47 protein-coding genes (2 of these 47 running past the window's edge) are annotated in these 57671 nt (G+C 32.5%); 19 read left to right on the forward strand and 28 right to left on the reverse strand.

What is annotated here, in order from left to right:
• Both MJQ71_RS06930 and MJQ71_RS06935 read left to right on the forward strand, forming a co-directional pair.
• Window positions 1-1424, forward strand: partial view of an OmpA family protein gene (locus tag MJQ71_RS06930; protein WP_238805776.1) — the 3' portion only. 454 nt of this gene lie to the left of the window's left edge; 1424 of the gene's 1878 nt are visible here — the last part of the coding sequence; its start codon lies beyond the left edge, outside the window; its stop codon occupies window positions 1422-1424.
• A 98-nt stretch (window positions 1425-1522) separates the two neighbouring features.
• Window positions 1523-4807, forward strand: coding sequence for a hypothetical protein (locus MJQ71_RS06935; protein WP_238805778.1), 3285 nt, complete (start codon window positions 1523-1525; stop codon window positions 4805-4807).
• 96 nt (window positions 4808-4903) lie between these two features.
• Here the strand turns inward: MJQ71_RS06935 and MJQ71_RS06940 are convergent, their stop codons facing one another.
• From MJQ71_RS06940 to MJQ71_RS06955, 4 genes are all read right to left on the reverse strand, one after another.
• Complete coding sequence (locus MJQ71_RS06940) at window positions 4904-5230, reverse strand: T9SS type A sorting domain-containing protein (protein ID WP_238805779.1); 327 nt, start codon at window positions 5228-5230, stop codon at window positions 4904-4906.
• Between the two features lie 87 nt (window positions 5231-5317).
• Entirely contained in the window at window positions 5318-6439 is a 1122-nt protein-coding gene (locus MJQ71_RS06945; RefSeq protein ID WP_238805782.1) for a flavin-containing monooxygenase, read from the reverse strand.
• Between the two features lie 12 nt (window positions 6440-6451).
• A complete protein-coding gene (locus MJQ71_RS06950) occupies window positions 6452-6958 on the reverse strand; it encodes an aminotransferase class IV (RefSeq protein WP_238805784.1) in 507 nt (168 codons plus the stop codon).
• Between the two features lie 85 nt (window positions 6959-7043).
• The gene (locus MJQ71_RS06955) at window positions 7044-8060 is read right to left on the reverse strand and encodes an aminodeoxychorismate synthase component I (protein ID WP_238805786.1); all 1017 of its coding nucleotides are present in this window, start codon (window positions 8058-8060) and stop codon (window positions 7044-7046) included.
• Between the two features lie 405 nt (window positions 8061-8465).
• On the opposite strand from MJQ71_RS06955, the gene MJQ71_RS06960 reads away from it, so the two are divergent.
• Window positions 8466-11546 (forward strand): amidohydrolase family protein, encoded by a 3081-nt coding sequence (locus tag MJQ71_RS06960; RefSeq protein ID WP_238805788.1) that lies wholly within the window; start codon window positions 8466-8468, stop codon window positions 11544-11546.
• Window positions 11547-11853: 307 nt separating this feature from the next.
• Complete coding sequence (locus MJQ71_RS06975) at window positions 11854-14562, forward strand: TonB-dependent receptor (protein ID WP_290370164.1); 2709 nt, start codon at window positions 11854-11856, stop codon at window positions 14560-14562.
• Window positions 14563-14629: 67 nt separating this feature from the next.
• On the opposite strand, the gene MJQ71_RS06980 is transcribed toward MJQ71_RS06975, so the two are convergent.
• The gene (locus MJQ71_RS06980) at window positions 14630-15118 is read right to left on the reverse strand and encodes a GNAT family N-acetyltransferase (protein WP_238805789.1); all 489 of its coding nucleotides are present in this window, start codon (window positions 15116-15118) and stop codon (window positions 14630-14632) included.
• 3 nt (window positions 15119-15121) lie between these two features.
• Window positions 15122-15865: a class I SAM-dependent DNA methyltransferase gene (locus tag MJQ71_RS06985; RefSeq protein ID WP_238805790.1), complete on the reverse strand. Its 744-nt coding sequence runs from the start codon at window positions 15863-15865 to the stop codon at window positions 15122-15124.
• Window positions 15866-16044: 179 nt separating this feature from the next.
• On the opposite strand from MJQ71_RS06985, the gene MJQ71_RS06990 reads away from it, so the two are divergent.
• Window positions 16045-16323, forward strand: coding sequence for an HU family DNA-binding protein (locus MJQ71_RS06990; RefSeq protein WP_238805791.1), 279 nt, complete (start codon window positions 16045-16047; stop codon window positions 16321-16323).
• 100 nt (window positions 16324-16423) lie between these two features.
• On the opposite strand, the gene MJQ71_RS06995 is transcribed toward MJQ71_RS06990, so the two are convergent.
• Both MJQ71_RS06995 and MJQ71_RS07000 read right to left on the reverse strand, forming a co-directional pair.
• On the reverse strand, window positions 16424-18292 hold the full coding sequence (locus MJQ71_RS06995) for a sensor histidine kinase (protein WP_238805792.1): 1869 nt from the start codon (window positions 18290-18292) through the stop codon (window positions 16424-16426).
• 144 nt (window positions 18293-18436) lie between these two features.
• Window positions 18437-19129, reverse strand: a complete 693-nt coding sequence (locus tag MJQ71_RS07000; protein WP_238805793.1) for a LytR/AlgR family response regulator transcription factor — start codon at window positions 19127-19129, stop codon at window positions 18437-18439.
• Window positions 19130-19360: 231 nt separating this feature from the next.
• Between MJQ71_RS07000 and MJQ71_RS07005 the strand changes: the two genes are divergently transcribed.
• Window positions 19361-20665, forward strand: coding sequence for an amidohydrolase family protein (locus MJQ71_RS07005; protein ID WP_238805796.1), 1305 nt, complete (start codon window positions 19361-19363; stop codon window positions 20663-20665).
• A 109-nt stretch (window positions 20666-20774) separates the two neighbouring features.
• Here MJQ71_RS07005 and MJQ71_RS07010 read toward each other — a convergent pair whose 3' ends face one another.
• Entirely contained in the window at window positions 20775-21101 is a 327-nt protein-coding gene (locus tag MJQ71_RS07010) for a DMT family protein (protein WP_238805797.1), read from the reverse strand.
• 97 nt (window positions 21102-21198) lie between these two features.
• On the opposite strand from MJQ71_RS07010, the gene MJQ71_RS07015 reads away from it, so the two are divergent.
• The 3 genes from MJQ71_RS07015 to MJQ71_RS07025 all read left to right on the forward strand — a co-directional run bounded on the left by MJQ71_RS07015 (window position 21199) and on the right by MJQ71_RS07025 (window position 24376).
• Entirely contained in the window at window positions 21199-22452 is a 1254-nt protein-coding gene (locus MJQ71_RS07015; RefSeq protein WP_238805798.1) for a prephenate dehydrogenase, read from the forward strand.
• Between the two features lie 72 nt (window positions 22453-22524).
• The gene (locus tag MJQ71_RS07020; RefSeq protein WP_238805801.1) at window positions 22525-23088 is read left to right on the forward strand and encodes a WcaF family extracellular polysaccharide biosynthesis acetyltransferase; all 564 of its coding nucleotides are present in this window, start codon (window positions 22525-22527) and stop codon (window positions 23086-23088) included.
• Between the two features lie 106 nt (window positions 23089-23194).
• On the forward strand, window positions 23195-24376 hold the full coding sequence (locus MJQ71_RS07025) for a glycosyltransferase family 4 protein (RefSeq protein ID WP_238805803.1): 1182 nt from the start codon (window positions 23195-23197) through the stop codon (window positions 24374-24376).
• A 61-nt stretch (window positions 24377-24437) separates the two neighbouring features.
• On the opposite strand, the gene guaA is transcribed toward MJQ71_RS07025, so the two are convergent.
• Window positions 24438-25967, reverse strand: a complete 1530-nt coding sequence (gene guaA, locus MJQ71_RS07030; RefSeq protein WP_238805806.1) for a glutamine-hydrolyzing GMP synthase — start codon at window positions 25965-25967, stop codon at window positions 24438-24440.
• Between the two features lie 265 nt (window positions 25968-26232).
• On the opposite strand from guaA, the gene MJQ71_RS07035 reads away from it, so the two are divergent.
• Window positions 26233-27387, forward strand: a complete 1155-nt coding sequence (locus tag MJQ71_RS07035) for an aldose epimerase family protein (protein ID WP_238805807.1) — start codon at window positions 26233-26235, stop codon at window positions 27385-27387.
• Window positions 27388-27451: 64 nt separating this feature from the next.
• Here MJQ71_RS07035 and MJQ71_RS07040 read toward each other — a convergent pair whose 3' ends face one another.
• Both MJQ71_RS07040 and MJQ71_RS07045 read right to left on the reverse strand, forming a co-directional pair.
• Window positions 27452-28915: an MBOAT family O-acyltransferase gene (locus tag MJQ71_RS07040; RefSeq protein WP_238805808.1), complete on the reverse strand. Its 1464-nt coding sequence runs from the start codon at window positions 28913-28915 to the stop codon at window positions 27452-27454.
• A 14-nt stretch (window positions 28916-28929) separates the two neighbouring features.
• Window positions 28930-29889, reverse strand: a complete 960-nt coding sequence (locus tag MJQ71_RS07045) for a hypothetical protein (RefSeq protein ID WP_238805811.1) — start codon at window positions 29887-29889, stop codon at window positions 28930-28932.
• A 130-nt stretch (window positions 29890-30019) separates the two neighbouring features.
• Between MJQ71_RS07045 and MJQ71_RS07050 the strand changes: the two genes are divergently transcribed.
• Window positions 30020-31240, forward strand: a complete 1221-nt coding sequence (locus tag MJQ71_RS07050) for an ABC transporter permease (RefSeq protein WP_238805815.1) — start codon at window positions 30020-30022, stop codon at window positions 31238-31240.
• Window positions 31241-31302: 62 nt separating this feature from the next.
• Here MJQ71_RS07050 and MJQ71_RS07055 read toward each other — a convergent pair whose 3' ends face one another.
• From MJQ71_RS07055 to rbfA, 5 genes are read right to left on the reverse strand one after another with little or no spacing between them, the layout of a single operon-like run.
• The gene (locus MJQ71_RS07055) at window positions 31303-32505 is read right to left on the reverse strand and encodes a nucleoside permease (RefSeq protein WP_238805817.1); all 1203 of its coding nucleotides are present in this window, start codon (window positions 32503-32505) and stop codon (window positions 31303-31305) included.
• 56 nt (window positions 32506-32561) lie between these two features.
• On the reverse strand, window positions 32562-35060 hold the full coding sequence (locus MJQ71_RS07060; RefSeq protein ID WP_238805819.1) for a M1 family metallopeptidase: 2499 nt from the start codon (window positions 35058-35060) through the stop codon (window positions 32562-32564).
• A 31-nt stretch (window positions 35061-35091) separates the two neighbouring features.
• Window positions 35092-36231 carry a hypothetical protein gene (locus MJQ71_RS07065; RefSeq protein ID WP_238805820.1) on the reverse strand — a complete coding sequence of 380 codons (1140 nt, stop codon included), beginning with the start codon at window positions 36229-36231 and terminating at the stop codon, window positions 35092-35094.
• A gap of 34 nt (window positions 36232-36265) precedes the next feature.
• Entirely contained in the window at window positions 36266-37471 is a 1206-nt protein-coding gene (locus MJQ71_RS07070) for an ABC transporter permease (RefSeq protein ID WP_238805822.1), read from the reverse strand.
• Between the two features lie 47 nt (window positions 37472-37518).
• A complete protein-coding gene (gene rbfA / locus MJQ71_RS07075) occupies window positions 37519-37890 on the reverse strand; it encodes a 30S ribosome-binding factor RbfA (protein ID WP_238805824.1) in 372 nt (123 codons plus the stop codon).
• 199 nt (window positions 37891-38089) lie between these two features.
• On the opposite strand from rbfA, the gene MJQ71_RS07080 reads away from it, so the two are divergent.
• Complete coding sequence (locus tag MJQ71_RS07080; protein WP_238805826.1) at window positions 38090-39499, forward strand: hypothetical protein; 1410 nt, start codon at window positions 38090-38092, stop codon at window positions 39497-39499.
• A gap of 47 nt (window positions 39500-39546) precedes the next feature.
• On the opposite strand, the gene rpiB is transcribed toward MJQ71_RS07080, so the two are convergent.
• Entirely contained in the window at window positions 39547-39975 is a 429-nt protein-coding gene (gene rpiB / locus MJQ71_RS07085; protein ID WP_238805827.1) for a ribose 5-phosphate isomerase B, read from the reverse strand.
• A gap of 231 nt (window positions 39976-40206) precedes the next feature.
• Between rpiB and MJQ71_RS07090 the strand changes: the two genes are divergently transcribed.
• Window positions 40207-40935 carry an LOG family protein gene (locus tag MJQ71_RS07090; RefSeq protein ID WP_238805829.1) on the forward strand — a complete coding sequence of 243 codons (729 nt, stop codon included), beginning with the start codon at window positions 40207-40209 and terminating at the stop codon, window positions 40933-40935.
• A gap of 65 nt (window positions 40936-41000) precedes the next feature.
• Here MJQ71_RS07090 and MJQ71_RS07095 read toward each other — a convergent pair whose 3' ends face one another.
• From MJQ71_RS07095 to MJQ71_RS07125, 7 genes are all read right to left on the reverse strand, one after another.
• Window positions 41001-41426, reverse strand: coding sequence for a BrxA/BrxB family bacilliredoxin (locus MJQ71_RS07095; RefSeq protein ID WP_238805831.1), 426 nt, complete (start codon window positions 41424-41426; stop codon window positions 41001-41003).
• A gap of 103 nt (window positions 41427-41529) precedes the next feature.
• The gene (locus tag MJQ71_RS07100) at window positions 41530-41841 is read right to left on the reverse strand and encodes a DUF59 domain-containing protein (RefSeq protein ID WP_238805840.1); all 312 of its coding nucleotides are present in this window, start codon (window positions 41839-41841) and stop codon (window positions 41530-41532) included.
• A gap of 38 nt (window positions 41842-41879) precedes the next feature.
• Complete coding sequence (locus MJQ71_RS07105) at window positions 41880-42299, reverse strand: SufE family protein (RefSeq protein WP_238805842.1); 420 nt, start codon at window positions 42297-42299, stop codon at window positions 41880-41882.
• A gap of 29 nt (window positions 42300-42328) precedes the next feature.
• On the reverse strand, window positions 42329-43552 hold the full coding sequence (locus tag MJQ71_RS07110) for a cysteine desulfurase (RefSeq protein ID WP_238805844.1): 1224 nt from the start codon (window positions 43550-43552) through the stop codon (window positions 42329-42331).
• Between the two features lie 117 nt (window positions 43553-43669).
• On the reverse strand, window positions 43670-44440 hold the full coding sequence (locus MJQ71_RS07115) for an O-methyltransferase (protein ID WP_238805845.1): 771 nt from the start codon (window positions 44438-44440) through the stop codon (window positions 43670-43672).
• A 68-nt stretch (window positions 44441-44508) separates the two neighbouring features.
• Complete coding sequence (locus tag MJQ71_RS07120) at window positions 44509-47046, reverse strand: ATP-dependent Clp protease ATP-binding subunit (protein WP_238805846.1); 2538 nt, start codon at window positions 47044-47046, stop codon at window positions 44509-44511.
• 120 nt (window positions 47047-47166) lie between these two features.
• Window positions 47167-47808 (reverse strand): WbqC family protein, encoded by a 642-nt coding sequence (locus tag MJQ71_RS07125; protein WP_238805847.1) that lies wholly within the window; start codon window positions 47806-47808, stop codon window positions 47167-47169.
• 112 nt (window positions 47809-47920) lie between these two features.
• Here MJQ71_RS07125 and MJQ71_RS07130 point away from each other — a divergent pair, with 112 nt between their 5' ends.
• Complete coding sequence (locus MJQ71_RS07130) at window positions 47921-51217, forward strand: OmpA family protein (RefSeq protein WP_238805848.1); 3297 nt, start codon at window positions 47921-47923, stop codon at window positions 51215-51217.
• Between the two features lie 30 nt (window positions 51218-51247).
• Here the strand turns inward: MJQ71_RS07130 and MJQ71_RS07135 are convergent, their stop codons facing one another.
• The 3 genes from MJQ71_RS07135 to truA are packed head-to-tail and all read right to left on the reverse strand — an operon-like array spanning window position 51248 to window position 53422.
• Window positions 51248-52192, reverse strand: coding sequence for an L-threonylcarbamoyladenylate synthase (locus MJQ71_RS07135; RefSeq protein WP_238805849.1), 945 nt, complete (start codon window positions 52190-52192; stop codon window positions 51248-51250).
• Window positions 52192-52662, reverse strand: a complete 471-nt coding sequence (locus tag MJQ71_RS07140; RefSeq protein WP_238805851.1) for a GNAT family N-acetyltransferase — start codon at window positions 52660-52662, stop codon at window positions 52192-52194. Before MJQ71_RS07140 ends, MJQ71_RS07135 begins: the two co-directional genes overlap by 1 nt.
• 22 nt (window positions 52663-52684) lie before the next feature.
• Window positions 52685-53422: a tRNA pseudouridine(38-40) synthase TruA gene (truA, locus tag MJQ71_RS07145; protein WP_238805853.1), complete on the reverse strand. Its 738-nt coding sequence runs from the start codon at window positions 53420-53422 to the stop codon at window positions 52685-52687.
• A gap of 294 nt (window positions 53423-53716) precedes the next feature.
• Here truA and MJQ71_RS07150 point away from each other — a divergent pair, with 294 nt between their 5' ends.
• From MJQ71_RS07150 to lepB, 5 genes are all read left to right on the forward strand, one after another.
• Complete coding sequence (locus MJQ71_RS07150; protein ID WP_238805856.1) at window positions 53717-54499, forward strand: ParA family protein; 783 nt, start codon at window positions 53717-53719, stop codon at window positions 54497-54499.
• Window positions 54500-54582: 83 nt separating this feature from the next.
• Window positions 54583-55518 (forward strand): ParB/RepB/Spo0J family partition protein, encoded by a 936-nt coding sequence (locus tag MJQ71_RS07155; protein WP_238805857.1) that lies wholly within the window; start codon window positions 54583-54585, stop codon window positions 55516-55518.
• An 82-nt stretch (window positions 55519-55600) separates the two neighbouring features.
• Window positions 55601-56221: a DUF5683 domain-containing protein gene (locus tag MJQ71_RS07160; RefSeq protein WP_238805858.1), complete on the forward strand. Its 621-nt coding sequence runs from the start codon at window positions 55601-55603 to the stop codon at window positions 56219-56221.
• Window positions 56222-56249: 28 nt separating this feature from the next.
• Window positions 56250-56969, forward strand: coding sequence for a 4-hydroxy-tetrahydrodipicolinate reductase (dapB, locus tag MJQ71_RS07165; protein ID WP_238805860.1), 720 nt, complete (start codon window positions 56250-56252; stop codon window positions 56967-56969).
• Between the two features lie 84 nt (window positions 56970-57053).
• Window positions 57054-57671 carry the 5' portion of a signal peptidase I gene (gene lepB / locus MJQ71_RS07170; RefSeq protein WP_238805862.1) on the forward strand. It continues 525 nt past the right edge of the window, so the window shows 618 of its 1143 coding nt (coding positions 1-618); its start codon is at window positions 57054-57056; the stop codon falls past the right edge of the window.

The following is a 57671-nucleotide window of genomic DNA, read 5'->3' on the forward strand; positions in this document are numbered from 1 at the left end:
GCCCAAGTATTTCTCAAGATGGAAAAATGCTATTTTTTATTCGAGAAAAATTTGAAAAATATAAAGGAACTGAGCCTTGTTACACCATTTGGGTTGCTAATAAAACCGATGAAGGCAGTTGGACAAATTTTGAAAAAATGGGTGAGCCTGTCAATTCAGAATGCGAAAAAGCAGTTACATTAATGCCTGACAGCAGAACATTAATTTTTAGTTCGATTAGAGGTGGTGGTGCAGGCGGTTTTGATTTGTACCAAACTGAACTTCAAGAAGATGGTAGTTGGACTTTCCCAAGAGATTTAGATTTTTTGAATACACCTAATCATGAAGATTATTCGGCTATTACTGGTAATTCAGAAGAGATTTTTGTTGAAATAAAAGGCGATATTTATTCTGCTCCGCTACCTAATAAATTTAGAGGTGCACGACAAGTTCCAGTAAATGTTATGATAATTGATGCAATGACCAAAAAACCAATTGATGCATCGGTATTTGTAGCAATGAATAGTAGAAATTCGGCTTCATTTAATGCAAAAAATGGCGTTTCATTGATGCAATTGAAGGCAGGAAATAATTATACGCTCGCTTGCGAAGCTCCAGGTTATTTGCCAGCCAATCAAGTGCAAGTGAGCCTTGAAAATGTGACTGGTTCTGAAACCATAAATAATACAATTGAAATGATGCCTAAAAACATTGCTTATACAATCAAAGTTTTGGGTGCTGATAACAATACTATTAATAATGCAAAAATCAGAATATTTGATTTGAGCAACAACCAAATTGTTCCTATTGACCTAAATAATAATGCAAGAGTTGTTTTTGGGAATCTTTACGGTCTAACGGTTTCGAGCGGAAATGCTGATTTTACAGGAAATTGGATTCCAGAAACCAATGATGCAGCTGATAAATTTATAAAAACAATCAAGCTTGTAACAAAAACAGTTGCTACAAATACAAGTACACCTGTTATTTCAAATGTAAAAGTTGATAAGTCAGAAAACCCTTACGTAAATGCTCCAGAGGTGGATATGACAAAACCAACTGAAACATTCAAGCTCAAAAGTGACCCAAATATTACTTTTGAAACCAAGAAAATTTACACACTAAATGATGTGTATTTCGATAGAAATTCGGTAATAGTTAAATCCGAATATTACATTGACATCAATCGTTTGATTGAGTTAATGACCCTCAATCCAAAACTGAATGTTCAGTTGTCGGGTTACTCAGATAGTTTCGGAGACGTAGCTATCAATCAAAAAATCTCTTTACGTCGAGCAAGGTCATGTGCTGATTATTTGAAACGTGCGGGAATAGAACCTAACCGATTATTGGTTAAAGGACTCGGCGAAAGAGAAATTGTGTTAGACTCTAAAGGCAAAGAAGATACTTCCAAAAGTCGAAGGGTAAGATTCATCGTGTATTAAGACTTTAAAAAACGTCACAATTGTGGCGTTTTTTTTTTGCTTTTTAAAGTAGGTTATTTCTTCTTTCTCCCCTATTTTTGAAGAAAACAATCACCCAAATGAAAAATATAGTCTCACTACTTTTAACACTGCTGTTTTTTAATGAAACTTTCGCTCAAAAGCTCTCCGACGAACAGATACAAAAATACTTAGATGGCCTCCAAAAAGAACAAATTATTACCGAATTTGGGAAAGATGCTTTTCTAAAAACCATCAATAATCAAAACAATGCTTTTACACAACGAATGGCTAACTCGCCATTTGCCTCAGCTATTGGTAAAATCCCTGACTCCCTTTCAAAGTCTAAAACCGCTATTTTAGGATTTATCGGCATTTATGAATTATTAAGAAATGTAGGTTCGGCAGCAGATGAAATGATTCAGTTTCGTGAAATGGCTGAAAAAATGTTGGGTGATGAAATGCTTTATAAACCTGAAATCGAAGGGAATATTCAAATAAATAATCCAATTACTTTTTTAGGATTAGAACAAAATTTAAGACCAACCAAAGAAAGGTATATTTCGATTGCCAATCGTTTGAAAGCCATTCAGTTAATTGATGAAAAAGTGTACGCCGACTTGTTGATTTGGCTAAAAAAAGACCAAATTAAACTGATTAAAGATTTCGGCTTTTTCATTTACGCAGCCAAACAAAGTTATTTTTATGATAATTATGGCTATTTAAAATCCAATCAAATAAAATTTATTGATAGCTTACAAACGCACCAATTTCTTTCTAAAATTGATGCCCAGCACTTAAAAGACTCATACAAAGATTTTGAATTAAAAAGCAAAATCGACATTTTGACTTTCTGCAAAGACGTTATTATTCTTCCTGCTGACCAAAAAAAGTTAACAAGGGAGGAAATTTACCAAAATCAATTCAAGAAAGTAAACGAAAAGTTTTTACCAACTTTTCAGATAAATCAATTTAAACTAGAAGAATTAAAAAACGATACAAGTAGTGATTTGGGGGTTGGACTTCCGTTTAATAATCCTTTTTCCAAAAATAAAAAATCGTACAAATTATCCTATACAGTCAATGGCAAACTGTATTCGCAAAAAGCAGATACTGATTTTTCATTCATCAAAACTTTACAAAAAAGCATCCCATCAGATGTTGATATTGATTCTTCAATTATACAAACTTATGCCAATGTTTTTTCATTTTTGACGGGTATCACAAATAAAGATTTTCAATCAATCAATGATTATTTAATTGACCAACATTCAACAAAAAGGGTAATTATTGTAAGTAATGACTATAACCCGTTTGTCTCAATCAATGAAACCCGAAAAGCGTTAATATTAGTTGATAGCACTCAAAACAAGGTTTTTGAAGATAAAAGCAAGAACAATTTATTATTTGGAAAGTCTTTGGGTGGCAAAATAGACTTCAGTTTTAAGACTAGTCGAGATAGCATTTATGCCTTAGTAAAGTTGTTTCAAAATAATAAAATATTACCGATAGTTGACCAAGAAATCATCGAAAATGCGATTCAATCATTAAGGTTTGAGCCGAACAAAAAAGACAACTTAAAAAGAAATTTAGTTGTAAGTTTTCCTAAAATTTGTGCAAAAATTAATGTTTCGCCAAAAAATGAAGAAGATAAAATTGCCATGTTCAAAAACTTTATTTCTGAACTAAGTCTTATTTCAAATGGCAAATTTAATCCTGAAAAAATAAGTGATAATTTTGCAAGTGAAATGCCGAAAGGTAGTAAAAAAGATAGAGAATTGATTGTTAGTTTTAAACTCAATTCTAATAAATATGAGAATAAATTTACGATTCCAAAATTAGTTGAGAATGAAGAACTAAGAAATGTATCAGGCATCAATATTAATCCAAATCAAGTAAATTTTAATTTGAACGAATGGCTTGAAATGGTGAATCAGTCTTTGAATGAAAATGAGATTGATGGACAATTTTATAAGATTACTACTGGAAATCGTTTTTCTTTTGCTAAAACTATTGATAACTTCCTTTTTTTAGATAAAAATCAATATAATTACCTAGAAAAAAATCATCCCGAAGTTTTAAGAGACCCAGCCGTTGAGAATATTTATGGCAATTATCAGGAACAAATTGCAGCCTTTAAGCCTGAAAATTTTGCACAAGCTCTCAAAAGAGAAAAAATGATTACTGAAGATGATTTGAAAGAGATAAAAAATGCCAAAGAACCTTCAGAGATTCTACAAAAAAGTACGCAAGTGGTAGTTATTGATATGAACGAATTGGCTGAAAAATCAGATACTGAAATTTATAATTATATTTTAAACGAAGTCAAGAAGAAATTACTTCCCAAGACAAAATTTAGTGAAATAAAATATTTGAGTGAAAATTTGGGTGATTCAACAAATGATTACAGTTTACAAAATATTTCTGCAATCATTGATGATAAACCTTATGCTCAAACGTTGAATGTTTCGTTACGACAAATTATCAAAAGTAATCTTGATTCACTAAAAAAGCCAAATTCTGCCTATTTTCCAGCAATTGGCGAAAACCAATTTAAAATTATCAATGACTATTTGACCGATATTTCATCTCCAAAAAGGCTTGTTATTGTGTGTGATTATCGTAGTCCAAAGCTATCATTTGTGTTTTTTGATAGTACTCAAGCTACAATTGTTAGTGAAACATTACCAAATAACTATGTTGATTTTTCGATGTACGGTTCTCAATTTAGTCGTGATAGCCTAAATATTTTACTAGATAATTTCAATGAAATTGGCCTTATTAAAAAGTTTGGTAATGCTGAAAAAGAAAGTTTCATTGTTGAGCTTCGTAAATTTCCCAATAATAATTTATCACTGCTTGAAAACCTGCCCAATGTGGTGGCTCAAACGAATATTTGGGACGTTGAGTCTTATGAAAATGTCTTTAAAGCTTGTATTGATACCTTAAAAAAAGTTTCCCGAAACAAGTTTAACCCAAAAAATGTGGTTGATAATTTTTCCAAAACCCTCAAAAAAAGTAACTATATCAATCGAGTTTTTGAGTATAGTTTTGAAATGGAAAATGGCAAAAAATATACAGAAAAACAATTTGTAAAAGCCCTTGAAAAACCAAAAAGTAACGCAGAAAAAATTGATTATGAAGTATTTGACTTCGACACCACAAAATTTATTGAGCTGATTAATAAAGCCTTAAATGAATCGAATTCTGATAGTATGTTTTACCAGGTATTTGACGAAGAAGCCGACGAAGATGAAGTTGGTCCCAAATTTTTATTTCTTTCTTCTAAGCAATATCGTTGGTTAAAAGCAAAATATCCTGAAATATTTGAGTCATATTCCGAAGATTCAACTATTGACATCGACGAAATTAAAGAAGAAAAATAGGCCAAAATTAAAAACTCCCAAAACTGAAGTTCTGGGAGTTTTTAATTCTAAAGTATATGTTTTATGGCTAATAAAGTTGAGGAATGCTGCGTAGAATTAGTGTCTTCTTTTAACTTTTATCACATCTTGATAAACATTTCCATCAGAAACAATTTTAACAAAATATTTACCTTTTTGTAATTGGCTAATATTGTATATTTTTTCAAAATTACTTACATTATAATATTTAGTTCCATAAACCAAATTATCGTTCATATCTCTGATTTCTACTTCTAAAGTTCTCACTTTCTTCACAGGAACTTTCACTTCAAATCTTTTATTTGAATATTTTATTTCTGGTCTGTCAGATGCTTCACGAGCAAAAATTGGTTCGCAAAACATTACTGTAAGCATTAAGGCAGGTAAAAGGTTTTTCAATTGCATAATCATTAAAGTTTTAAGAGAATATTGTTTCCTAAAATTCAGCTAATATCATGCCAATTACTGCTGTCAAACAAAAAATATTACCGCTTAAGAATTTGCAATTTTCTGTGCAATTTTTGCTGAACTCAAGTTTATATCTCGTAAAATTCCAGTCAATGGAAGGTTAAATCCAAGAAAAAATAACCCTTTAAATGCTGGACTATCATTCCACATTTCTTTCGGATAACCTCTATCATTAAGCAATGGAGGAATATTTTTCACTATTTTTTCTAAATGAGCATGGTAACCCGTTGCCAAAATAACAAAATCAATATTAACTTTTTGTCCATCAACAAAAACTACATAATCATTCGCAAACTCCTGAATATCAGGTAAAACCGTAATATTTTTGGCCTTTATTTGCTCTAAAGTGCCAACATCAATTACAGGTACTTTTCCTAAAGTACGCAGTTGTTCGGAAGGAGCAAGATTAGAAATCGGAATGCCTGTGCCTTCCATTGAACCAGTTGAAAGTTTCTTGAATATTTTAGATACAAAATCGTAGAATTTATTGCCAAACTTGGACAAAAAAATGGCCAGACCCTGTGTAGAACGTCCCATAAAATCACGGTTTACAATATTTATAGGATTCCTAATTGAAACATAGGTTTTTGCCCCATTTTCAAATAAATCAAGGGCAATTTCTGCTCCAGAATTTCCATAACCAACTACCAAAACATTTTTTCCTGCAAAAGTTTTTCCATTACTATAACTATTTGAGTGAATAAAATCTCCATCAAATAATGAATCATTGATGAAATGAGGAATTTTTGGGACACGATTATAACCTGTAGAAACAATTACATTTTCAGTAAAAAACTCATCAGTTTTGGTTTTTACTCGCCAAATATTTTCAACTTTTTCAATTTCAATAACTTCTTGTTTATAGTTAGGTTTAATTCCAAAATGTTGAATATAAGACTCCAGATAGTCGATATATTGTAATTTTGAAATAAAAGTTGGATAACTGTCAGGAAAAGGCAAATGCGGTAAAGCAGAGTGAAGTTTATCAGTGTGTAAATGCAAACGGTCATAATGCTTCCTCCATTCGATTCCTACATTCTCAGATTTCTCCAAAAGTATATAAGGAATCCCTAATTTTGTAAATCTACCAGCAATCGCTAAGCCTGAAGGCCCAGCCCCAATGATAATATTTTTATGATAACTCATCGAATAATATTGTTATTTAATTAAAATCTTATTATTTATAATTTCAAAATCGTAGTTCAAATCTAAATCTCTCATAGCATTGATTAACGCAATTTTTTTAAACTTTTTTAAGTCAGCTTTTCTTATTTCATCCACAAAAAGTTGTTGATTTGTAATCAATAAATCTCTTTTTGTTCCTTTTAGAAGATATGTGCTTGGAGTAAACCATTTAATTCCGTCAAAAAAAGCTAGATTTGCATAAGATGCGTCAGTCAAAAGTCCATTTTGAGAAATGATAATATCATCAGCATCAGGATTTTCACTAAGTATATTTTGAAATGAGCTTCTATCTTCAAATTTATAATCATATTTCAAATTATCATTTTCGACAATTTGTAAAGTTTTAGGATGTTTAAATTGATACGAAAAAAATGCCACCTGTTCAATATTTTCGGCGTAACTTATTCGGCAACGATAAAGCCCCTCACCTACCCAATTTGGAATTTGAATAGTGTTTTCAAAATCAAAATCATTATCCATATTTAGTAATGCTTTTCGACTTGACTTTACTCGAAAATTATGAAAAAAAAGGTTATGAAGCTGCCGATTTTGGCATTTTATTGTTTCAAATAACAGGGACATAAATTTTTTGTATCATTTCTTGGTATTCTTTTGTACAAATACTCTTGGCAGTAATTCCTCCACCACTTTTAAAAACTAAACCATTTTTGGTCTTTTCAATAAAGCGAATCATCACGCCAGAATCGAAAGTTTCTCCATCAAAAAAACCACAAATTCCTGTATAAAAGCCTCGTTCAGAGTTGTAGGTACTTTTTTCAGCTTCTGCGATTATTTCTAGGGTTTTGTTTTTGGGAGCTCCAGAAATTGACCCCGCTGGCAACATCTCAAATATTATTTTTCCTAAATTATTTCGCCAATCATCTGCTAATAAACCACTTACTTGCGAACTCACTTGCAATAAATCTTTGCCATCTTCCTTCTTTATTCTGTCAAGATAACGAAATTTTTCTACCCAAACTTTTGACGCAACTTTACTTAAATCATTTCTAATAAGGTCAACAATAGTTGTATGTTCATAAAACTCTTTAGCATCATTTAGCAAGATTTTTTCTGCATTATCAATTTCTGCGTCAATTGTTCCTTTCATCGGAAAAGAAGAAATTTTGCCTTTTGAATCAATTTTTACAAAAATTTCAGGCGAAAAACATACAAATTCTTTAGAAAATGTATCTCCTTTTATCCATATTTTATATTTTGCTTCAGATTGTTCAAAAATTTCAAGCAAACTCACGTTCAATTCAATATCGGTTTCACAAGTTAGGTTTGTTAAAAAACTATTTCCTTGTAGAATATTATGTTGAACGTACCGAAAAGCAATTGCATAATCACTAAAATCAATTGGTTTCTTTGTTAAATAAATCTTTCTATCGACTGATTTTAAAACTGTTGAAATATTACCTTTTCCATTCATCAAAAACTTAATTTGTTGACTATCAATATAATCTAAAGGTTCAACAATTGAATTATGACCTTTAAAGTCACTCAAAAACAAAAAAGCTTTCTTTTCTCTACCCAATAAGTTGATGGTAGAAATCGCTTTTTCTTGGTTTAAATACTTCACTTTTCAAATAAATAATTTGATTCACAAACTAAAATCTCAATCAATTATTTAACATCTGATTATAATTTTTAGTTTTGACCACATAAAAATAAAAAGCTCCCACCAGTATAAATACTGATGAGAGCCGAGCTATTAAGTTGATGATTTAGCTGATTATCATTTTGACAGCAGTCTGAAAATACAGCATTTTATAATGTTTGACGAGAGTAAATCGAATTTTGTTAATTCATCACAAAAATATTTATTAAACATCATCAAAAACAGGTAGAAATACCTGTTTTTGATTGAGAGAAGAAAAAAAACAACTTTTTTTCAAGAATAATCGGGATAATTTAAGATATGAAATTTTGAACTTGATACAAATTTTCTCAACTTCGCATAACCAAACATCGCAAACCAAATACTATGAAAAAATCGTTTATCTACCTAATTACTTTACTTTTCAGTTTATCAGCTTTTAGCCAAGTTACCTTTCAAAGAAATGGCGTTTATGATGAAAGACCGTCACAATATGCGTTCAAAAATGCAACGATTGTAGTTGATGCTCAAACAGTTTTAGATAACGCCATGATTTATATCAAAAATGGTATTATTGAATCTGTTGGAAAAGACCTCCAAGTTCCATCTGGAACTGTCGTATATGACTTAAAGGGAAAAAGAATTTATCCCTCATTAATTGATATTTACGCTGATTATGGATTACCTGAAATAGTTCGTCCTGCAGGAGGGAGAGGTTTTGGCGGTGCTGTTCAACTCGAAACCAATAAAAAAGGAGCTTATGACTGGAATCAGGCAATAAAGCCTGAAGTTGATGCTACGGCTGAATTTAAAGTAAATGCTGCAAAAGCTGAAGAAATGCGTAAAATAGGATTTGGTAGTGCAGCCGTTCACATTGCTGACGGCATTGTTAGAGGGACTTCTGCATTTGTTTCTTATGCTGATGATAAAGAAAACAATGTATTATTGAAAGGCAAAGTATCGGCTCATTATTCGTTAGATAAAGGAAGTTCAACTCAATCATATCCAGTTTCATTAATGGGTGCAGTTGCTTTGCTTCGTCAAACTTATTACGATGCAGAATGGTACAAAAAAGGCGGAAAAATGCAGGAACGTAATCTTTCCTTGGAAGCTTTCAATGAAATGCAATCGTTACCTCAAATTTATGAAGCAAGCGATAAATTAGGTGTTTTGAGAGGAGATAAAATTGGAAAAGAATTTGGAATACAATATATTTTAAAAGGTGCTGGCGATGAATACCAAAGAATTGATGAGATAAAAGCCACAAACAGTTCATTAATTATTCCATTAAATTTCCCCGCTGCATACGATGTTGAAGACCCTTTTGATGCTTCAATGGTAAGTTTAACAGAAATGAAACATTGGGAAATGGCTCCTGCAAATGCTAGTTTTTTAGCAAAAGCGGGGATTAATTTTGCACTTACAACAGCAAGCATTAAAAATAAAGGCGATTTTTGGACAAATCTACGAAAGGCTATTGAGTTTGGTTTACCAGAAAATAAAGCTTTAGAAGCACTTACTTCAACTCCAGCAAAGCTACTTAAGGTTGATAATTTGGTAGGAAGTTTGAAAAAAGGTATGATTGCAAACTTTATTATTACGTCAGAAAACCTTTTCAGCAAAGATAATATCATTTACGAAAACTGGATTCAAGGTAAACGCTATATTTTGAATGATATGAATGTGACCGATATTCGTGGAAATTATACCTTGAATATTGGAGAAAAAAACAATTTTAAATTAAATATTTCAGGAAAAATCGACAAACCTGAATATCAATTTATTAGCAACGATACTATTAAAACAACTCCTAAAGTTAGTCGCTTGAGTGATTTATTCACGATTACGACAAAATTAGATAAAAAAGATGCCAATGAAACTCGCTTGACTGGCTATTATGATGGCAAAAACTTCAAAGGTGATGCAATTTTGGGTGATGGTGTACAAGTAAAATGGGAAGCCTTATTTAAAGAAGATGCAAAAGCCGATGTTGCAAAAAAAGATACTACTAAAGCAAAAACTCCACAAGTTGGTCAACTTATTTTTCCGTTTACGGCTTATGGGAATGCTCAAAAGCCACAACAGGAAACAATGTTGATTAAAAATGCAACAGTTTGGACAAACGAAAAAGAAGGTATCATTGAAAATACTGATATTTTGTTGCAAAATGGTAAGATTGCCCAAGTTGGGAAAAATCTTGTAGCTCCTACAGGAGCAAAAACAATTGATGGAACTGGCAAACATTTAACAAATGGTATTTTTGATGAACATTCACACATTGCATTGTTTTCAATCAATGAAGGACAAACTGTTTCATCAGAAGTTCGTCAAGAAGATGCTCTTAATTCTGAAGATATTAATATTTACCGTCAATTAGCTGGTGGAGTTACTTCTTCTCAATTATTACATGGTTCAGCAGATTGTATTGGTGGTCAATCGGCTTTAATTAAATTAAAATGGGGTGAAAATCCTAACAATTTACTAATCAAAGGTGCTGATGGTTTTATAAAATTTGCTTTGGGAGAAAATGTTAAAAATGGTAATAATCCAACACCATCAGCTCGATTCCCACAAACACGTATGGGAGTTGAACAAGTTTATGTAGATGCCTTTCAGCGAGCAAAAGAATATGAAAAAGCATGGAAAGATTATAATGCACTTACTAACAAATCAGGCGTTACTCCTCCAAGAAAAGAGATTGAATTAGATGCCTTAGTTGAAATTTTAAATAAGAAAAGATTTATTACTTGCCACTCATACGTGCAGTCGGAAATTAATATGTTAATGAAAGTTGCCGAGTCATTTAATTTCAATATTAATACTTTTACACATATTTTGGAAGGTTATAAAGTAGCCGATAAAATGAAGGCTCATGGCGTTAATGCTTCTTCGTTTTCTGATTGGTGGGCTTATAAAATGGAGGTTAAAGATGCAATTCCTCATAATGCCGCCATATTAACCAAAATGGGTGTTACAACTGCCATAAACTCTGATGATGCAGAAATGGCTAGACGTTTAAATCAAGAAGCGGCCAAAACAGTTCTTTATGGAGGAATGAGTGAAGAAGAAGCTTGGAAAATGGTAACGTTGAATCCAGCAAAAATGCTTCACTTGGATAATCGTTTAGGAAGTATTAAAGTTGGAAAAGATGCAGATGTTGTACTTTGGAACAATAATCCTTTGTCAATTTATGCTCGCCCAGAAAAAACAATTATTGATGGAACTGTTTATTTCGATATTGAAAAAGATGAGCAAACAAGAGAATCATTGGCAAAAGAACGTAATCGCATCATGTTAAAAATGCTCGCTGAAAAGTCATCTGGTAATCCAACCCAAAGAGCAACACCAAGAAGAAATCAACATATTCACTGTGATACTTTCTTAGAATTAGGTGCAACAGAAGATTGTACTAGATGTGCTTCTGGAGGCCGAATTTTTGGTGCAAACTTATTTGGCGGTACTGAATAATAATATTTAATTGGTGAAACAAAAAAAGGACTTGAATAAATCAAGTCCTTTTTTTGTGAATTTTCATTCATAATACTATTTTATTTATGTATGTGACTTTTTCAAAAAATAGCAATTCATGCACATGTTTTTTAAAAAAATTTCATTAATCGTTTGTCATTTTTAAGCAAAATAGCATTTTATCATAATTATATTTTGCTATTTATTGAATACTTAAAATATTATTCCGAAAATTTGCAATTTCATAAACAATCTCAATAACTTAGCAGTTTAATAATTATTAAAAACCAAATATTCTTTAAAATCTATGATGAATCGTTTCACTTACTCAGTGTTAGTGTGCTTGTTATTTGTTAGCAATACCCTACTAGCACAATCCCGTACAGTTAATGGAACTGTAAAAGATGCAACAGGCTCAGGTGTACCAGGTGCTGGTGTAAAAATTAAAGGAACTACAAAAGGAACTTCAACTGGTGCTGCTGGTGAATTCAAACTCGATGGTGTTGCTGAAAATGCTACACTTGAAATTTCAGCTATTGGTTACGAAACTCAAAGTGTAAGTGTTCCAGCTTCAGGCGACTTATCAATTATATTGAAAGATGCTGCAACTTCACTCGATGAAGTAGTCATCTCAGTTGGTAGCCGTAACTCAAAAAGAACCTTGACAGATACTCCTCTTCCGATTGACATTGTCTCTACGGCAGATTTAAAAAGTACTGGCCAAACTACATTCGACAAAGCTTTGCAATACCGTGTTCCTTCATTTAACACGGTACAAACGCCTGTTAATGATGCAACGTCGCTTCTTGACCCTTATGAAATTCGTAATATGGGACCAAGCAGAACATTGATTTTGATTAATGGAAAGCGTAAAAACTCAAGTGCCTTGACTTATATTCAAACATCACCAGGCCGTGGTGAAAGTGGAGCTGATATTTCAGCAATACCAACTGAGGCAATCAAAAGAGTTGAAATTTTACGTGATGGAGCATCAGCTCAATATGGCTCTGATGCAATTGCGGGTGTAATGAATATTATCTTGAAAGATAGATTTGAGTATGGCTCTGTCACATTAAATAGTGGTGTTACACACAAAGGTGATGGTGGAGTTGCAGGAATTACCTTGAACAATGGAGCAAACTTTGGAGAAAAAGGCTATATCAATTATACTGTCGGTTTATCTCACGTTGGCCTAGCTAACCGTCCTGGTGTAGTAAGTGCAGAAGCTGAAGCTGATGGAGATTTAGGGTTTGGAGCCCCACTTTCAGATGTTCAGGCTTTCTTGAAACTTAAACCCGATGCAGGAAATATCAATGGCTCACCAGAAACAGCCGCAGCGAAATTTTCAGTAAATGGTGGTGTAGGAATTGGTGCTAATTCAGAACTTTATTACACAGGTGCTTATGTTTTCAAAAAAGTAAACAGTTTTGCAAACTATCGTACGCCATATTGGAGAACATCTGATGATGGATTACTACATGCTGCAGGTACTCCTTATTTAGGCTATGTACCAACATTTGAAGGCGACTTGAATGACTATAATGGAACAATTGGTGTTCGCTCAGAAAAAAATGGTTGGAAATCTGATGTTAGCTTCACCGTAGGCGGAAACAAACAATTATATACAGTCAGCAATTCAAGAAATAGAGGATTAGGTAAAAATAGCCCAATCCAATTTAAACCAGGCGGTTATGAATTTAGTCACAAGGTTGGAAATATTGACCTTTCTAAAGCATTGAGTGAAAAAGTAAATTTATCAGTTGGTTCTGAGTTTAGAGCGGAAGAGTTTACTATCATTGCTGGAGATACAGCTTCTTATGCAACTGCTCCTGGTGCAGACTCATTCCCAGGTATTAGTGCAGCAAATGCAAAAACATCAACTCGCTACAATTTTGGTGCTTATGTTGGTTTAGGTATCGACATTACCAAAGATTTCTTAATTGATGGAACAGCTCGTTTGGAAAAATATAGTGATTTTGGAAACGCATTTGTTTGGAAAATTAGCTCTCGCTACAAATTTGCTGACGATAAAGTTACTCTTCGTGCATCTATTTCAACAGGCTTCAGAGCTCCATCAATGGCTCAAAGTAATTTACAATTAGCACAAGCTAGTTTTGTTCCTGGACAAGGTATTCAAACAAAAGGTATTGTAAATAATAATAGCCCGCAAGCATTCTTATTAGGTGTACCAAAGTTGAAAGCAGAAAACTCTGTTAACTTTACTGCTGGTTTAGGCCTAAATCCTACTAAAAACTTTAGTGCAACGTTAGATTTCTATAGCATTAAAGTTGATAATAGAATTATCTTAAGTTCAGAAATTGCTGCTGGAAGTGGAGCTCAAGCAGCTGCGTTAAATAAAATTTTGGAAGATAATGGAATTGTCGCAGTTAGCTTTTTTGTAAATGGTATCAATACACTAACACAAGGTTTAGACTTTGTTGCTAATTACAAAAATGTCGTGTTAGGTAAAGGTAAGTTAGCCTTCAATTTTGCAGGAAACTATACTTTGAAAAACGCTAAAGTTGGAGAAGCATTGACACCTTCATTAATTAAAGCCGCGGGACAATCAATCATCGATGCTACACAAGAAGCATTATTATTAACTTCTCGTCCTAAGTATAAAGCAATTTTAGGTGTTGATTATGTAGTTGGTAAAATGAATTTCAATGTTAATAATACTTTATTTGGGCCGACAACTTTCCGTCAAAATGGTTTGAATGCAAACTTGAAAACTGTATTTGACCCTAAAATCGTAACAGATTTAGGTGCTAATTTTCAATTAGGTAAAAGTTTAACTTTGGGATTGAATATCAATAATTTATTCAATATTATGCCAAAATGGAATCTTGTTGCTCTTAATGCTGCAGGTGAAGCCATTTTGAAAGACCCGAAACAAGTATTTTTCAACACCAATTTGATTACATTTAATGGTCGCTATTCAAATGTAACTTATGATGGCTCACATTTTAGCCAATTAGGAACTACATTTGCTGCAAACTTAAATTTAAGATTCTAAAATAACTTATTGAAACTAAAAATGCTCCGAAATGTAATTTTCGGAGCATTTTTTTATAAAATAATTATTAATCCAACCATTGATACATAACGAAAGCATCAACTAATCCAAGTTTTTGATGTTGAAATGCTTTTGGTAAACGCCCTATAATTTCAAATCCACATTTTTGCCAAACACGAATTGCCACTTCATTCGTACTAATTACGATATTAAATTGCATTGCTTTGAAACCTATTTTTTTAGCTTCTATCAAAGAAAAACGGCACATTTGTTCAGCAATTCCTTTTCCTCGATGTCTTGGATGAACCAAATATCCTGCATTTGCAACATGAGAGCCTAAATCTGGTTGATTTTGTTTGATATAAAAAGTGCCAACAACTTCTCCATCATTTTCACAAACAAAAGCATATTTATCATCTGCAGACCAATAGTTTAACATTTGTTCCTGGCTTGAATTTGGGTTAAATACCAAAGTATCGCCTTCATTAATAACAAGTTTAAGTATTTCCCAAACTTCCGCAGCATCACGGCTATATTCAAATTTTCTAATTATCATAAATTATTTAATCTTTCGAGCAATAAAAAAATTATCATCCCAAGCATACGATTTTTTTGGTAAAATATCTATTAACTCAAAACCTGTCAAATTCAAAAATAAAGTTAATTCATCTTGTGTAAATGCCCTTAATGTTGAAAAATCATTACCTATTTCTTCAAAAAAACCATCAATATTTTTCTTGAAATAAACGGAAGTCCAATCCCAAGTCCAACCATTTTGTAGATTAATTCTATTATTGCTTATTCTTTTGTAATGATTATCTTTAAAACTTGCCATAAGTTCATCAACTTTTTCATTCTCAAAAGTCAAAAATAATTTTGAAGCATCGATTGCATCAAACATCAGTAATCCACCAATATTCAATAATTGATTTATGTTTTTCAAACCATCAATAAGCCCTTTATTTTCAGTCAAATAACTAATACTTCTACCAGTAATGATTGCACAATCAAATTTTTTCGTTTGCTTAAAACTCCTAATATCTCCATTAACAAACTGAGCTTTTGGAGCATTTTGTCTAGCAATATCAATCATTTCTTGAAATAAATCTAGCCCAAGATATTGATAGTTTGCAGTAATTAATCGCTTTGCCAAATTCCCAGTTCCACAACCAATTTCAATGATAGATTCAATTTTGTTAGCTTTAAGATGTTCATCATAAAATTCAAACTCCTCATCATAATTAAAAAGTGTTTGATAAATTTCATGATAAACATTGGCTAAATTTGTATATAACTTACTCATTTTATAAAAAATTTTCTTAGCATTTAATTATTTTGTAACATTAAAACTAAGTTTTATCCATTAGAAATGTATTTCATTTGCTAAATTTATTGTTTGATTGTTCGTTTTTAAAAAAATATTTTTTAATCGAATTTTGTGATTGTTAAACTAAATACTTTTAAAAGTAAATTGATAAGTACATGACTAAGTCTGAATTGTTTAATAAAATATCGGCAGACACTCATCTTAAAATTGATGAAGTTTCGGCTACTATTGAAACATTATTTGAATTAATCAAACAAGAAGCCACTGCGGGTAATAAAGTAACTTTCAAAGGATTTGGTTCATTTACTGTAAAAAAACGTTCTGCAAAAAAAACTCAGTTAATTCATAAGAAAAAAACTATTTCAATTGAAGAATATTACATTCCTTCCTTTTTACCTTCTGCTGCTTTCAAGGAACTTACTAAATCACTTTAGTTTTTTCTATAAAATTAAAATCGTAATCCAAATAAAAGCACAAACATGCTTATTCATTAAAAGTAAGCTGTTTAGTGCTTTTTTTATTGAATGAAAACAATCATTCTGCAATCGGGAAAATTAATTCAAATATAGTTCCATTTCCACTTTTAGCTAATATTTCACCATTATTCTGCTCAATCAAATCTTTGCACAAGGATAATCCAAGACCAGTTCCTTTCTCACCTTCTGTACCGCGGTTTAATTTTGGATTTGTGAAAATAGTTGTTAATTCGGCAGATGTAATACCAATCCCCGAATCTTCAATAATAATTTTAACAAGTTTATCTTCAATCAACGCACTAATAGAAATCTTACCAAATCGTGGTGTAAATTTAATTGCATTATTTAATAAATTTCGGATGATTGTTTGGATATGATTTTCATCGACATAAATTAACATATTTTGTGGCAAATCGCTTTCTAAAAGAATTTGCTTTTGTTTGGCTAGTTCAATAAAAATATCCAAAATATCATCAATCAAATCTTTTACTTCAACGGTTTTGAAATTTGGTTTAAGTCCATTCATTTGTGAAAGTGACCATAAAAGCAAATTTTCTAGTAAAGTATAAATATTATCTACATTTTGTTGAAGTGTTTTAGATAATTCAACAAAGCTTTCGGACGTCAAAGCTTTATTTTCAAACAATTGTAGCAAGCGTTTTATAGAAACAATTGGATTCTTCAAATCGTGTGCGATAATGCTGAATAATTTATCTTTTGTTGAATTTAATTTTCCCAGTTCCTGTTTTTGAATTTCTATTCGTTTCTTATTTCTTTGGAGTATAATCAAAAAACTGATAAGCAAGACAACTACAACAATTGCAGCAATGAGCAAAATTAATTGCTGTCTTTTTTGAACTTCTAATAAGGTAATTTTAATTTCTTTTTTTTCTAAATCTAATTCTGTTTTCAGTTGGAGTATTTGAAACTTACTATCGTTTGTTTGTCTTTTTTGTTCAAGCCACAAACGGAGTTCAGAAATTTCTTTACTAGCAAAATATGCTTTTTTATAGGCATTTTGATTGAGATAAACCGGTAAAATACTTCGATAGGCTATATACAAATGCAGCGAATCAGGCTTAAGTTTAAGCTTTTCTAACTTTATCATTTTTAGAAAAATACTTTCTGCAACGCTGTAATGTTGTACATAATTTTCTAATCTTGCTGAGTCAATCATATTAATGAAATAGCTCTTGCTTTTTTTTCTTTTATTTTTAACATCATAGAGTTTCCGAGAAAATGATTGTACAATTTTCTTTTTCCCCTGAAGTTCAAGAATCTCACAATAGTCCAATCCAAAAGAAAACCAATGCTCGAAATCATATTTTTGACAGGCAGCCATTGCATTGAGTATTGAAGCTTCTGCTTTCTTATAGTCTTGATTCCGAATGTAACTACCAGACATTATATCATAAGTATCGGCAATTACTTTCCAGTTTTTTGATTTTTTGGCATTTTCAATTGCTAATTTATAAATATCATCAGGATTTGCAGTCTTTTGATGTTCAGCAATAATTCCAATTAATTGATAACATCTTGCTAAATTCAGGAAATCATTATTTTTTTTAGCAACTTCAACACCTCTATTTAGCCATTTTAATGCTTTTGTTTCATCCAAAGCTTTCGATTCACCTCTAGGAAAATACAAATATGTGTAACCGATTTGGTGCATTGCTTGAGCCGTTTCAAAGGCATAGTTTTTACTTTGAGCCAATTGTAATGACTGATTTAGGTAATAAAAACATGAATCTATATTAACGTTTTCATATTGTTTCCCTAATTCAAGGTATAATTGAGTTTTTAATGAATCAGTCTTAGCATGTAATATTTGTTTCTTTAATAAAGGAATATTTTGGGCATAAGCATATCCACACCAAAATACAATGATTAGGCAACTGAAAACTTTTTTAAATGTTGATAAAAACATTGAGGTTTTGGTTAGTAATGAATCATTTTATCAAAAAAATGCCAACTATCGTATAACTTACTATTACAATTTATAATAAGTTATTCAATTTCCATTTATTTTTTCTAAATTTTAATAATTCAAATGAGCAATTAATAAAGAAAATTATAAGTCATTCTGAATGGTTTTCTCGACATTTTCTCTGTAGTAGTTTCCCAATGGAATCTTGATTTTATCAATCAAAATGTATTTTGCAGCAATTGCGGTAATCCGTGATTTTGAAACAAGATAGGATTTATGCACCCTGAGCATATTTTGTTCAGCAATTTTATCTTGTAAATTTGAAATTGACTCACTAATTACAACAATTTTTTCGTCAGTATGTACTTTAGTAAAAGAACCATAGGCTTCTATGTAAACGATGTCATTAATACTAAATTTTATTAATTCACGTCCTGCCTTCAAATAGATATTTAATTCTTCATTACTTTCATTAGGATTTCCACTATCAATAGCTCTACCAACAGCTTTCAAAAATCTTCCTAATGGATAGGGTTTCACAAGAAAATCAATCACTCCAATATCAAAAGCTTCAACTGCAAATCCGACATGAGACGTTGTAAAGATAACTTTAGGAGGGTTTTTAAGAGATTTAATAAACTCAATACCATTAATATTGGGTAATTCGATATCAACAAACATAAAATCTATCGTTCCTGATTGAATCAACGGAAGAGCATCCAGAGGTTTTGAGAAAATTTGAATTAATTCAATATGAGGTAAGTGCTTGAGGTTTTGTTCGATAAACATTTGTTCAATTATATCATCTTCAATGATAATACACTTAAAACTTTTCATATCAATAATTGGTGGTTTGTTTATAATTCACAAGTATAGTAGTAAGAGCCTCAGCAAAATAATTTAGCAATTTACATTTTATATTCATATTCTAAAAATTCATCAATAAAAACTGTGTTAAAATACTTAGTTCAATCTAAATAAGGGTAAAATGGCACACAGATTTGAATTAAATATTTGGAATTAAGCATATTTTTCACAAAATTTGTTCATCAAACTAAAACCTGCCTAATGAAAAAACGATTATCACTTCTAAGCTTACTACTTTTAAATTTAAGTGTCTTTGCCCAAAACCCCGCTCCAGCAGCTGCTCAATCTAAACCCATCGCTTTAGTTGGAGGAACTATTCATGTTGGTGATGGAAAAATCATTCAAAATGGAACGATAATATTCGACAAAGGCATTATTACTGCTATTGGCGATGCTTCGACAACTGTTGATAAAAACTCAACAGAGGTAATAAATGTTCAAGGAAAATCGGTTTATCCTGGAATTATTGCTCCTGCGGCCTTGATTGGTCTTGTAGAAATTGGTTCTGTTCGCTCTACATTCGACCAAGCTGAAAATGGTCAATTTAACCCAAATATTCGTTCGCTAATTGCACATAATACCGATTCAGAAATCATTCCTACTGTTCGTGGAAATGGAGTTTTGATTGGTCAAACAACACCAGAAGGGAGCATTATTTCTGGTACATCTTCAATCATGGAGTATGATGGTTGGAACTGGGAAGATGCTGTTTTGAAAAAAGATGATGGAATTTGGCTAAATTATCCAACATTGATTGCTCGACAATTCAGTCCAGAAGAAAGTCGTTTTGTTGTAAAGAAAAATGATAAATATATTGAGCAAAAGAATGCACTCCAAAATTTTCTTGCTGATGCGTTAGCTTATGCAGAAATAACCAATCCAAATCCTAAAAATGCTAAATTGGAAGCAATGAAAGGCTTATTTGATGGTTCAAAAAAACTATTTATTAGAACTAATTATGGTAAGGAAATCATCGAAGCAAGTAAGTTAGCTCAACAATATAAAGTAAAAAGCATTGTAATTGTTGGTGGTGAAGAAGCAGATTTAGCTCTAGATTTTTTGAAAACAAACAATATTCCTGTAATTGTTTCGCCAACGCATCGTTTACCAAACACACCTGATGAAGATGTTTGGAATCCTTATAAACTTCCAGCACGATTAATGAAAGCGGGTGTTCTTACAGGAATGTTTTATACCGAAGAATTTTACAAAACCCGTAATTTACCATTTGTTGCAGGTACATCAGCTGCTTTTGGTATGGAAAAAGAAGATGCCTTAAAAATGATTACGCTTAACAATGCCAAAATTTTGGGTATCGATAACCTAGTAGGTACACTTGAAGTAGGAAAACAAGCCACTATTGCAGTTTCTGAAGGTGATATTTTGGACATGAGAACCAATAAAGTTGAATATGCTTTTATTAGAGGTAAAAAAATCAATTTGGATGACAAACAAAAACGTTTGTACAAAAAGTATGTAGATAAATACGGTATCTCTGGCAAATAATTTAGTTAAATTTCATCGAAAAAGGGTTACATAAATAATTTATGTAACCCTTTTTCGATGAAGAATAACCAATTATTACTTAATAATTCAAATCCAATAATAGTCATATTTACTCTCGAAAAACAACCCAAACTGCTAAAAAAACCAAAGCAAAACCTAATAGATAATTCCATTTTAATGGTTCTTTCAAATAAAGTACCGCAAATACTACAAAAATCACTAAAGTTATGGCTTCCTGAATTGTCTTTAATTGAAAAGCATTGAATTGACCATATCCTAATTTATTTGCAGGAACCATAAATAAATATTCAAAAAAAGCAATTCCCCAACTAATTAAAATGGCTTTCCAAATTGGCAAATCAGGCCTTTTTAGGTGTCCGTACCAAGCAAATGTCATAAAAGTATTTGAAACGATTAGTAATAATATTGTTCTCATGTCATTTTCTGAGGAAATAAAAATTAGATAAATTCATTACTTTTGTAAAAGTAATGAATTTATCTAAAAACGACTCCTTTGCTGGAGACAAGAGTTTATGAAAATTGGTATTATAGGTTTAGGCGATATGGGAAAAATGTTTGCTCGAATTTGGGCAAATAGTGGTTTGGATGTATATGGTTGTGATTTACCTCAAAATCGTGAATTATTGGAGCAAGAACTAAGTCCATTTAATATTACTTTGCTTAATGATGGTGTGGCGGTGTCACGCCTTTGCGATTTCATTTTGTATTCAGTTGAAGCTGAAAATATCGAAAAAGTTGTCGCTGAATGTGGCCCTTCAACTAAATATGGAGCTATTGTTGCAGGTCAAACTTCAGTAAAAACACCAGAAATAGCATCTTTTGAGAAACATTTACCTAAAGATACTCAAATAGTTACTTGCCATGCTCTTTATGGCCCAGCGGTAAATCCAGTTGGACAAACCCTCGTTTTGATTAATCATCGTGCTAATAATTCGGCTTTTAAAGAATGCCTTGAAATCTTTGAAAAGATAGGTTCGACGATTCACGAGTTAGAAGATTTTCATGCCCACGACCGAATGATGGCTGATATTCAGGCTGTTACACATGTTGGCTTTGAAAGCATTGGTACGGCTTTTATGCATCGAAAAGTATATCCATGGGAAAACATTTTGCATCCAAATGGTTTGGATAATGTAAAATTATTGATGACTTTACGAATTTATAGCTATAAATTTCATGTCTATTCTGGACTTGCATTACAAAATCCTTATGCAAAAAGAGATGTCAGGAGCTATGCAAAAGCAGAAAGCGAACTTTTTGAGTTGATGATAGAAGAAAATGAAAAAAAATTTCGTAAAAGGATTTTAGCTGCTAGAGATTCGGTTTTTAAAGATAAGAATTCGGCCTTAATGCTCGACGATAAAATAATGAATGAGTTTAGTCTAAGTCAAGATTTAGGTCATAAACCAAATTCTCATCTCAGCTTATTGGCAATGGTTGACACATGGCACAAACTTGGCACAAATCCATATAAAAGCTTAATTTGCCAAACTCCGCCATTCAAATTAAGAGTTGGCATGGCAGAATATTTATTTTTAAACGAAGATTTATTGGAAGAAACTATCAAAGCTGCATTATTTGATAAGAGTATTCGTGGGGAAGATTTAGCTTTTCACACCGCTGTACATGAATGGGCTAATATCGTGGAAATGGGTGATAAAGAAAGCTATCGAAAGCATTTTGAAGCAACCAAAACCTATTTATCAGACCGATTGGAGGAAGGAAGAGCAAAAAGTAGTCTACTAATTGCTAAACTTCAAAAGTAATTAAATATTAATCATTCAAAAACTACTGTATAGCATAATTATTGTTACAAATTAACTATTCATAAAGCATTGATGAACAAAACAGATTTATCGAAATATAATAATGATTGGTACAAAAAATCAAATCTAACCAAAGGGTTTCTGGTGACTTTGATATGGTTTATAGTGAATAAAATTTTCCTTAATTCTTATTTGTTAATACCGGTTTCATTTAAAAGAGCCATTCTTAGATTTTTTGGGGCAAAAATTGGTAAAAATGTAATGATAAAACACAGTGTCAATATCAAATATCCTTGGAATTTGGACATTGGTGATAATGTTTGGATTGGTGAAAATGTATGGATTGACAATTTGGGAAAAGTTAAAATTGGCGATAATAGCTGCCTTTCACAAGGGGCTTTACTTTTATCAGGAAATCATAATTATAAATCAAGCACTTTCGACCTAATTGTTGAGGATATTATTATCGAAGATGGTGTTTGGATTGGAGCAAAATCAGTTGTTTGTAGTGGAATTACTTGCCATTCGCACTCAGTTTTATCAGTAAATTCGGTTGCTACAAAATCTTTGGATGCTTATTACATCTATCAAGGAAATCCAGCAAACGCAATCAGACAGCGAGAAATCGCCTTTTGATAAATAAATCAATAAAAATATTTCATATTATCGCTCATTACATTAAAAAAAGTCGTTATTTTGTGTATATTTTATTAACCAAAAAGTTCAAAAAACAATAGTTCTAATGTTTCCAACATTTGAATCGCTTATCCCAGATAAGAACATACAAGTCTTAATTTCAGCAATTATCGCAATGGTTATTAACTTGCGTTCAATTCCTGTTATTATAAATATTAGTGGGCTTCGTGGATTAATGGATAATCCTGTCAAACGTAGTTCACACAAAACTCCAACTCCAACTTTTGGAGGTGTTGGTATTTTTGCAAGCATATTAATCGGTTATATGATTTGGAACTTTGGCGATGAAGGAATTCTGATTCATAAAGTTTTTGCGGGAACAGTTATATTATTTTTCTTAGGTATAAAAGATGATTTATATGCACTTTCACCCACTAAAAAAATGATTGTTCAAGTATTAGCTTCTGCAATTGTTGTAGTTGGTAGTGACCTCAGAATTTATGACTTTTTTGGTATTTTTGGCATCAGTCACATTCCTTATGTAATAAGTATTCTTCTAACAATTTTTATTTTTGTAGCGATGATCAATGCTTTTAATCTTATTGATGGCATTGATGGATTGGCTGGAGGAATTGCAATGATTGCGAGTAGTGGATTTGGATTGTGGTTTTTGGTCAATCATCACTACTCTCTTGCTTGTTTAGCCCTTTGTTTAGCTGGTTCACTGGTAGGTTTTCTTCGCTTTAACTTTTCTCACACAAATAAAATTTTCATGGGAGATACTGGTTCTCTCATTATTGGTTACATTATTACAGTTTTAGCAGTAAAGTTTATACACTTAAACGTTATGCACGCTTGGGAAGCTGATATTTCGTTTGTCTCTGCTCCAATTATTGCCGTTGTTATCTTAATTATTCCAATTTTTGATACGATTCGGGTTTTCTCGATTAGAATTTTGCGTGGAAAGTCGCCATTCAAAGCTGATAGATTACACATGCATCATTTATTAATTGACAATAATTTATCACATATGAAGGCTTCGTTTACGCTTTATATTGTAACCATTGTTTTGACCGTAGTTACGTATTTTGCAAGAAGTTATTTCAGCAATACAGAACTTTGTTTCCTAATTCTTTTCTTGCTCGTTTGTTATTTTTTAGTTGGAAATTGGCTTGAAATAAGACGACTAAAAATGAAAAAAGAAGAGTTAGGCGTAGGAGATAAGATTGCAACCGCAACCAATAATAACACAGAAAAATTACAACTTGAAAGTATTAGTGCGAACTAAATCTAATAATAGAATAAAATAAAAAGGGTCAATTTGAAAATTCAAATTGACCCTTTTTATTTTATTCCCACTCAATTGTTGCTGGTGGTTTTGAACTTATATCATAAACAACTCGATTTACACCTTTCACTTTATTGATGATTTCATTCGAAACATCTGCTAAAAACTCATACGGTAGGTGAGCCCAATCTGCTGTCATACCATCAATACTTGTGACGGCACGTAACGCAACAACTCTCTCGTAGGTTCTTTCATCTCCCATTACACCAACGCTTTGAATGGGAAGAAGCATTGTACCAGCTTGCCATACTTTATCGTATAGCCCACTATTTTTCAAACCATTAATAAAAATAGCATCAACTTCTTGTAGGATTTGTACTTTTTCAGGTGTTACATCACCCAAAATCCTAATTCCTAAACCTGGGCCAGGGAATGGATGACGTCCTAAAATATTCTGTGGAATATTAAGTGCTTTACCAACTTCTCGAACACCATCTTTAAATAACAATCGAAGTGGCTCTACAACTTGAAGTTTCATGAAATCAGGCAAACCACCAACATTATGATGCGACTTAATTGTTACAGATGGACCTTTCACCGAAACAGATTCAATTACATCTGGATAAATTGTGCCTTGTCCAAGCCATTTTGCCCCATTTATTTTATGTGACTCTGCATCAAAAACATCAATAAAAGTCTTACCAATAGCTTTTCTTTTTTCTTCGGGGTCTGTCAAACCTTTTAAAGCAGTATAGAATTGTTCTTTGGCATCAACACCCAAAACATTCAATCCCAACCCTTTATAAGATTCTAAAACTTCTTCAAACTCTCCTTTTCTGAGTAAACCATTATCGACAAAAATACAGTAAAGGTTTTTACCAATAGCATGATGAATCAGCGTTGCAGCAACCGAAGAATCAACTCCACCTGATAAGCCCATCACAACTTTATCATCGCCTAGTTTTTCTTTCAATTCTTTAATTGAAACCTCAGCGAATGAATCTGGAGTCCAGCTTTGTGAACAATGACATATATCAACAACGAAATTTTTAATAATCGTTTTTCCGAGTATGGTATGCGTTACTTCTGGATGAAATTGAATACCGTAAACGGGCTTATCTTTGATTTTAAAAGCTGCAACTTTAACAGTATCCGTCGAAGCAATGATATCAGCGTCAGAAGGTGGACTCGCAATCGTATCACTATGAGACATCCAAACTTGGGTATCATCACTTACATCCTTAAAAAGTGCGTAACGATTGTCAACCTTATTCAAAATTGTTCGTCCATATTCACGAATTGAGGATGGTGCAACTTCCCCACCACCAGTTTGAGCCATCATTTGAGCTCCGTAACAAACGCCTAATACAGGTACCATTTTGGCAAATTCTTGCCAATCAACAATAGGTGCATCTTCGTCTCTTACTGAACATGGGCTTCCTGAAAGAATTACGCCCTTAATATCGGAAGTAATTGGGGGGATTTTATTGAATGGGTGTATTTCACAATACACATTTAGTTCTCGTACTCGGCGTGCTATCAGTTGAGTAAACTGTGAGCCAAAATCAAGAATTAGAATTTGTTCTGTCATGGTAGCATTTCTAAAATACAAAGTTAGAAGAAAATGCTATTTAGTGCAAATTATAAAATTGTATTTCGCTTTTACTGACAAGAAAGTCAAAAATTAGTATTAAAATATTACACTTTTTCAAGTATAGATAAAATCAATTTCGGGATTTTTGCAATTGCTTTCCATGTTATCACATCATTTTCAGAAAAAGCATTTGCAATTATTGCTCTATTAGTGCTAATTTACACAAAAATGTTATTTTATCTATTCAAAACTCTCTAAAATCATGAAATTAAAAGCATTATGCTTTGTTTTTGGCTCTTTGCTAATACTTCAAAGTTGCACCTCAAAAAAAGCGGAAAGTTCTTCTGACACAACTTTAAATAAAGTTGAAAAAGTTACATTCGGAACATTACCTGATGGGCAATTGGCAGACCTGTATACTTTAAAAAACTCTAGTGGAATGGTAGCCAAAATATCTAATTATGGCGGAACAATTATTTATTTATCAGCACCCGATAAAAATGGAAAATTTGAAGATATTACTCTTGGCTGCGACTCTTTGAAAGATTACTTAAATGGTGTTCCATTTTTTGGTGCGTTAGTTGGCCGTTACGGAAACCGAATTGCTAAGGGAAAATTCTCTTTAGATGATAAAGAATATACATTGGCCCAAAATAATGGCATCAATTCTCTTCATGGTGGAAAAAAAGGATTTGATAAAGTGCTATGGCAAGCAAAAGCTGTTGATGGAGAAGAACCTCAACTGATATTAAATTATACTTCGGCGGATGGAGAAGAAGGGTATCCTGGTAAATTAACAATTGAAGTAGTTTATACATTGCAAAAAGATAATGCTTTAAAAATTGATTATAAAGCTACAACTGATAAATCGACAGTTTTAAACTTAACAAATCATGCATATTTTAACTTATCTGGCGATTTTAGCAAGGATATTCTCGACCATGAAATTATGCTTCAAGCAGATAAATTTTTACCCGTTGACGAAACATTGATTCCAACTGGTGAATTGAAATCAGTTACTGGAACTCCTTTTGATTTCACAAAATCTTTTAAAATTGGAGCAAGAATAAATGAAATCAATGATACACAAATTAAATTTGGAAAAGGATATGACCATTGCTGGATTTTCGCTGATTCGAGCAAAAATCTTAAAAACATTGCTACTGTTTACGAGCCACTTTCTGGTCGAGTGATGGAAGTTTCTACAACAGAACCTGCTGTGCAGTTTTATACTGGAAATTTTCTTGATGGAAAAGTTATTGGAAAAGGTGGTGTTGCTTTGAAATATCGCTCTGGTTTTTGTTTAGAAACTGAACATTATCCTGATTCACCAAATCAATCGAAGTTTCCAACAACAGTTTTGAAGCCTAACGAAACTTATCAGACTACAACAATTTACAAGTTTTCGGCAAAATAATTTCGCAAAAAAAGCTAGTATATATTTTATACTAGCTCTTTTTATATCAAAAATCAACCAACAATTAGAATTGAAAATAAATAAATTGTGCAGGCTTGTCAAAAACGCCTAAAATAAAAAACAACATGATAAAAACATAATATACTGCCCAACGAATAACTGGCGATTTTGTAGCAATTAGCTGGCGAATACTTTTATCTCTTTGGATATAATGGACGATTTCCATGAAAATAATCAGTCCAACGGCAAGACAGAACTCAAAAATTGTAAATCCAAGAAATACATTTTGCGAAACATAATCAAAATTTAAAAGCTCACTAAATGTTGGAAGATTTGTGAATAGATGACTCACCAAATGCCAACACCAACTCATTTCAAGATAACTTGCTCTAAAAAATATCCATGCAAAAGCTACCAAAACAAAAGTAATTGATATTTGAATAGTTTTAAATACGAAAGGAAATTTTGTCAATTGTAGCTTTTCATTGATAAAACTACGTGGTTTTTGTGTTACAACTGCTCCAATTAAATATAATCCGTGCAATGCTCCCCAAATAATGTAATTCCAATTGGCTCCATGCCACAAACCACTCATTGTAAAAACAAAAAATAGATTAAAATAACGTCGATAAACCCCTACCCGATTTCCACCCAATGGAATATATAAATAATCACGAAACCACGTTGAAAGTGAAATATGCCATCTTCTCCAAAACTCTGAAATACTTTTAGAAAAATATGGTCTGTCGAAGTTTTTCATTAACTTAAAACCCATCACTTCGGCTGTACCGAGAGCAATATCCGAATAACCTGAAAAATCACAGTATATTTGGAATGAGAAAAAAAACGTTGCCACAATGATTGGTACACCTTCATACTGAGTTGGTGTATCATAAACTTTATTGACAAATAAGGCAAGACGGTCAGCAATCACAACTTTTTTAAATAATCCCCAAGCCATTAATTTCAAACCACTTGTAACTCGCTGATAATCAAACGTTTGGACTTGATAAAATTGTGGTAATACATTTTGCGGTCTTTCGATTGGCCCCGCTACTAATTGCGGATAAAACATTACATATAATGCATATAAGCCAAAATGTTTTTCAGCTTTCTGATTTCCACGAAAAACTTCAATCGTGTAGCTCATTGCCTGAAATGTATGAAATGATAAACCAATCGGTAATACAAAATCAAGTATTTTATAATGAGCAATATCGCCTTGAGCTAAAGCAACGATAACAAAATTAGTATATTTAAAAAAAGCTAAGACGCCAATATTTGCTACTAAACTCATTATTAAAAACCATCGTCGGCGTTTTCCCTCTGATTTTTCGATAAGAATTCCCGCATAATAATCAACTATAATTGTAAAACCCAAAATCAATAGATATTCGGGTTTGAATGTCATATAAAAAACACAACTTGAAACCAATAACCACCACCATCGATGTTTGTGTTGAAGTAAAAAATATATTATTGTTACAACTGGAAAAAAGAAAACAAATTCAATTGAATTAAAAAGCATATAAATGGGGTGTATTAATTATCATTTTTTTTCAGTAATTCTATCACTTTTTGGGTACGAATATCCGCTCCATTTTTGGTCAAATGATAAACCATATCCTGACATAAACTATCAACAAAAACAAAGTCTTCGGGTTTACCTAAAATTGGAAAAAGTGCATGTTTCTTTAACTGTTTATCTAGTTTTTCAATAATTTTTTTGTCAAATTGATAAGAAGACTCTGCATACGAAGGATAGGTATAATAAACTTTTACCCCTATTTTTTTCATTTTGCTATAAAAAGCATTCATATCAACGATAGCACTATCTAAGCTTGCTTTATCATTAATTACCGCTCTCGGAATAACTTTCAATCGTGGATTATTATGATGACTTATCAAATCGCCCGATTCATTTAATGCTCCTCTAAAAAAAATGCTCGTTGTATCAGAAACACTAAAAGTAGTCACTTCCTGTTTTAAGATTCTTTCAAGAAGTAATTTAAAAGCTGAAACTCGAACAAGAGAATTTGCTCCAATAAATTGAAAAATATTATCGTAAGTAAACCATTCTTTGGCTTTAGGAAAATATTTCATCATTTGTATTTTTTCGCCCAAATTACCCTTACTTTCAACGATGTATTCAAATCCCATAATCACGGTATCACCAGTATGCAATTGTGGCGAAATTTGTTTCAACATAAAATCAGTCCCATAATCATAATGAAGTGCCATATTGACAACTGGTTGCTGAAATGCTTGCTCAATGAGTTGACTGTTAATTCCATAGGCGAAATTTGATCCAGCAATCAACACAATTTTAGGAGATTTCAGATTTTCCAGTCTTTTATATTTATCAATAATTGCAGCTTTATAAGAAGTCTTTAAGTCGTGTTTGCCAAAAGGGTCAAATCGATAAGCTCCTTCAATCGAGCCTAAAGTTAGAAAAAGTAATAAGCATGCTTTTAATGAAAATTGTTGTACTTTTTTATTCATTTCTAAGTAGTATATTCGTCTGGTCTGTTATTTAATGACCATTTATGCGGAAAATAATTAAGATTCTAGAACTAAAAATGATAGTTTTGTAAAAAATCGTTTCTAACTTATCATTAGATTTATAATTATAATGAATTTACCTCGGTTTATTGCTCAAAGAATCCAAAAAACTAACACCACAACTTTTACTTCTACGGTAACCAAAATCGGTATTTCGAGTATTACCATTGGTTTGGCAGTAATGATTATCTCATTCAGTATTTTAATTGGCTTCAAACGAACAATCAGAGATAAACTTTTTAGTCTAAGTTCTCATATTCAAGTAAGCAAAATTACATTGAATCAGTCGTTTGAAGAAACGCCAATGCCAATAAATACAAAATTTTATCAAAATTACAGAAAAAACCCAAAAATAAGGCATGTTCAGGCAGTTGCCAACAAGGCTGGACTTTTAAAATCTTCAGAAGAACACACAGGAATCGTAATTAAGGGCGTTGGAAAGGATTATGATTGGGCAAGTTTTTCAGAAAACTTGGTAGAAGGCCGAAAAATCAATTCAAATGATTCGACTTATTCAACAGAAATAATTATAAGCAAAAAAATTGCGACACAGTTAAAAATCAAACTTTCGGACGAAGTGATGATTTATTTCATACAAAACCCTCCACGCATTCGAAAAGTGAAAGTTGTAGGTATTTATGATACTGGTTTGGAAGAATTTGACAAAAACTTCATTTTAGGCGATTTGGCTTTAGTGCAAAGAATGAACGATTGGAACGAAGAAACAGCTGGACATTATGAGGTTTTTCTGAATGATTTTGACCAACTAGACATCGTTTCAAGGCAAGTTTTTGATGATATTGACCAAGATATGCAATTATTAAAAGTTACAGAGATGTTTCCTGCAATTTTTGATTGGTTAAACTTAATGGATAGAAATATATTTGTTATCATCGCTTTGATTTTGGTCGTCGCAAGTTTTAATATGATTTCTGTACTTTTAGTGATGATGATGGAACGTACACCGATGATTGGCTTATTAAAAGCGTTGGGTTCTGACAATGCAAAAATTCGTAAAATATTTATATTCAACGGATTAACAATTATTATCAAAGGTATAATTTATGGCAATATTATTGGAATCGGGTTCTGTTATTTACAATATTTGTTCAAAGTAATTCCACTTGATTCAGAAAGTTACTACATGAATTATGTTCCAATTTCATTCAACTGGCTCACAATCTTAATCATAAATATCGTTACAATCGTTTTAGTTTTGGGTGTAATAACGATTCCAACTTTTGTAATTTCACGCATGAAATTAGTAGAATCCTTAAAGTTTAAAAGTTAAACCAATAAAAAAAGCCTCATTAAAAGTTTAATGAGGCTTTTTTTATTAAAATACGAATATTTTTAGGCTTCTGTTCTAGTATTATCTTTAAAAACTAAGATAAAAAGAAGTAGAACAATGGCAGAAATTGCCGCTGGAACCATCCAAACTGAAGTCCAATCATGTGTGCTTACTTCACCTACTTTAGTGGTATATTTGTCCAACACTTTACCTGAAAGCACAGAACCAATTCCCATACCAATTCCGTAGGTTGCTAAAGTAATTAAACCTTGAGCAGAATTTTTGATTTTTTCCCCAGCTTTGTTATCAGTGTAAATTTGCCCTGTTACGAAGAAGAAATCGTAGCAAACGCCATGCAGAATAATCGCTAAATACAACATCCACTCTGAAGAAATCCCATCGCCATAACCAAAACATACAAATCTTACAATCCATGCGATTAATCCCACAATCAACATTTTTTTGATACCAAATTTGCTTAAAGCAAAAGGAATTAATAGCATAAATCCAACTTCAGAAACCTGTCCTAAAGACATTTTATTTTCAACATTAGTCATGTTTGACTCCGTTAAAGAAAGATTCGCATGAGCATAATAGAAAGACAAAGGAATACAAACTAAAATTGAGCAAATGAAGAATATTGAAAATGACCTATCTTTAAATAATACAAAAGCATCTGTTCCTAAAATTTGACTGACAGATGTAGCTTTAGTAGCTTTTGGAGGAGTATTTGGCAATGTAAATGCAAAAATTGCCCAAGCAATCGAAGTAAACATAGCAATTTGGAAAATTGTAACTTTATCACCAACAGCATAAAATCCAATAATATTTGTAATCACAATCCAAGCAACAGTTCCAACCACTCGAATTGCGGGAAATTCCTTTTCAGGATTTTTCATTTGGTTCATCGCAATTGAGCTTGATAATGCTAAATTAGGTGCAAATGTTAAAGTATAAGCCAAAATATACCAGAAAAACGTATCAGGGTCTTGATTCTGAATAAGAAAATAAAGTATAATTGCCCCTAAAATATTTAAAACTCCCATCACTTTTTGGGCTGAAAAAAAACGGTCAGCTATCATTCCCATAAAAAAAGGAGCAACTATCGAAGCAATTGAAAAAGTGGCATAAGCATTACCAATTTGGTCTCCTGTTGCATGAAGAGTAGTAAATAGATACTTACCCATTTGACCGTACCAAGCTCCCCATGTTGAAAACATGAGAAACATCATGACCATTAATTTAATTCGTACCGTAAGATTCATAGTGGTTAAAATTGGTTAAAAATGAATAATAATTAGGTTTAGATAGAACTTTAAACTTATAAATTATTGAATTGTTTATATATTTTCTGCAAACGTTCATCTCGTTCGACTGCGATTATTTCTTTCATTAATCGTTTTACCTCTCTATTTTCCTCAATTAAACTCAATGTTTGCATTCCAGCAAAACGCACATACCATTGGGTATCATTTTTAGCAATTTGAGAAAGTAAGGGTAAACTTTTTAATTGAATTTCAGTCGACGATTTAACTAAGTAAGTACCAAATATACCCAAAACTTGATATAAATCATTACCTTTCATTTTAGTTAAATGATTTATAAACCAATCATATCGCAATGGAGAAGCCTCTTCAGCAAAATAATTTGCTACCGAAGCAAAAATATTTGGATTAGTTGACGTATCAAATTTCAAGGCAATCTCAATGGCATCTGAAGGATGGCTTGCAAGTAAAGCTTCAATTGCCGCTGCTTGAACCGTATAAGAGGAATCAGTCAAAGCATCTCGGAAAAGTTTGTCGTTTTGTGAGTTTAGAAAGCCTTTCATTGCCAATATCGCATCAGCTCTAACATAGGAACGTTCATCGTGAATAACTCTATACTGTAATGCTTTTTCTACTTCTAGAAACTCGTCTCCATCATAATCAAACAATTTTTGAACTGCAAATTGTCTAATTCTCCAAAATTTATCTTTTGTTGCATCAATCAATAAGCGTCTGATATTTTTTTCAGCAGGTGGATTATAAAATGTTGTATCATCTTCTGGAATATAAGTCAATGTCTCTAAAACATTCAATTTGGTAGCAATTCCTTCAGCATTATAGTATTGATAAATCAATTCATCTTGTGATTTTTGATGTTCAATTTTTCCAACAAAAATATTTTCTGGGTCTAACAAAACCATTTTGGGTGAAGATTTCACTAGTATTTCAAAAGTCTGGTTAGATTTTTCAACTAAGATTTCTTTAGTAAACTGCTCATTTTCGGTCTTTACTAAAACTTTCATAGGCAAACGATAAATCGTTGAATAGGTCGTATCCTGTGTCTGTTTTACATTTAATTTCAACTTTCCATTCTCAAAGCTATGCGAAACTTGTAATTCAGGATGACCTGCTTTAAGAAACCATTGGTCAAAAAACCAATTTAAATCTTCACCTGTCACATTTTCAAAGGCGATTCTTAAATCTTCTATCTCAGCATTTTTAAATGCGTGTTGATTGAGATATAGTTTTAATGATTCAAAAAAAGCTTCATCGTCGACTTGTTTTCTCAAAAGATGTAAAATTCGCCCACCTTTTGCATAGGAATGCGAATCAAACATATCTTCTTTATCCAAATATCTAAACCTAATCAATGGTTCTCGTTTTTCTTTTGCTTCATCTAAATATTGATTCAAAGCAATATTAGCCACTAATTCGCCTTCATCTTTACCATATTTATGTTCTGCCCATAAATATTCGGCATAATCTGCAAAGGCTTCATTTAAAGGCAGATTTGCCCAAGACTCACAAGTTACCAAATCTCCAAACCAATGATGAAATAATTCGTGTGCAATTACGCCGTCATCATTATCATCAACCAACTGATGGTTATCTTTCTGAATAAAATCTCCATGAATTGTTGCTGTTGTATTTTCCATCGCTCCCGAAACATAATCTCGAACAGCAATTTGAGCATATTTTTCCCACTGAAATTTTACACCTAACAATTTTTCAAAGAAAACAATCATTTCGGGGGTTCGACCAAAAATATTGAAAGCAAATTTTTCAAATTTGGGTTCGACATAATAACTAACTTCAAAATCTTTATAAGAAGGGTCAGTCACTTTCTTAAAATCACCGACCGCAATCATTGTCAAATAAGGCGAAGATAGCTTTGATTGTTTCCAATAATCAGTTCTTGTGCCATCTGCATTTTGTTTGGATGAAATGAGTTTACCGTTTGAAAGTGTTGTAAATTTATTATCAACTGTTAAGAAAATTTCTTGTGTCATTTTCTGATTTGGAGAATCAATCGTTGGAAACCAACAAGAATTTGCTTCTGTTTCACCTTGGGTCCAAATTTGTTGCGGTTTATCTAAATCAGTTCCTTGTGGATTGATAAAATAAAGGCCTTTGTCGGCAGTTATGGCTGCACTTCCTCCGATTGGTAGCTCATTAGGTTTGGCTACATACACAATCTGAATCGTCAAAGTATCTCTTCTAGTGAAATTTTGTCCTAAATTAATAGTCAAAACTCGTTTATCATACGTATAAGTTAAAGCTTTATTTTTTAGTATAACTTCCTGAATATCAAAGCCTTTTGCATCTAGCTTCAATTTATTTTGAGCATAGAAATGAGGCTTGAAAGTTATAGTCGCTTTACCAAATAAATATTGTTTGCCCCAATCTGGCTTTAATTCCAATTGCGTATGGATGAGGTCATTTTCAATCGTTTTCGCACCATTGTATATTCCTTGAGCAGGAAGTATTTTGTTGATTTCTTGGCTAAAGCTACTTAAAGCGGCGATTGATAATATTAAAATCAGCGAAAATCTCATTGATAAATGACAAATTATTTATAATTGCGTTTTACTTTTTTCTTCTTTTTTTTTCTGCAACCAGTTTACTTGGTTTACGAAAATCGGTAAAAAAATGTTCTTCTACTCTTCTAAGAGCAAATCCATCATCAAAAAGTTCTACCGAATATGTCCGTTTAAACTTAAAGTCATCCAAACTAGCATATCCCCCTTTAAGAGTCAATGTGAATAGATTATTTTCAGCATCATAAAACCACGACGTTTCGTCTGTATCAATATCGAGAAAATCAACACCCGCACAAACTCTTACTTTTGGGTCACTTTCATAATCATATTCAATCTTTGCATCAGGCATTAAACGCATCACCAAATTGTTGATTGTTAATTTTGATTCATCATAAGGAGTTAAATAAATATCGCCTCTTTCAATTTTATTTTTGACCAAAATCCAACGTTTATTTTTATCGAATAAGTCCTTGTTTTGTTCAAAATAATTAATTTTTGATGGTGGTAAAGAAGTTATTGGCTGTGTTTCGACCAAATTATCTGATTTCAAAACCTTCGCTTCGGTCGAAGCAATTAATTGATTTTCAGAAACTGGTTTTGGTTCTACCTTATCAATTGAAATATTTTGTGAAGCCTTTGGCTGTATTCTTGCAGGATAAATATTTTTTGTAACTGGCTTATTTTTAGATAAAATAACAGCCGAATTCTTCTTCTTAGTTTCGGCAACGACTATTTTTTTATGTTTTAAATCTTCAAAAAAAACGTCTTTTTCTTTTATCAGAATGAACCCATCAGTTACTGGTTCGATTTTATATTCACGCTTAAACTTAAAATCATCAATACTTGCATAACCACCTTTTATTGTCAAAGTACATATATTAGTTAAAGTATCAAAAGTCCATGAACTTTCATCGGTATCAATATCAAGGTAATTTATACTTGAACTTACAGGAAAATTTGGATTAGTTTCGTAATCATAAGATATTCTTGCATCTTTATCAAAAGACAAAACCAAAGTATTGACCTTTAGTTTTGATTTTTTATAAGAAGTTAAGAAAATTTCGTTTTTTTCTATTCTATTATTGACTAAAATCCAACGATTTCCTTCTTTAAAAAGAGGAGTATTTTGGGCTTTTAATGAGAAGAAAGATAAACTTAAAATACCGATTTTAATAAAGTTATTCATTTAGTTTCAGTAAATACAATTCAAAATCGTTTAATTATAGATTGTTTGCAGCACGTTTTGCGGGTAAATAAGATGCCAATAGCGTAATAATAATAATGGCAACAGCCGTCAAAATGAAGTCTAAAACGTGCATTTTTACTGGATAAGCATCAATAATTGCACTTTGCATACCCATTTTTACAAAACCGTACTTTTCTTGAATAAAACAAATTATTCCTCCCAAAATCAAGCCCACAATAGCTCCAATAAATGAAACCAATGCTCCTTCTGAGAAAAAAATTCTTTTCACAAGACTAGCATCTGCTCCCATAGCGAAAAGGGTTTTAAGGTCTTGTTTTTTATCAATTACGAGCATTGTTAAAGAAAAGAAAATATTAAATGAAGCAATGCCAATAATGAACACTAATGCTATAAAAATGAATAGTTTCTCGATTTTTATAGCCCTAAAAAGCGTGGCGTTTTGTTCATCTTGATTTTGAATCAGGTATTTTTCGCCCAAAATACTTCGTATTTTATCTTGAGTTTTAGCAATATCAACATTAGGTTTCATCTGGACTTCAATCGCACTTCTACGATTTCCATATTCGGTCAATTGTTTTGTAACTTCAATCGGAACATAAACAAAGTCATCATGAAACTGCTCTAAAGAATAAACGCCCGAAATATTAATCAATTGCCTATTAATATTATCATCTGGGTTTAAGGAAATTGTTTTTTTATTGCGAGGATACCAAATTTCTAAAGGTTCAATAACATTTTGCAATGAAATATTCAAGGCAGCATAAACATTTCCTCCAATAAAAGCATAATCAACACTATCTTTTGTCAACACAAAATCGCCCTCAACCAATGATTTTTTAAGCGAACTATTTGCCTGAAAAGTCGTATCAACACCTTTCAATGTTACCACCATTTGGGCATTTTCGTATTTAACCAAAGCATTATCCTGAATCACTTCGGTTACGTACCAAATATCTTTTATCGCTTTTATTTGTTCTAACTTTGTTTTGTCCAAAAGAAAACTTTTACCCTCTTTGGCAGTAATTCTTATATCAGGGTCAAACGATTTAAAAATCTTGCGATTCAAATCTTCTAATCCATTAAAAACCGATAAAACGATGACCAATGCCATTGTTCCAATGCCAATTCCAAGCATCGAAATAATCGAAATAAAATTGATAAAACTCTTCTTTTTTTTCGAGAAAAAGTACCTTTTGGCGATTAAAAATGAAAGATTCAAAATGTTTCAGATTAATTTAGAAGATTAAATTAAAAATTCCATTTGATTTACTCTTCGTCAGCAGGTGCTGGAGGAATAACAATATTCGCAAAAAGTGCGTCCATTTTTTGAGCATATTCAGCAGTATCATCTATATAAAATTGTAAAAAAGGTACAATTCTTAATTGATGTCGTACTCGTTCACCCAAGTTATTTCTGATAACTTTACTGTTTTCTCTAATAATTTGCAACAAGCCTTCACGGTCTTTAGTCAATAAAAAGCTTAAATATACCCTCGCAATGGCAAGGTCAGGTGTTATTTTCACATCAGTAATTGTAACAAATGCTCCATCAAATAATTGCTTCAAATCTTTCTGAAAAATCTCTCCCAAATCTTTCTGTATTTGCTTTGCTACTTGTCTCTGTCTTTTCGATTCCATTTTTTTGTTAATTTCTAAACTCTAATAAAAGGAAGTATTTAATTCACTTTTTCTTCAAAACGTAGAATTTATTAAAACTTCCGCTCAATCATTCATTATTTTATGCAAATATCCGCAAATTTTCGGGTTAATTAAAGTAAAGTTTCTCACATCAACTACTTTTTTCATAACTTTGTGGGATAAACTAATCTTTACGACCTTGCTAACATTTTTTAGATTAAATTCATTATTCCATATTTTTTCACTGCTTTTCTTGGTTGTGATTGTCAAGCTGCCATTTTTCGGAGAAAAGTTACCCCTTCTTCTGCCCGAATTAGAATGGATGCTCGTTGGTGAAAAAATCCATAAAGGGAGTTTTCTTTATAAGGAAGTTTGGACAAACGTAGGGCCATTTTCAGCACTTGTATATTGGGCAATTGATGCTTCCTTTGGTAAAGTTCAATATATTTATGAATTTATTGCAATACTAGTTGTTTACTTCCAAGCATTATATTTCACTTTTGTTTGTAATACTCGACAAACATTTCTTGAAAAAAACTACGCTCCTGGGCTTATTTATGTGCTTTTGATGAGTCTTTCTTTTGATATGAGTAAACTTTCGCCAGTATTATTATCAACTACTTTTCTGTTGTTTGCTTTCAATAAACTAATCAAACAAATGGAACGTAGAGAAGGGGTTTCGGATGAAGTATTTGAAGTCGGCCTTTACATTGGTATTGCAGCATTGTTTCATCAACCATCATTAATTTTTATTCCTTGGAGTATTGCAAGTCTAATCTTTTTCACCAATGCAAATCTTCGTCAACACTTTTTGGCTTTACTTGGCTTTATTTTACCTCTATTTTTGACTGGTTTATATTTTTATTTTTACAATAGTCTTGACGAATTCAAATACAACTGGTTCAGTGGAATTTTCAAAATCAAACAATATAGTTTAGAAGATTTCAAAAGTGCCTTGATTGCCATTACAGTTCCATCAGCATTGACTATTTTAGGTTTTTTACGTCAAACTCGTGTAAGTAGATATAACAGTTATCAGCAGCGAACGCAACAAATCATGTTAATTTGGGGAATCACAGCTCTATTAGCTTTATTTCTTTCACCGAATGTTGCTCCGATGCAATTTATTATCTTAGTGCCTTGTTTTGCATTTTTCATCACTGGTTTCTTTTTGCATGTAAAAGGTGCTTTTATGCCTGAAATACTTTTTACGGTACTCTTTATTTTTATTGTGTTTTTTCAATTTCAAGGAGTAACACCTTTGTTCGGAAAAGGATTTGAACAACTTGCTGATATGCGAGTAAAACCGCAGGAATTACCCGAATTAATGAAAGGACAAAAAATGTTAGTTATTGGAGAACGAATTGATGAATACCGTTTTGGTGAATCTGCAACGTGTTACCTCAACTGGGATTTATCAAAAATTGACTTAGAAAACCCCGATAATTACGAAAGTATCATCAATATTTTTGATAACTTTAAGAAAGACCCACCAACCATTATTATTGATAAACAGAATGTTATTCCCAAGATTTTTATGAGAATTCCAGCGTTAGCTTCAGATTATAAATCAACAAATTTGAAAGGAATTTATCAAAGGAAATTTTAACAAAAAAGGTCATTAATGGAATATATCCTTAATGACCTTTTTACTAATTAGCAAGCAATTTTATCAGCTCTGCGTCCATGTCTTCCGCCTTCAAAAGGAGTAGTTAGAAAGGTTTTAACACATTCTAACGCTAGTTCAATATCAATAAAACGTGCTGGCAAACAAATAACATTGGCATTATTATGTTGGCGAATCAACTCTGCTACTTCAACATTCCAAGCTAAACCTGCCCTGATTCCTTTATGATGATTGGCAGTCATACAAACGCCATTTCCACTACCACAAATCAAAATGCCAAATTCATATTCACCATTTTCTACTGCACTTGCCAATGGATGTGCAGTATCTGGATAATCCATAGATTCTGGCAAATAAGGACCATAATCTGCCGTTTCAAAATTTTGTTCTTGAAGCCAACGAAGAATTATTTTTTTGTATTCAAATCCAGCGTGGTCACCTGCAATCGCTACTTTCATTATTTTAAATCCCCATCCTTCTGAGAAGAATTTTTGTTATAAATTTTACTTATTTTGGGGTTATTTATCAAAGTAAAATTCATTTTTTTTATTTTAAACTTTTTTGTGCAAATATACGTTTTCAATATCCAATTCTTCTCAAAAATTAGAGAAGAATTGTTTTTTTAGTAAATAAAATTTACCTTCAACGATAAAATAGTAGCTATTTTGATACAACAAACAAATAAAAATATGACAGAAAAAGTAATTGAACTCAACGAAGAAGAACTTATTCGTGAAGCATTTGAAGAAAAAGGTTGGAATGAAATTCAAAGCCAAGACTCATGGCAAATATTAAAAACAGTGGCAGAATTCGTGGATGGATTTGACCGATTAGCCAAAATTGGCCCTTGTGTAACTATTTACGGCTCGGCAAGAACCAAACCTGAACATAAATATTATTTACTTTCGGAAGAAATAGCAGCAAAATTAGTCGCAAAAGGTTATGGTGTAATTACAGGTGGTGGGCCAGGCGTTATGGAAGCTGGTAATAAAGGAGCAAGTTTAAATGGTGGAAAGTCAGTTGGTTTGAATATTAAACTACCATTTGAACAAGTACCAAATAAATATGTCGACCCAGATAAAAGTATCAATTTTGATTACTTTTTCGCAAGAAAGGTTTGTTTTATGAAGTATTCTCAAGGTTTTGTGGTAATGCCTGGTGGATTTGGCACTTTAGATGAATTGTTTGAAGCTTTAACGTTAATTCAAACTAAAAAAATTGCTCGATTCCCAATTGTTATGGTTGGAAGTGAATATTGGAAAGGATTGCTCGACTGGTTAAACCAAACGATGTGTGAAAGAGAAAAAAATATAAATCCAGAAGATATGAATTTGATAAAACTTGTAGATACAGCAGAGGATGCTGTCAAAGTAATTGATGAATTCTATGGCAAGTACTTATTAAAACCAAACTTCTAATTACTAAAATATATGAATTAGGGATGAATAATAAATTTAAAAATTTATTATTCATCCCTAATTTTTTATGCTTCTTCAGCACAGATTTCATCAAAAACTGCAGATAAATGCGATGCAATCATTTCTGCCGAACGACCTTCAATGTGGTGTCTTTCAATAAAATGAGCAATTTCTCCATCTTTAAAAATCGCAATTGCAGGCGACGATGGCGGAAATGGAATATATGAACGCATTTGTTGAACAGCATCTGTATCTACACCCGCAAATACGGTTACTAATGAATCAGGTTTCAGTTCTGACCTCTGCAAAGCTAACTTCACACCTGGACGGCAAGTACCAGCGGCACATCCACAAACTGAATTAATAACAACCAATGAAGTTCCTTCTTGGTTGGTCATAAAATTATCTACATCTGACGGTGTCAGTAATTCTTGAAAACCAGCATTTACTAAGTCGGCTTTCATGGGTGCTACTAAATGAGGAGGATACATAATATTCAAACCCCCGACCCCTAAAGGGGAGTTTTAAATTGTTAATTTTATTGCTAACTAGCTAAAAAGAGAGGGGTCAAAATCCCTTTTCAGTAGATAGTTTTTACATAAATCCGAGTTCGAGTTTCGCAACTTCTGACATCATTTCGGTTGAATAAGGTGGGTCGAAAGTAAGTTCAACACTCACATCGCTTACACCTTCAATTTCACGAATTTTCTGTTCAATTTCAACTGGAATTGATTCAGCAGATGGACACGAAGGTGAAGTCAGTGTCATTAAAACATAAATATTATTTACAGGAAATACTTTTATGTCATAAATCAAACCTAATTCATACACATCAACTGGAATTTCTGGGTCATAAACCAGCTTTATTGCCTCGATTACTTTATCTTTTAATTCTTGGTCAGTCATCTTATTTAATTCAAAATCAAAAATATATGAGTTTTTACTTAATCATTTGCCTGATAGGCAATTGCGTAAGCTTTCATTTGTTTAACCATTGAAGCCAATCCGTTTGAGCGAGTTTGGGCCAAATGACTTGCCAACCCAACTTTATCAATAAAATATAAATTGGCGGTAGCAATTTCTTCTGGTGTATGATTTGTCATTACTTTTACTAGCATACTCACCAAACCTTTCACAATAATAGCTTCACTATCGGCTTCAAAAAAAAGTTTTCCATCTTTTTTGTAAGCGTGTAACCAAACTATTGACTGACACCCTTTAATAATATTATCTTCATTTTTATACTCATCGGCCAACTTAGGTAATTTTTTTCCCAAATCAATAATGTATTCGTACTTTCCTTCCCAATCATCAAAGAGGTCGAATTCTTCAATTATTTCGTCTTGTATTTCGTTTATGGTCATATTCAACATGCTCTAATGTGCCTTTGCACTTACAAAACCATTTTTTTAACTTTATGAATTCCTGCTACTAGTTTATCAATTTCTTCGATAGTATTATAAACAGCAAAAGATGCTCTTGAAGTTCCTGGAATTTTCAAACGACTCATCAAAGGTTGAGTGCAATGATGTCCAGTTCGAACAGCAATTCCTTGTTGGTCAAGAATAACACCAACATCTTGCGGATGAATTCCATCCAAAACAAACGAAATTACTGAAACTTTTTCTTTTGCTTGACCCACAATTCTTAACCCTTCAATTTCACTCAATTGTTGCGTGGCATATACCAACAGTTCGTCTTCGTAAGCAGCAATATTTGCTTTTCCCAAGCCATTAATATAATCAATAGCAAATTTTACTGCTACAACATCGGCAATATTTGGTGTTCCAGCTTCAAATTTATAAGGTAATTCGTTATAAGTTGTTTTCTCAAAAGTAACTTCTTTAATCATTTCGCCCCCTCCACGATATGGAGGCATCGCATTCAAAAGGTCTTTTTTTCCATATAAAGCACCCATTCCAGTCGGTCCAAATATTTTATGGGCAGAAAAAACATAGAAATCAGCATCCAAAGTTTGTACATCAATAGTAATATGTGACGCAGCCTGAGCACCATCAATTAAGACCTTCGCCCCTACTTCATGAGCTTTTTCAATAATAATCTTAATTGGATTAATCGTACCTAAGGCATTAGAAACATGTACGACCGAAACAAATTTTGTTTTTTCTGAAAGCATTTTTTCATACTCTTCCAAAATCAAATCTCCATTGTCATCAATTGGTATTACTCGAAGAATACAACCTTTTTCTTCACAAAGCATTTGCCATGGAACAATATTTGAATGGTGTTCCAAAGTACTGATGATAATTTCGTCACCTTCTTTCAAAAATTTTCTACCATAAGTCTGTGCAACCAAATTAATTCCATCAGTTGTGCCGTATGTTAAAATAATTTCTTCTTTATATTTTGCGTTCAGAAATTGTTGAATAGCTGTACGAGATTCTTCAAAAGCTGATGTTGCTTTTTCAGCTAAAAAGTGAATTCCACGATGAATATTTGCATTGTAATGTCCATAATAATTAGCCAATGCATCCAAAACCACTAATGGTTTTTGTGTTGTTGCGGCATTATCAAAGTAAACTAAGTTTTTACCGTTAATCTTTTCATCAAGAATTGGAAAATCTTGACGAATTTTATTTATATCTAAAATTGACATATTCTATAATTTTCTTTCAAATAATTCATGATTCAAGCCATTATAAGCAGCTAAATCACTCCACATAAAAAACAACAAACAAGTAAAGATTTTAGTTTGGAATTATTCTAAATTAAATTAAAATTTTAGCACGAAGTTTTGCTTTGGTTGTTTCTTCCTAAAAAAAACAATGCCTATCCAAAATAAATCAATTGAAATTACGACCGATTGATGATTCTTTATATATTGCCAAGCTCGTTTCATTTCTTCAGACCAATAAATATCATCAAAAATAAAACAACTATTTTCATTAATTTTACTAAGACAAAGCTCAAAGTACCTAATAGTTGGCTCAAAACGATGATTTGCATCAAAAAACACAAAATCAATCATATCCAATTCATCTAATTTTTGAGGAAGTGTTTCATCAATATTTCCAACAATGACATCAATATTTTTGATTGCTAAATTTTCAAAATTGGCTTTTGCAATGTCGGCTGTTGTGGAGCATCCTTCAAAACTGAAAACTTTATTTTCAATACTACTCTTGGCTAAATATGCCGTTGTTAATCCGAAAGAAGTTCCTAAATCTATAATATTTTTATATTGATAATGCTTAATAATTCGATAAAACAATTGGGCAAACTTCGGTTTTTTCAATGAATTTCTGGCAATATCTTTTATTAATCGTTTATTTGTTATATTCAATTTTGAACCAGCCCCAAAATCTGAAATTTCAATTTCATTATTATTAATTAAAAGTTCTTGCCTTAATTTCTCGATTGAATTGTAAGCAGAATATTGATTTTTATCTTTTAGAATTTTAGTGTAGCACTCAAATAAAAAAGGAGAATGTAACGAATGCTCGTCTTTTGCTTTGAACAAATATTTAATGTAGTCATAAATCATGATGCAAAAATAACAAAAAAGCACGACAGATTGTCGTGCTTTTTATGGAGAAATGAATTTCTCAAACTTTATTTTTCGATTGTTTCTTCTGCTTTTGAGCGACCAAAGGTAAGCGTTTCACCCTCACCACTAAAGTCAACCAAAATAGTGTCACCTTCTTGAACATCCCCTTTCAAAATCTCTTCTGCGAGTGGGTCTTCCACATATTTTTGAATGGCACGATTCAATGGTCTTGCTCCGTATTGCTGGTCATAACCTTTATCAGCCAAGAAATCTTTAGCTTTTTCGGTCAATTCGATATGATAACCAATATTTGTGATACGAGCCACCAAGCGGCCTAAAGCAATATCAATAATCTTGTGAATATCCTCTCTGCTCAAAGAATTGAATACGATTACGTCATCCAAACGATTTAGGAATTCAGGAGAGAAAGTCTTTTTCAAAGCATTTTGAATCGTACTTTTGACCATTTCGTCTTGATTATCAGTACGAGATTTTGTAGCAAAACCAATTCCTGAACCGAAATCTTTTAAATCACGCACGCCAATATTTGAAGTCATAATAATAATTGTATTACGAAAATCAACACGGCGACCCAAGCTATCTGTCAAAATACCATCGTCCAAAACTTGTAACAAGATATTATAAACATCAGGATGTGCTTTTTCAATCTCATCCAATAAAACTACTGAATAAGGTTTTCTACGAATTTTTTCAGTCAATTGACCACCTTCTTCATAACCAACGTATCCTGGAGGAGCTCCAACCAAGCGAGAAATACTAAATTTCTCCATGTATTCGCTCATATCTATCCTGATTAAAGCATCTTCTTTATCAAATAAATATGTAGCAAGCGTTTTGGCTAACTCTGTTTTACCAACACCTGTTGGGCCTAAGAAAATAAACGAACCAATTGGTTTTTTAGGGTCTTTCAAACCTACTCTTGTACGTTGAATCGACTTAACTAATTTTTCAACTGCTGGGTCTTGACCAACAATTCTTCCACGAAGTGCATCACCCATTTTGAGAATTTTTTCCCCCTCATTCATTCCAACTCTCTTCACTGGAATACCAGTCATCATTGCGACTACATCCGCAACATTATCCTCGGTTACTGTGTAACGTTTCGTTTTAGCTTCTTCTTCCCAAGCAATTTTTGCTTTGTCGAGTTGTTCTAAAAGTTTTTTCTCACGGTCACGAAGTTGAGCAGCTTCTTCATAGCGTTGGCTCTTCACAACCTGATTTTTTTCTTTTTTGATTAACTCAACTTGTTCTTCTAAGAATATAATATCTTGAGGAACAGAAATATTATTGATGTGAACTCTTGCACCAACTTCATCTAACACATCAATCGCTTTATCAGGAAGATAGCGGTCAGTAATATATCTTTCAGATAATTTTACCGCAGCCTCTAATGCATCTGGAGTATAACTTACATGATGATGGTCTTCGTATTTATCTTTGATATTATTTAAAATCTCGATAGTTTCATCAATTGAAGTCGCTTCAACCATTACCATTTGGAAACGACGAGCCAAAGCTCCATCTTTCTCAATATATTGACGATATTCGTCTAAAGTGGTTGCACCAATGCATTGAATATCACCACGAGCTAAAGCTGGTTTGAACATATTCGAGGCATCCAACGAGCCACTCGCTCCTCCTGCTCCAACTATTGTATGAATTTCGTCAATGAATAAAATTACATCAGGCGATTTTTCTAATTCATTCATAACCGCTTTCATTCGCTCTTCAAACTGTCCACGGTATTTTGTACCAGCAACTAAAGAAGCTAAATCAAGCGTTACGACGCGTTTTCCAAATAAAATTCTTGAAACTTTTTTCTGTACAATTCTTAAAGCAAGACCTTCAGCGATAGCAGTTTTACCAACGCCTGGCTCACCAATTAAAATTGGGTTATTTTTCTTACGTCTTGAAAGAATTTGAGCAACACGCTCTATTTCTTTTTCACGTCCAACAATCGGGTCTAATTTTCCAGCTTCGGCAAATTTTGTTAAATCTCTTCCAAAGTTATCTAAAACAGGCGTTTTTGATTTTTCAGGATTTTTTTGGTCACCTCTTTGTTGAGAATATCCGCCTGTACCACCACCAAAAATTCTTTCGTCATCATCATCAGTTTCAGGACGCTCCATGACTGGTTTTTGACCTGTCAATTGATATTCAAGCATCTCTTTTGTTTGCTCGTAGTTAAGACGGAATTTTTGTAAAATTTGTCCACCAAGGTTATCTCCATCACGCAAAATTGCAAGCAAAAGATGCTCAGTTCCAATTAACTGCGATTTAAAGATTTTAGCCTCTAAATGTGTAATTTTTAAAACTTTTTCGGACTGGCGAGTAAGGGGAATATTCGCCAAATTTTTGATATTGTTTGTTGCAGTGCCTTTGGTGGCCTGTTCAATTGTGATGCGTAGTTCGTCAAGTTGTACGCCCGAATCTCTCAATAAATTCAGAGCAATACCCTCACCATCTCTAATCATCCCCAAAATCAAGTGTTCGGTTCCGATGTAATCATGACCTAGTCGGAGAGCTTCTTCACGAGCTAAGGTGATGATTTCTTTGACTTTTTGTGAAAATTTTGGCTCCATTTATTTAATGTAGAATGATGAATAAAGAACTAAGAATGTTTACGAAATAAAAATATTATGTAGAACACCTTAATTTCAATTGTTTGTTTTGCAATATAACGGTTTATTGATAAAGTGTGTTCAATTAGAAGCAGATTTTTTTAAAATTTCTAGTGCCTGATTTCCACGACAAAACAATAAATCTAATATTGATAAATTTGGCACAAATTCATTGCCAAAATTTTGTTGGTAAGGTACTGGATTATAAAAAAAGTCTCTTTCAATCAGTTTTTTGGGATTTATAGTATTTCTTGCGTCAAAAATGCCTAAATCAAGCTCTTTTTGGTAAATTTCAGTCTGACGAATTGTCTTATTGACTCGCATTAATTTAAGACAAATTGTCAGGAATTCATAATTTGTATCCCACAAAAAAACGTTTTTTTTCTCGAAAATATTTTGAAAATAATCAGAATAAAACTCAAAAAAAGGCGATTTCCCATACGCTGCACGAATAGTTCGCCAATGATTGATAGTCCAACGTTGGCTATAATCAATTTTTACATCCTTAATTAAAGTTTTTTTATTTCCATCCAAAACTGGAATAATTAGCATTTCTTGTTTATTTGCACCAAGAATATGGCAACGATTTCGATAAGACTGTTTGTGATAATTTTCATTGCTTTCCAAAATAATTTCATCAAAATGGAGGATGCAATTGAAAAATTCAAGGCAAGGTAAATATTGCAAATCAATCACAACTGTCTGCTTTTCAAGTGTTTTCATTCAGCAAAAAAACAAATTTTCAAAAAATTATACAATTCATTTCGTCTAAACCGTTAAAATGAATAGATTTTTTCAGAAATTTGTAGTTAAAGCATATCCTTTCCCAAAGAGCATGACGAGATTTTTTACTATTTTATATTTATATGTTGCGGCCACGAATTTTGTAGTAATGGACAGCACATTTTTTGTTAGCAAAAAAAACACAACTGAAACTTTTATTGAAATCCCATTAAGTTTATCAGCCCGTGATAAGCGTTCGGATATTCAACTGAGGCCAAAATTTACGGTAATTTCTGTAACTGGTGGAAATGTTATTCCTTTGAAAGAAGTGGAAGGTCGATTTACTGTTTATGTAAAAAGTGGAGAATCTTATAAAATTGTAGCCGAATTAGAAGGATATCACACCAAAGAGAAGATTCAAGTTATTGCACCCGACCAAGATAAAGAAGGTTTTAATGTTGTTTTAGATATGGAACCTCAGCCTTCGGCATCACTCATTTTAAAGGCGATTGACGATGCGACTGGAGACTATGTTGATGCAACATTTACTATTTCAGTAGGTGACAAGGTATTTACGGGTCAAACAAGCAGGCAAGTGCCATATTATAGATTAGTTATTACAAAAGCTGCCGTATATAATGTTGATGTAACAAGTAATACTCACAAACAAAAGAAAGAAAGTTTTGCCTTGGAAGTTGGCGAACCCGCTCGCTCCTACAATAAAGAGATTAGATTAGAAAAACCTGAAAATGGCGTAAAAATATTAATTGTTGGAGAAGATACTGGCAAAGCTTTGAAAGGAGTAAATTTGAATATTTTTAATGTAACAGATAATACTCAATTCTTTGATAATCTTCTACCCGAAGGTGAAGCAGTAGTTGAATTCAATCCTGCGAAAAAATATTTAGCTACTATATCATCAGAAGGTTACTCACCATTAAAACTTGATCTAAAAGCCACCAACCAAAAAGAATATGTTATTAAACTTCCTTCGGAAACATATGTTTCCCTTGGTGCATTTGACCGTCTTTCGGGCAAAAGATTACCTGCAAATTTCAAAATAACCTACAAAGATAATCCTCCAAAAGAAATCAAAGGTACGTTAGATGGCGATATTAGGTATAAACCTATTGATAAAGGCCTTTATCAAATTGAAGTTTCTTATCCAAATTATGCAATAAAAAGAGAATCACTTAATTTAGAAAACCTCTCGGCTGGAAAAGTTTTTTTTAAAATAAATCTGGAAAGTACGGTTGACGAATACGTTATTTTGATTAATGATGCGGAAGATAAACAAATGATTCCGAATGCTGATGTAAAGATTTTTGATGAAAATAAAGAGCAGATTCCAGTAAAACTTAATCCTAAAACTGGTGAATATAAGATTGTACTTGAAAAAAGTAAAGACTATTTTTTACAAGTTGAAGCCAATGAATACGTCAAACAAAGCGGTACACTCCAACGAAGTACCAGTAAATTGATTGGGATAAATATGCAAAAAGTCTTTCAAACAGTATTTTATTCAGCAATTGACGGCATCACTAAAAAACCAATTGAAGCAAAATATAAGTTGATAAGACCCGAACAAGAACCGCTAATTGGCGTTTCAGATGGCAATAAACAATATAAAATTGACCTTTATCCACAAAAACCCTATATCCTCGAAATTGAAGCAGATGGTTACAAAACTGTCAGTGAAAACTTACTTTTTTCAACAGCAAAATCGGATAAAGAAGTTACAAAAACTATCGAATTACAAAAAGACGCTTATTCTATTACATTTAAAGTAATTGATGCACAAAAAAAGCAAGCCATTAATAATGCAAAAATTGCAATTTTAAATTTATCAACGAGTCAGCCTGTAATTACTACTTCAGATAAAATAGGTTTTACAGCGAGTCTTGTTCCAGGAAATAATTATTCTGTAACAGCCGAGGCCGAGGGCTATGAAAAGTCAGCTCAAAATATTAATGCGAGAGATTTAGCAGCTAGTAATCAGTTTGAGCAAGAAATCCCACTTTTCAGAAATGCCATAGAAAAATACAAATTATTAGTGCAAGATGAAGACAAAGGCAGCAATGTTTTGGGAGCGAATGTACGGGTTTTTAATTCTGCGAACGAACCAATTGCCATCACTGCCAATCCTTTGGCATCGGAATGGTTAGCTGAATTAAAAAATGAAGAATCTTATAATGTTGAAATTAAGGCAGAAGGATATTTAGCTTATCGAGGAGCATTGCCAAAATCTTCAAATAAAACCATTAAACTTAAGATTAAGAAAGTTCCTACAGAAGAAGTTGTTTTTATGCCAATTGATGCCTTAACAAAAAAATCTGTTGTTGCAGAATTTAAACTTACTACTGGCGGTGAAATTATAACTGGCTCAATGGCGTCGGGTGGAACAAGAATGAAAGCTTCAATTATTCAAGATAAAAGTTATGAATTGGAAGTTACAGCCAATGGATATAAAACGTTCAAAGACATTGTAAATCTTTCTAAAGTTACTAATGGAGAAGTTGCCGTTTTGATGAAAAAAGAAATGTATTCTTTTAATTTTAAACCGCTTGATGCCAAAAACAGAGTACCAATTCCCAATATTACATTGAAACTTTCTGATACAGAAAACCAATCTATTCCAACAAAGTTTTCAATAGAAACACAAGAATTTCAAGCAAATTTATTAGCTGATAAAAAATATTCGATTGAAGTAAATGCCCCTGGTTACGAACAATATGGTGAGTCTGTTGATGTCAATAGTTTAGCTACCAGTTCTGATTTTAAGCGTGATATTTTCATGACAAAAAAAGAAGTTGAAAAAAAAACTGAACCTAAAAAAGAAGAACCAATAATTGTTGAAAAGAAACCTGAGCCTCAAAAGAAAATTGAAGCAAAAGTGACTGAACCAGAAAAATTAATTGAGAAAAAAACTGAACCAGTTGTTACAGCCCCAAGTACCAAAAAAATAGAAAAAAAAGAACCCGAAAGAAAGTATGAAGATAATGCCGTAGTTATTACAGATGAAGATTTTAAGGTTAAAGTTGAGGTTTTTGAAAACTTAGGAATCGGAAAAAGATTTAGATTGAGTAATTTATATTTTGAACAAAGTAGTTCACAAATTAAGCCACAGTCATTCCCTCAATTGGATAAACTTGTAAATACAATGAAGTTGAATCCTAAAATGAAAATAGAAATTGTTGGTCATACAGATAATAATGGCGACCCAAGATTAAACCTTGCATTATCACATTTTAGAGCTACCGTAATTTCAAATTATTTATTCAATAAAGGTGTCGCAGCGAGTAGAATCAAAGCTATTGGTAAAGGGCAAGATGAACCAATTGCTCCAAATGACAATGATGAAAACAGAATCAAAAATAGAAGAGTAGAGTTTGTTATAACTGATAATTAATATTCTTTTCTTAGAGATATACAAATGTATCTAAGAAGTAGCTCGTTTTATACGGTCATTGATGGCTCTTCCAAGTCCAATTTCTGGCAAAAACTCGGTATAAATTTTATCAAAATTTCTGGTGTCCAAAATTCGCATGAACGCAAAAAGATTTTTTGCGGCTTCCTGCAAATCGCCATTTGGAGAAAGTAATAATTGATTTTCTTTAGAAATTTCTGGGTGAAAATCTTTAAACCCTAAAAAGCCAATATTCAAATGATCTGTTGGCATTTTTGGGTCTTCAATCAGCAATTTCGTTCTTGGTGCATAATGGCTTTGAAGCATTCCTGGAGCTTTTGGATTTGACGATGAATGTTCTTCCATTCTGACTTTTCCAACGATGCCTTCTATGGCTTCAATTGACAAACCACCTTTTCGGTAAACAACAATTTCATCCTCAAAAAAACCAATAATTGAAGATTCAATACCAACTTGACATTCTCCACCATCTAAAATATAATTAATTTTATCACCAAGCTGATTATCAACGTGTTGAGCAGAAGTTGGAGAAATATATCCAAACGGATTGGCACTTGGAGCAGCCAATGGAAAATCTAGTTGTTGTAATAACTCATTCGCCAGCGGATGATTTGGAATTCTGACCGCAACAGTTTCTAATCCAGAAGTAACTAAGTCAGAAATAATACATTTTTTGGGTAAAAGTAATGTAAGTGGGCCTGGCATAAAATGTTCGGCTAATAATTTAGCCTTTGGCGGAACTTCGCTCACAAACTCCAAAACCCGTTCAAAACTCGACGTATGAACAATTAATGGGTCGAAAGTTGGTCGGTTTTTAACTTCAAAAATTTTAGTAATAGCCGCCGAATTATATGCATTCCCCGCTAATCCATAAACAGTTTCAGTCGGAAGCCCAATCACTTCACCCAATTTTAGCTGACGAATCGCTTCTTCAATATCTTTTCCTATGAATGCCATCAAACTAAGGATTTTTCAAAATAAACAATATCAGGTTCTGGATTAAAATTGTACGAATTTGTTTCAATAAAGCCCAATGAATGATAAAGCAAATTAGCAGTTTTCAATCGTTTTAATGTATCTAACTTCATTTTATTATAACCTTTCAATTGTGCTTCCTCTATCAATTTTAAAGTAATTGTTTTTCCCAAACCAATACCTTGAAACTCCTTTTTTACATACAATCTTTTCATTTCACAAACACCATCTTCCAATTTCCATAAACCAACACATCCAGCTGGTTTATCATTAACCTTCGCTAAAAAGATTGCCCCTTCTGGTTCGGCATATTTAGCGGGCAATTTTGCTAATTCTTCTTCAAAACCTTGAAAACAAAGGTCAACTTGAAGAAAGTTTGCATATTCTCTAAATAATTGCTTAACGTCTTCGAGGTCTTGATGTGAGGCTATTTTTTGAACAACAATTTCCATAATTTGAATGTTTTACCCATTTCTATAATGATTTATAACCAACCTCAACCAAAGTTAGCCCTTCGGAAGGAACTGCTCTTCCTGCATTATTTCTATTTTTCGATAAAATTATTTGCTCAAAATCAGTTAAAGTCAATTTTCCTGCACCAACTTCAATCATTGTTCCCACAATTGCCCGAACCATTCCACGCAAAAACCTATCTGCTTTAATGTGAAACAATAAAAATTGCTCTTGCTGTTCCCAATATGCAAATTCAATCTTACAATTAAATGTTTGCACATCTGTTTTTACTTTGCTAAAACATTGGTAATCAATGTATTTTAGCATAATTTCACCAGCTTTATTCATCAAAGAAATATCTAATTTGGTTTTGCAGAAATAAGACATTTCATACCAAAATGGATTTTTTTCTTGGTGAATTCGGTACAAATATCGACGATGACAAGCATCAAACCTAGAATGAAAATCATTTGGAACTGCTAAAATTTTCTTTATCGCAATATCCTTCGACAAAATTCCATTTATGCTATGAGCAATTTTGTCAATATCAATTATTTTTTCTTCAACATCAAAATGAGCAAACTGCTGAGACGCATGAACTCCTGTATCCGTTCTGCTACTTCCAACGATTTCAATTTTTTGTTTTAAAACTGTTGATAATGCTTTTTCAATACTTTCTTGCACACTGATTGCATTGGGTTGAATTTGCCAACCATGAAATGCTTTGCCACGATATGAACATTCTATTAAATAACGCATCGACAAAGATAAGCTGTGTTAGCGTAAACAAAATCATGTCAATATTTTTTTATTTTAATTTCAGTATTTTTGTAGATATTAAAAATACTTACTTCAAGTTATAGTTTTTTATAAAATGCTTTTAATAAGGCAATTATCATTGATTTTTATTCGTAATTAATTTTACATTTAAGTTTTATTATCAACAATCTTATCCACATCGTGGAACATTTTACCCACAGCGTGGAACATTTAATTGTTTATTAACATTAAATGTTCGATATTTGAGCCAGTAATTTTCTCTAACCACAAGAAATGGGAAAAATAATAGCAATTGCCAATCAAAAAGGTGGTGTAGGCAAAACCACAACGACAATCAACTTAGCAGCCAGTTTAGCTGCCCTCGAATTTCGTACGCTCATAATTGATGCAGACCCGCAAGCAAATGCAACTTCTGGATTAGGTTTTAATCCAAAAGAGGTTGAAAACAGCATTTATGAATGTATGGTTGATGATATTCGGCCACGTGATATTATCATCGAAACCGATTTCCCAAACCTCGACTTACTGCCGTCTCACATTGACCTAGTTGGAGCCGAAATTGAAATGATTAACCTTCCGAAAAGAGAAGAAAAAATGAAAGAATCGCTCATGGACGTCAAAGACATGTATGATTTCATCATTATTGACTGCTCTCCTTCTTTGGGTTTAATCGTAATCAATAGTTTAACCGCTGCCGACTCTGTTATTGTTCCTGTCCAATGTGAGTATTTTGCATTGGAAGGACTTGGAAAATTGTTGAATACTATCAAAATTATTCAACAAAGATTAAATCCAGCTCTAACAATTGAAGGTATTTTGTTGACAATGTATGATTTGAGAGTTCGGCTTTCTAATCAAGTAGTACACGAAGTTACTACTCATTTCAAGAATATGGTGTTTCAGACACTTATTCCGAGAAATATTAGATTATCAGAGTCTCCAAGCTATGGCGTTCCTGCTCTTGCACAAGATGCTGATAGTAAAGGAGCGATTAGTTACCTCAATCTTGCCCGTGAAATTTTAGTAAAAAACGGCAAACTTGGAGTTGACAACTAATATTTCTAATTAAAAAAGTAAAACAACAAAGCTGTAATAAGTGTGTTTGAACAACACGCTTATCTACAACACATACATAATATATGGAGCCTAAGCTAGCAAACACAAAGAAAAGCATGACTGGACTCGGAAGGGGTTTGGGAGCATTGCTGTCTGATTCGGGTTCGGATAGAGGTTCAGAAAAAAACTTAGAAACTCCTGTTCCACGTCGAATGGAAGCCATGAGTTCGATGCATGAAATTACAATCGAATCGGTCGAAACAAATCCATTTCAACCACGTACTCATTTCGACCAAGAAGCATTACAAGAATTAGCTGAATCCATTAAGGTTTTAGGCATTATTCAACCAATTACAGTAAAAGAAGCTAGTCCAGGAAAATATACATTAATTTCTGGAGAAAGACGTTTACAAGCTTCAAAACTAGCTGGTTTTAGCAAAATTCCAGCTTACATTCGTACAGCCAACGATCAACAAATGCTCGAAATGGCTCTCATTGAAAACATTCAACGTGAAAACTTGAATGCGATTGAGATAGCCCTAAGTTACCACCGCTTGTTAAGTGAATTTCAATTAAAACAAGAAGAACTGGGCGACAGAGTTGGAAAAAACCGTACGACTGTTAATAATTATTTGAGATTATTGAAATTGCCCGATGTAATTCAAGCTGCTGTACGAGACAGTGAAATTTCGATGGGTCATGCTCGTGCTTTGATTAATATTGATAATCATGAAACGCAAATTAAGCTTTTCAATAAGATTGTACAGGAAAACTGGTCAGTAAGAAAAGTAGAAGATGAGGTAAGAAGATTAACATTGATTATTCCTGAAGAAGGCAAAGGCACACGTCAGGTTTCAATCAAACAAGAGATTTCATCACTACAATTTAGGTTACAAGGATATTTCGGCACAAAAGTTTTGGTAAAAGCTGATGATAAACACAAAGGAGAAATCAAAATCCCTTTTACTTCAAAAGAAGAATTAGACAAAATCCTTAATGCAATTAAAGTTAACGATTAATGTCGTTAAGGAATGTTAAATACTTGATTAATAAAGACTTATGAAGAAGTTTGTGCGTTATTAATCAAAAAGTTAAAACATTATGACAAGGTTTTTTATAGTTTTACTTTTGGCCTCATCGTGTACTTTTGCCCAAAAACTGGACACTGCAAAAGTTTTAAACACCCAAAAAGCGGTTATTGATACAGCAAAAAAAGTAAATTTCCTGACAAGTATTATCAAGAAAGATTCTTCAAACAAACGAAGTATTCCTCGAACAGTTTTATTACGTTCACTGATTTTACCAGGCTGGGGACAAGCTACCAATAAGCAATATTGGATAATTCCTGTTGTATATGGAGCAGCCGCAGGAGGTGTTTATGCTATTTGGTGGAATAATAGTAAATATAAGTTTTATAAAAGTTATTTATCACAAATCGTTGTTGATAAAAAAACTGAAGTTTATATTCCTGTCAATGGTGAACTACGTGGGCCTTATGTACAAACACAAATTGAACCTGCAGTAAAATCATATCACCGACAACGAGATTTATCATGGATTGGTTTAGCCGTTGGCTGGACGCTCCAAGCGATTCAGGCAAATGTTTCAGCTCATTTGAAAGGCTTTGATATGAGTGATGATATTTCACTCAAGTTTGAACCGAATATTCAACCTACATCATTCGGTAGTGCCGTTGGTGTAAAAATTGGACTAAATTTTTAATTATTCAAATAAATTACAAACTCGAAGTATGCGAATTGCACTTTTAGGGTACGGTAAAATGGGTAAAGTAATTGAACAAATTGCTTTACAAAGAGGACATGAGATTTCGGTAAAAATTGACATCAGTAACCGTACTGAAATATTATCGCTCAATAGTGATAACACCGATGTTGTCATTGAATTCAGTTCACCAGAATCAGCTTATGGAAATCTTAAATACTGTATGGAATTTGGGTTACCGACTGTTAGTGGCACAACAGGTTGGCTACAACATAAACCTGAGATTGAAAAACTTTGCTTAGAAAATAAAGCAGCCTTTTTTTACGCATCAAATTATAGTATTGGTGTTAATCTTTTTTTTGAATTAAATAAAACGTTGGCTCGTTTGATGAATCCTTACAAGGAATTTAAGGTTTCTACGAATGAAATTCATCATACAGAAAAAAAAGATGCTCCAAGTGGAACTGCAATTACTTTAGCTGAAGGCATTATTGACAATCTTTCGGATAAAAATGTCTGGGTAAATAATCAAATTGCAAACAACGATGAAGTACCAATTTGGTCTTCAAGAGAAGGCAGAGTAGCGGGAACACATACTGTGAAATATATTTCTGACGTTGACCAAATAGAAATTACACATATTGCTCATAGCAGACAAGGCTTTGCACTTGGTGCTGTAATTGCGGCAGAATGGCTCAATGGAAAAGAAGGAATTTTTGGCATGAATGATTTACTCGGAATTAAATAATTAATATTTCAAAGTCAATTTGATTTAAAACTTACCTAAAATAATATTTATCATCTAAGCATAAAGGTTTAACAATTAATATCAATGGCAGAAGTACAAACGACTGAAACTAAACCCGTAAAGAAAAAATCAGCTATCAGAGAATGGTGGGATTCTGTATTATTTGCGGTTGTGGCTGCAACCCTCATCCGTTGGATGTTTTTGGAAGCATACACAATTCCAACCCCTTCAATGGAAAAAAGTTTATTAGTAAATGATTTCCTTTTTGTAAGTAAACTGCATTATGGCTCGCGTACGCCAAAAACAATTTTACAAATACCGTTGACACATCAAAAAATTTGGTTTACTGAAATCCCTTCATATACAGATTTGATTCAACTACCTCAATTTAGATTACCAGGTTTCACTTCGGTAAAAAATAATGATGTAGTGGTTTTTAATTATCCAGGATGCCCCGAAAGACCCGATGAATTTGGTGGCTATGATAAATATCCAGTTGATTTACGCACTAATTACATCAAGCGTTGTGTTGGAATTGCAGGCGACGTACTCGAAGTTCGTCAAGGTCAAGTTTTTATCAATGGTAAACCTTCTGATAACCCTGATAAAATGCAAATGGAATATGCCATAGAAACCAATACTCAAGTAAATGAAAAGATTTTCAAGAAATATGAAATCACGGAATTTGAGCAAGATATGCGT

It is taken from the genome of Emticicia aquatica (assembly GCF_923079645.1).
In the GTDB taxonomy this organism is placed as follows: Bacteria; Bacteroidota; Bacteroidia; order Cytophagales; family Spirosomataceae; genus Emticicia; species Emticicia aquatica.

Coding starts and splice junctions, on each gene's coding strand:
- MJQ71_RS06935 (WP_238805778.1), top strand. CDS start 1,523: ATGAAAAATATAGTCTCACTACTTTTAACACTGCTGTTTTTTAATGAA.
- MJQ71_RS06940 (WP_238805779.1), bottom strand. CDS start 5,230: ATGCAATTGAAAAACCTTTTACCTGCCTTAATGCTTACAGTAATGTTT.
- MJQ71_RS06945 (WP_238805782.1), bottom strand. CDS start 6,439: ATGAGTTATCATAAAAATATTATCATTGGGGCTGGGCCTTCAGGCTTA.
- MJQ71_RS06950 (WP_238805784.1), bottom strand. CDS start 6,958: ATGGATAATGATTTTGATTTTGAAAACACTATTCAAATTCCAAATTGG.
- MJQ71_RS06960 (WP_238805788.1), top strand. CDS start 8,466: ATGAAAAAATCGTTTATCTACCTAATTACTTTACTTTTCAGTTTATCA.
- MJQ71_RS06975 (WP_290370164.1), top strand. CDS start 11,854: ATGATGAATCGTTTCACTTACTCAGTGTTAGTGTGCTTGTTATTTGTT.
- MJQ71_RS06980 (WP_238805789.1), bottom strand. CDS start 15,118: ATGATAATTAGAAAATTTGAATATAGCCGTGATGCTGCGGAAGTTTGG.
- MJQ71_RS06985 (WP_238805790.1), bottom strand. CDS start 15,865: ATGAGTAAGTTATATACAAATTTAGCCAATGTTTATCATGAAATTTAT.
- MJQ71_RS06990 (WP_238805791.1), top strand. CDS start 16,045: ATGACTAAGTCTGAATTGTTTAATAAAATATCGGCAGACACTCATCTT.
- MJQ71_RS06995 (WP_238805792.1), bottom strand. CDS start 18,292: ATGTTTTTATCAACATTTAAAAAAGTTTTCAGTTGCCTAATCATTGTA.
- MJQ71_RS07000 (WP_238805793.1), bottom strand. CDS start 19,129: ATGAAAAGTTTTAAGTGTATTATCATTGAAGATGATATAATTGAACAA.
- MJQ71_RS07005 (WP_238805796.1), top strand. CDS start 19,361: ATGAAAAAACGATTATCACTTCTAAGCTTACTACTTTTAAATTTAAGT.
- MJQ71_RS07010 (WP_238805797.1), bottom strand. CDS start 21,101: ATGAGAACAATATTATTACTAATCGTTTCAAATACTTTTATGACATTT.
- MJQ71_RS07015 (WP_238805798.1), top strand. CDS start 21,199: ATGAAAATTGGTATTATAGGTTTAGGCGATATGGGAAAAATGTTTGCT.
- MJQ71_RS07020 (WP_238805801.1), top strand. CDS start 22,525: ATGAACAAAACAGATTTATCGAAATATAATAATGATTGGTACAAAAAA.
- MJQ71_RS07025 (WP_238805803.1), top strand. CDS start 23,195: ATGTTTCCAACATTTGAATCGCTTATCCCAGATAAGAACATACAAGTC.
- guaA (WP_238805806.1), bottom strand. CDS start 25,967: ATGACAGAACAAATTCTAATTCTTGATTTTGGCTCACAGTTTACTCAA.
- MJQ71_RS07035 (WP_238805807.1), top strand. CDS start 26,233: ATGAAATTAAAAGCATTATGCTTTGTTTTTGGCTCTTTGCTAATACTT.
- MJQ71_RS07040 (WP_238805808.1), bottom strand. CDS start 28,915: ATGCTTTTTAATTCAATTGAATTTGTTTTCTTTTTTCCAGTTGTAACA.
- MJQ71_RS07045 (WP_238805811.1), bottom strand. CDS start 29,889: ATGAATAAAAAAGTACAACAATTTTCATTAAAAGCATGCTTATTACTT.
- MJQ71_RS07050 (WP_238805815.1), top strand. CDS start 30,020: ATGAATTTACCTCGGTTTATTGCTCAAAGAATCCAAAAAACTAACACC.
- MJQ71_RS07055 (WP_238805817.1), bottom strand. CDS start 32,505: ATGAATCTTACGGTACGAATTAAATTAATGGTCATGATGTTTCTCATG.
- MJQ71_RS07060 (WP_238805819.1), bottom strand. CDS start 35,060: ATGAGATTTTCGCTGATTTTAATATTATCAATCGCCGCTTTAAGTAGC.
- MJQ71_RS07065 (WP_238805820.1), bottom strand. CDS start 36,231: ATGAATAACTTTATTAAAATCGGTATTTTAAGTTTATCTTTCTTCTCA.
- rbfA (WP_238805824.1), bottom strand. CDS start 37,890: ATGGAATCGAAAAGACAGAGACAAGTAGCAAAGCAAATACAGAAAGAT.
- rpiB (WP_238805827.1), bottom strand. CDS start 39,975: ATGAAAGTAGCGATTGCAGGTGACCACGCTGGATTTGAATACAAAAAA.
- MJQ71_RS07090 (WP_238805829.1), top strand. CDS start 40,207: ATGACAGAAAAAGTAATTGAACTCAACGAAGAAGAACTTATTCGTGAA.
- MJQ71_RS07095 (WP_238805831.1), bottom strand. CDS start 41,426: ATGTATCCTCCTCATTTAGTAGCACCCATGAAAGCCGACTTAGTAAAT.
- MJQ71_RS07100 (WP_238805840.1), bottom strand. CDS start 41,841: ATGACTGACCAAGAATTAAAAGATAAAGTAATCGAGGCAATAAAGCTG.
- MJQ71_RS07105 (WP_238805842.1), bottom strand. CDS start 42,299: ATGACCATAAACGAAATACAAGACGAAATAATTGAAGAATTCGACCTC.
- MJQ71_RS07110 (WP_238805844.1), bottom strand. CDS start 43,552: ATGTCAATTTTAGATATAAATAAAATTCGTCAAGATTTTCCAATTCTT.
- MJQ71_RS07115 (WP_238805845.1), bottom strand. CDS start 44,440: ATGATTTATGACTACATTAAATATTTGTTCAAAGCAAAAGACGAGCAT.
- MJQ71_RS07120 (WP_238805846.1), bottom strand. CDS start 47,046: ATGGAGCCAAAATTTTCACAAAAAGTCAAAGAAATCATCACCTTAGCT.
- MJQ71_RS07125 (WP_238805847.1), bottom strand. CDS start 47,808: ATGAAAACACTTGAAAAGCAGACAGTTGTGATTGATTTGCAATATTTA.
- MJQ71_RS07130 (WP_238805848.1), top strand. CDS start 47,921: ATGACGAGATTTTTTACTATTTTATATTTATATGTTGCGGCCACGAAT.
- MJQ71_RS07135 (WP_238805849.1), bottom strand. CDS start 52,192: ATGGCATTCATAGGAAAAGATATTGAAGAAGCGATTCGTCAGCTAAAA.
- MJQ71_RS07140 (WP_238805851.1), bottom strand. CDS start 52,662: ATGGAAATTGTTGTTCAAAAAATAGCCTCACATCAAGACCTCGAAGAC.
- truA (WP_238805853.1), bottom strand. CDS start 53,422: ATGCGTTATTTAATAGAATGTTCATATCGTGGCAAAGCATTTCATGGT.
- MJQ71_RS07150 (WP_238805856.1), top strand. CDS start 53,717: ATGGGAAAAATAATAGCAATTGCCAATCAAAAAGGTGGTGTAGGCAAA.
- MJQ71_RS07155 (WP_238805857.1), top strand. CDS start 54,583: ATGGAGCCTAAGCTAGCAAACACAAAGAAAAGCATGACTGGACTCGGA.
- MJQ71_RS07160 (WP_238805858.1), top strand. CDS start 55,601: ATGACAAGGTTTTTTATAGTTTTACTTTTGGCCTCATCGTGTACTTTT.
- dapB (WP_238805860.1), top strand. CDS start 56,250: ATGCGAATTGCACTTTTAGGGTACGGTAAAATGGGTAAAGTAATTGAA.